The sequence below is a fragment of the Enterobacter sp. RCC_40 genome (genome assembly GCF_041360735.1).
GTDB lineage: Bacteria > Pseudomonadota > Gammaproteobacteria > Enterobacterales > Enterobacteriaceae > Enterobacter > Enterobacter ludwigii.
Map to the genome: position 1 here is coordinate 1 of NZ_JBFUPR010000008.1, position 57217 is coordinate 57217.

Annotated in this window: 56 protein-coding genes (1 of these 56 cut by a window edge); 39 read left to right on the plus strand and 17 right to left on the minus strand. The window is 55.1% G+C overall.

Annotated elements, in window-relative coordinates:
- The first annotated feature begins 327 nt into the window (after nucleotides 1-327).
- Entirely contained in the window at nucleotides 328-1623 is a 1296-nt protein-coding gene (locus AB6731_RS20115; protein ID WP_025203439.1) for an MFS transporter, read from the plus strand.
- On the opposite strand, the gene AB6731_RS20120 is transcribed toward AB6731_RS20115, so the two are convergent.
- The 5 genes from AB6731_RS20120 to trxC all read right to left on the minus strand — a co-directional run bounded on the left by AB6731_RS20120 (nucleotide 1620) and on the right by trxC (nucleotide 7341).
- A complete protein-coding gene (locus AB6731_RS20120) occupies nucleotides 1620-1943 on the minus strand; it encodes a YfiM family lipoprotein (RefSeq protein WP_044867571.1) in 324 nt (107 codons plus the stop codon). The genes AB6731_RS20115 and AB6731_RS20120 overlap by 4 nt on opposite strands.
- 45 nt (nucleotides 1944-1988) lie before the next feature.
- Nucleotides 1989-3344, minus strand: coding sequence for a CDP-diacylglycerol--serine O-phosphatidyltransferase (pssA, locus tag AB6731_RS20125; protein WP_371006767.1), 1356 nt, complete (start codon nucleotides 3342-3344; stop codon nucleotides 1989-1991).
- A 110-nt stretch (nucleotides 3345-3454) separates the two neighbouring features.
- A complete protein-coding gene (gene pat / locus AB6731_RS20130) occupies nucleotides 3455-6118 on the minus strand; it encodes a protein lysine acetyltransferase (RefSeq protein WP_371006727.1) in 2664 nt (887 codons plus the stop codon).
- 35 nt (nucleotides 6119-6153) lie between these two features.
- Entirely contained in the window at nucleotides 6154-6852 is a 699-nt protein-coding gene (gene tapT, locus AB6731_RS20135) for a tRNA-uridine aminocarboxypropyltransferase (RefSeq protein ID WP_020882995.1), read from the minus strand.
- A gap of 69 nt (nucleotides 6853-6921) precedes the next feature.
- Nucleotides 6922-7341, minus strand: a complete 420-nt coding sequence (gene trxC / locus AB6731_RS20140) for a thioredoxin TrxC (protein WP_014171226.1) — start codon at nucleotides 7339-7341, stop codon at nucleotides 6922-6924.
- Between the two features lie 204 nt (nucleotides 7342-7545).
- On the opposite strand from trxC, the gene AB6731_RS20145 reads away from it, so the two are divergent.
- Entirely contained in the window at nucleotides 7546-8631 is a 1086-nt protein-coding gene (locus tag AB6731_RS20145) for a tRNA/rRNA methyltransferase (RefSeq protein WP_025203443.1), read from the plus strand.
- Between the two features lie 46 nt (nucleotides 8632-8677).
- On the opposite strand, the gene ung is transcribed toward AB6731_RS20145, so the two are convergent.
- Entirely contained in the window at nucleotides 8678-9367 is a 690-nt protein-coding gene (ung, locus tag AB6731_RS20150) for a uracil-DNA glycosylase (protein WP_025203444.1), read from the minus strand.
- A 314-nt stretch (nucleotides 9368-9681) separates the two neighbouring features.
- Here ung and grcA point away from each other — a divergent pair, with 314 nt between their 5' ends.
- Nucleotides 9682-10065 (plus strand): autonomous glycyl radical cofactor GrcA, encoded by a 384-nt coding sequence (grcA, locus tag AB6731_RS20155; protein WP_013098327.1) that lies wholly within the window; start codon nucleotides 9682-9684, stop codon nucleotides 10063-10065.
- Between the two features lie 53 nt (nucleotides 10066-10118).
- Here grcA and srmB read toward each other — a convergent pair whose 3' ends face one another.
- Nucleotides 10119-11447 carry an ATP-dependent RNA helicase SrmB gene (gene srmB, locus AB6731_RS20160; protein WP_020882998.1) on the minus strand — a complete coding sequence of 443 codons (1329 nt, stop codon included), beginning with the start codon at nucleotides 11445-11447 and terminating at the stop codon, nucleotides 10119-10121.
- A gap of 132 nt (nucleotides 11448-11579) precedes the next feature.
- On the opposite strand from srmB, the gene AB6731_RS20165 reads away from it, so the two are divergent.
- Complete coding sequence (locus AB6731_RS20165) at nucleotides 11580-12317, plus strand: tRNA1(Val) (adenine(37)-N6)-methyltransferase (RefSeq protein WP_020882999.1); 738 nt, start codon at nucleotides 11580-11582, stop codon at nucleotides 12315-12317.
- Here AB6731_RS20165 and nadB read toward each other — a convergent pair.
- A complete protein-coding gene (nadB, locus tag AB6731_RS20170) occupies nucleotides 12302-13921 on the minus strand; it encodes an L-aspartate oxidase (protein WP_371006728.1) in 1620 nt (539 codons plus the stop codon). The two genes, AB6731_RS20165 and nadB, sit on opposite strands and share 16 nt — an antisense overlap.
- Before the next feature lie 423 nt (nucleotides 13922-14344).
- Here nadB and rpoE point away from each other — a divergent pair, with 423 nt between their 5' ends.
- The 11 genes from rpoE (at nucleotide 14345) to acpS (ending at nucleotide 23716) form a co-directional block, all read left to right on the plus strand.
- Complete coding sequence (gene rpoE, locus AB6731_RS20175) at nucleotides 14345-14920, plus strand: RNA polymerase sigma factor RpoE (protein ID WP_006176728.1); 576 nt, start codon at nucleotides 14345-14347, stop codon at nucleotides 14918-14920.
- Nucleotides 14921-14951: 31 nt separating this feature from the next.
- On the plus strand, nucleotides 14952-15602 hold the full coding sequence (gene rseA, locus AB6731_RS20180) for an anti-sigma-E factor RseA (protein ID WP_025203448.1): 651 nt from the start codon (nucleotides 14952-14954) through the stop codon (nucleotides 15600-15602).
- The gene (rseB, locus tag AB6731_RS20185; RefSeq protein WP_047955969.1) at nucleotides 15602-16555 is read left to right on the plus strand and encodes a sigma-E factor regulatory protein RseB; all 954 of its coding nucleotides are present in this window, start codon (nucleotides 15602-15604) and stop codon (nucleotides 16553-16555) included. The genes rseA and rseB overlap by 1 nt, the downstream gene beginning before the upstream one ends.
- Nucleotides 16552-17028, plus strand: a complete 477-nt coding sequence (gene rseC / locus AB6731_RS20190) for a SoxR-reducing system protein RseC (protein WP_014171217.1) — start codon at nucleotides 16552-16554, stop codon at nucleotides 17026-17028. The genes rseB and rseC overlap by 4 nt, the downstream gene beginning before the upstream one ends.
- 185 nt (nucleotides 17029-17213) lie before the next feature.
- Nucleotides 17214-19013, plus strand: a complete 1800-nt coding sequence (gene lepA / locus AB6731_RS20195) for a translation elongation factor 4 (protein WP_014171216.1) — start codon at nucleotides 17214-17216, stop codon at nucleotides 19011-19013.
- A gap of 15 nt (nucleotides 19014-19028) precedes the next feature.
- Complete coding sequence (lepB, locus tag AB6731_RS20200) at nucleotides 19029-20003, plus strand: signal peptidase I (RefSeq protein WP_371006729.1); 975 nt, start codon at nucleotides 19029-19031, stop codon at nucleotides 20001-20003.
- Between the two features lie 222 nt (nucleotides 20004-20225).
- On the plus strand, nucleotides 20226-20906 hold the full coding sequence (gene rnc, locus AB6731_RS20205) for a ribonuclease III (RefSeq protein ID WP_003860711.1): 681 nt from the start codon (nucleotides 20226-20228) through the stop codon (nucleotides 20904-20906).
- Nucleotides 20903-21808, plus strand: coding sequence for a GTPase Era (era, locus tag AB6731_RS20210; protein ID WP_014171212.1), 906 nt, complete (start codon nucleotides 20903-20905; stop codon nucleotides 21806-21808). The genes rnc and era overlap by 4 nt, the downstream gene beginning before the upstream one ends.
- A gap of 11 nt (nucleotides 21809-21819) precedes the next feature.
- Nucleotides 21820-22527, plus strand: coding sequence for a DNA repair protein RecO (gene recO / locus AB6731_RS20215; RefSeq protein WP_014171211.1), 708 nt, complete (start codon nucleotides 21820-21822; stop codon nucleotides 22525-22527).
- Nucleotides 22528-22604: 77 nt separating this feature from the next.
- Nucleotides 22605-23336: a pyridoxine 5'-phosphate synthase gene (gene pdxJ, locus AB6731_RS20220; protein WP_014171210.1), complete on the plus strand. Its 732-nt coding sequence runs from the start codon at nucleotides 22605-22607 to the stop codon at nucleotides 23334-23336.
- Nucleotides 23336-23716 (plus strand): holo-ACP synthase, encoded by a 381-nt coding sequence (gene acpS / locus AB6731_RS20225; RefSeq protein WP_014171209.1) that lies wholly within the window; start codon nucleotides 23336-23338, stop codon nucleotides 23714-23716. Before pdxJ ends, acpS begins: the two co-directional genes overlap by 1 nt.
- Here the strand turns inward: acpS and AB6731_RS20230 are convergent.
- The gene (locus tag AB6731_RS20230; RefSeq protein WP_020883006.1) at nucleotides 23713-23973 is read right to left on the minus strand and encodes a YfhL family 4Fe-4S dicluster ferredoxin; all 261 of its coding nucleotides are present in this window, start codon (nucleotides 23971-23973) and stop codon (nucleotides 23713-23715) included. The two genes, acpS and AB6731_RS20230, sit on opposite strands and share 4 nt — an antisense overlap.
- 56 nt (nucleotides 23974-24029) lie before the next feature.
- Complete coding sequence (locus AB6731_RS20235; protein ID WP_014171207.1) at nucleotides 24030-24878, minus strand: MurR/RpiR family transcriptional regulator; 849 nt, start codon at nucleotides 24876-24878, stop codon at nucleotides 24030-24032.
- 118 nt (nucleotides 24879-24996) lie between these two features.
- On the opposite strand from AB6731_RS20235, the gene murQ reads away from it, so the two are divergent.
- From murQ to tadA, 4 genes are read left to right on the plus strand one after another with little or no spacing between them, the layout of a single operon-like run.
- Nucleotides 24997-25890: an N-acetylmuramic acid 6-phosphate etherase gene (gene murQ / locus AB6731_RS20240; protein ID WP_014171205.1), complete on the plus strand. Its 894-nt coding sequence runs from the start codon at nucleotides 24997-24999 to the stop codon at nucleotides 25888-25890.
- Nucleotides 25891-25901: 11 nt separating this feature from the next.
- On the plus strand, nucleotides 25902-27263 hold the full coding sequence (locus AB6731_RS20245; RefSeq protein ID WP_371006730.1) for a PTS transporter subunit EIIC: 1362 nt from the start codon (nucleotides 25902-25904) through the stop codon (nucleotides 27261-27263).
- 3 nt (nucleotides 27264-27266) lie between these two features.
- Complete coding sequence (gene yfhb, locus AB6731_RS20250) at nucleotides 27267-27902, plus strand: phosphatidylglycerophosphatase C (RefSeq protein WP_371006732.1); 636 nt, start codon at nucleotides 27267-27269, stop codon at nucleotides 27900-27902.
- 24 nt (nucleotides 27903-27926) lie between these two features.
- Nucleotides 27927-28466: a tRNA adenosine(34) deaminase TadA gene (gene tadA, locus AB6731_RS20255; RefSeq protein ID WP_020883010.1), complete on the plus strand. Its 540-nt coding sequence runs from the start codon at nucleotides 27927-27929 to the stop codon at nucleotides 28464-28466.
- On the opposite strand, the gene mltF is transcribed toward tadA, so the two are convergent.
- Nucleotides 28354-29904 carry a membrane-bound lytic murein transglycosylase MltF gene (gene mltF / locus AB6731_RS20260; RefSeq protein ID WP_371006733.1) on the minus strand — a complete coding sequence of 517 codons (1551 nt, stop codon included), beginning with the start codon at nucleotides 29902-29904 and terminating at the stop codon, nucleotides 28354-28356. The two genes, tadA and mltF, sit on opposite strands and share 113 nt — an antisense overlap.
- A gap of 267 nt (nucleotides 29905-30171) precedes the next feature.
- Here mltF and purL point away from each other — a divergent pair, with 267 nt between their 5' ends.
- From purL to glnB, 5 genes are all read left to right on the plus strand, one after another.
- Nucleotides 30172-34059 carry a phosphoribosylformylglycinamidine synthase gene (purL, locus tag AB6731_RS20265; RefSeq protein ID WP_068794874.1) on the plus strand — a complete coding sequence of 1296 codons (3888 nt, stop codon included), beginning with the start codon at nucleotides 30172-30174 and terminating at the stop codon, nucleotides 34057-34059.
- 534 nt (nucleotides 34060-34593) lie between these two features.
- Entirely contained in the window at nucleotides 34594-36021 is a 1428-nt protein-coding gene (gene qseE / locus AB6731_RS20270; RefSeq protein ID WP_025203453.1) for a two component system sensor histidine kinase QseE/GlrK, read from the plus strand.
- A gap of 1 nt (nucleotide 36022) precedes the next feature.
- A complete protein-coding gene (gene qseG, locus AB6731_RS20275; RefSeq protein ID WP_014171197.1) occupies nucleotides 36023-36772 on the plus strand; it encodes a two-component system QseEF-associated lipoprotein QseG in 750 nt (249 codons plus the stop codon).
- A complete protein-coding gene (gene glrR / locus AB6731_RS20280; RefSeq protein ID WP_014171196.1) occupies nucleotides 36769-38106 on the plus strand; it encodes a two-component system response regulator GlrR in 1338 nt (445 codons plus the stop codon). Before qseG ends, glrR begins: the two co-directional genes overlap by 4 nt.
- An 80-nt stretch (nucleotides 38107-38186) precedes the next feature.
- Nucleotides 38187-38525, plus strand: coding sequence for a nitrogen regulatory protein P-II (gene glnB / locus AB6731_RS20285; protein WP_003860685.1), 339 nt, complete (start codon nucleotides 38187-38189; stop codon nucleotides 38523-38525).
- 95 nt (nucleotides 38526-38620) lie between these two features.
- Here the strand turns inward: glnB and hmpA are convergent, their stop codons facing one another.
- Nucleotides 38621-39811 carry an NO-inducible flavohemoprotein gene (gene hmpA, locus AB6731_RS20290; RefSeq protein WP_371006735.1) on the minus strand — a complete coding sequence of 397 codons (1191 nt, stop codon included), beginning with the start codon at nucleotides 39809-39811 and terminating at the stop codon, nucleotides 38621-38623.
- Nucleotides 39812-40115: 304 nt separating this feature from the next.
- Here hmpA and glyA point away from each other — a divergent pair, with 304 nt between their 5' ends.
- Nucleotides 40116-41369: a serine hydroxymethyltransferase gene (gene glyA, locus AB6731_RS20295; protein WP_020883014.1), complete on the plus strand. Its 1254-nt coding sequence runs from the start codon at nucleotides 40116-40118 to the stop codon at nucleotides 41367-41369.
- A gap of 53 nt (nucleotides 41370-41422) precedes the next feature.
- Here the strand turns inward: glyA and AB6731_RS20300 are convergent, their stop codons facing one another.
- A complete protein-coding gene (locus AB6731_RS20300; RefSeq protein ID WP_014171191.1) occupies nucleotides 41423-41845 on the minus strand; it encodes a DoxX family protein in 423 nt (140 codons plus the stop codon).
- Between the two features lie 173 nt (nucleotides 41846-42018).
- Between AB6731_RS20300 and AB6731_RS20305 the strand changes: the two genes are divergently transcribed.
- Complete coding sequence (locus AB6731_RS20305; protein ID WP_063156712.1) at nucleotides 42019-43158, plus strand: 3-phenylpropionate MFS transporter; 1140 nt, start codon at nucleotides 42019-42021, stop codon at nucleotides 43156-43158.
- On the opposite strand, the gene csiE is transcribed toward AB6731_RS20305, so the two are convergent.
- Entirely contained in the window at nucleotides 43159-44436 is a 1278-nt protein-coding gene (gene csiE, locus AB6731_RS20310) for a stationary phase inducible protein CsiE (protein WP_014171189.1), read from the minus strand.
- A gap of 125 nt (nucleotides 44437-44561) precedes the next feature.
- Here csiE and AB6731_RS20315 point away from each other — a divergent pair, with 125 nt between their 5' ends.
- On the plus strand, nucleotides 44562-45200 hold the full coding sequence (locus AB6731_RS20315) for a DUF1007 family protein (protein ID WP_371006736.1): 639 nt from the start codon (nucleotides 44562-44564) through the stop codon (nucleotides 45198-45200).
- Nucleotides 45191-46171 carry a nickel/cobalt transporter gene (locus AB6731_RS20320; protein WP_371006737.1) on the plus strand — a complete coding sequence of 327 codons (981 nt, stop codon included), beginning with the start codon at nucleotides 45191-45193 and terminating at the stop codon, nucleotides 46169-46171. The genes AB6731_RS20315 and AB6731_RS20320 overlap by 10 nt, the downstream gene beginning before the upstream one ends.
- 52 nt (nucleotides 46172-46223) lie before the next feature.
- Here the strand turns inward: AB6731_RS20320 and suhB are convergent, their stop codons facing one another.
- A complete protein-coding gene (gene suhB / locus AB6731_RS20325) occupies nucleotides 46224-47027 on the minus strand; it encodes an inositol-1-monophosphatase (RefSeq protein ID WP_020883019.1) in 804 nt (267 codons plus the stop codon).
- Nucleotides 47028-47157: 130 nt separating this feature from the next.
- Between suhB and trmJ the strand changes: the two genes are divergently transcribed.
- The 11 genes from trmJ to sseB all read left to right on the plus strand — a co-directional run bounded on the left by trmJ (nucleotide 47158) and on the right by sseB (nucleotide 55833).
- Nucleotides 47158-47886 carry a tRNA (cytosine(32)/uridine(32)-2'-O)-methyltransferase TrmJ gene (gene trmJ / locus AB6731_RS20330; protein ID WP_032669904.1) on the plus strand — a complete coding sequence of 243 codons (729 nt, stop codon included), beginning with the start codon at nucleotides 47158-47160 and terminating at the stop codon, nucleotides 47884-47886.
- A 165-nt stretch (nucleotides 47887-48051) separates the two neighbouring features.
- Nucleotides 48052-48543: a Fe-S cluster assembly transcriptional regulator IscR gene (gene iscR, locus AB6731_RS20335; protein ID WP_020883021.1), complete on the plus strand. Its 492-nt coding sequence runs from the start codon at nucleotides 48052-48054 to the stop codon at nucleotides 48541-48543.
- A 119-nt stretch (nucleotides 48544-48662) separates the two neighbouring features.
- Nucleotides 48663-49877 (plus strand): cysteine desulfurase, encoded by a 1215-nt coding sequence (gene iscS / locus AB6731_RS20340; RefSeq protein ID WP_020883022.1) that lies wholly within the window; start codon nucleotides 48663-48665, stop codon nucleotides 49875-49877.
- A gap of 23 nt (nucleotides 49878-49900) precedes the next feature.
- Nucleotides 49901-50287, plus strand: a complete 387-nt coding sequence (gene iscU, locus AB6731_RS20345) for a Fe-S cluster assembly scaffold IscU (RefSeq protein WP_003860661.1) — start codon at nucleotides 49901-49903, stop codon at nucleotides 50285-50287.
- Nucleotides 50288-50300: 13 nt separating this feature from the next.
- Nucleotides 50301-50624, plus strand: coding sequence for an iron-sulfur cluster assembly protein IscA (gene iscA / locus AB6731_RS20350; protein ID WP_003860659.1), 324 nt, complete (start codon nucleotides 50301-50303; stop codon nucleotides 50622-50624).
- A 76-nt stretch (nucleotides 50625-50700) separates the two neighbouring features.
- Complete coding sequence (gene hscB / locus AB6731_RS20355) at nucleotides 50701-51216, plus strand: co-chaperone HscB (RefSeq protein WP_050737169.1); 516 nt, start codon at nucleotides 50701-50703, stop codon at nucleotides 51214-51216.
- A gap of 14 nt (nucleotides 51217-51230) precedes the next feature.
- On the plus strand, nucleotides 51231-53081 hold the full coding sequence (hscA, locus tag AB6731_RS20360) for a Fe-S protein assembly chaperone HscA (protein WP_020883023.1): 1851 nt from the start codon (nucleotides 51231-51233) through the stop codon (nucleotides 53079-53081).
- Between the two features lies 1 nt (nucleotide 53082).
- On the plus strand, nucleotides 53083-53418 hold the full coding sequence (gene fdx / locus AB6731_RS20365; protein WP_014171179.1) for an ISC system 2Fe-2S type ferredoxin: 336 nt from the start codon (nucleotides 53083-53085) through the stop codon (nucleotides 53416-53418).
- 1 nt (nucleotide 53419) lies between these two features.
- On the plus strand, nucleotides 53420-53620 hold the full coding sequence (iscX, locus tag AB6731_RS20370; protein WP_014171178.1) for a Fe-S cluster assembly protein IscX: 201 nt from the start codon (nucleotides 53420-53422) through the stop codon (nucleotides 53618-53620).
- 53 nt (nucleotides 53621-53673) lie between these two features.
- Complete coding sequence (gene pepB / locus AB6731_RS20375) at nucleotides 53674-54960, plus strand: aminopeptidase PepB (RefSeq protein WP_020883024.1); 1287 nt, start codon at nucleotides 53674-53676, stop codon at nucleotides 54958-54960.
- Between the two features lie 96 nt (nucleotides 54961-55056).
- Complete coding sequence (gene sseB / locus AB6731_RS20380; RefSeq protein WP_371006738.1) at nucleotides 55057-55833, plus strand: enhanced serine sensitivity protein SseB; 777 nt, start codon at nucleotides 55057-55059, stop codon at nucleotides 55831-55833.
- A 17-nt stretch (nucleotides 55834-55850) separates the two neighbouring features.
- Here the strand turns inward: sseB and AB6731_RS20385 are convergent, their stop codons facing one another.
- On the minus strand, nucleotides 55851-56621 hold the full coding sequence (locus AB6731_RS20385) for a MurR/RpiR family transcriptional regulator (protein WP_014171175.1): 771 nt from the start codon (nucleotides 56619-56621) through the stop codon (nucleotides 55851-55853).
- On the minus strand, nucleotides 56621-57217 hold the 3' portion of the coding sequence (gene sseA / locus AB6731_RS20390; protein ID WP_050737167.1) for a 3-mercaptopyruvate sulfurtransferase. The gene runs 252 nt beyond the window's last position; the window shows 597 of its 849 coding nt (coding positions 253-849); its start codon lies off the right edge, out of view; the stop codon is at nucleotides 56621-56623. The genes AB6731_RS20385 and sseA overlap by 1 nt, the downstream gene beginning before the upstream one ends.

Consider the following 57217-nt stretch of genomic DNA (forward strand, 5'->3'; position numbering starts at 1 on the left):
CTCAGAAGTGAAACGCCGTAGCGCCGATGGTAGTGTGGGGTCTCCCCATGTGAGAGTAGGGAACTGCCAGGCATCAATTAAAAGAACCCCGTACCGTATGGTGCGGGGTTTTTTGCTTTTGTTTTTTTCCGTCGTCGAAGACGGCATCAGACTGCACACCGCCACACCAGCCAACGACCCTTAGTCTTTATCCTATAACTTACCTTGCTAACAGAAAATGTGATCTTACTCTCAATGTTATTTATAACAAAATAATAACATTTGCTTTACAAGATCGTGAGTTCTCAGGACTCAGCATGCCGTTTTTATGGCAGGAGCATAATCACAATGACAGAAAGCATAACATCGAACGGGACGCTGGCTGCCAGTGATTCCCGTAGAAGGGTATGGGCAATCGTCAGTGCCTCTTCAGGGAACCTGGTGGAATGGTTCGACTTTTACGTCTACTCATTCTGTTCACTTTACTTCGCACATATCTTCTTCCCGTCCGGCAACACCACCACACAGCTTCTGCAAACGGCTGGCGTATTTGCTGCGGGCTTCTTAATGCGCCCCATTGGTGGATGGTTGTTTGGACGGATCGCAGACCGTCGAGGACGTAAGGCATCCATGCTGATTTCGGTCTGCATGATGTGCTTTGGCTCGCTGGTGATCGCCTGTCTTCCCGGTTATGACGCTATCGGGACATGGGCGCCGGCTCTTTTGCTACTGGCTCGTCTGTTCCAGGGACTTTCTGTTGGAGGAGAATACGGTACCAGCGCCACTTACATGAGTGAAATTGCCCTTGAAGGCCGGAAAGGATTTTACGCCTCTTTCCAGTACGTCACGCTTATTGGTGGCCAGCTTCTGGCCATTCTGGTGGTGGTTATTCTGCAGCAGGTACTTACCGACAGCCAGCTTCATGAGTGGGGATGGCGAATTCCTTTCGCGATGGGCGCTGTACTGGCGGTCGTCGCACTCTGGTTGCGTCGTCAGTTGGATGAAACCTCGCAAAAAGAGGTCCGGGCGCTGAAGGAGGCGGGATCGTTTAAAGGGCTGTGGCGTAACCGCAAAGCTTTCCTGATGGTTCTCGGGTTCACCGCGGGCGGTTCTCTCAGCTTTTACACCTTCACCACCTACATGCAAAAATATCTGGTGAACACCACGGGCATGCACGCCAACGTCGCCAGCGCTATCATGACCGCCGCGTTGTTCGTCTTTATGCTGATTCAGCCACTTATTGGCGCGCTCTCCGATAAAATAGGGCGTCGCACGTCAATGCTGATTTTTGGCGGCATGTCCGCGTTATGTACTGTTCCTATTTTAACTGCGCTTCAGCACGTTTCCTCACCGTATGCCGCCTTTGGTCTGGTCATGCTGGCGATGGTCATTGTCAGTTTTTACACATCGATCAGTGGGATCCTGAAGGCTGAGATGTTCCCGGCACAGGTACGCGCTTTGGGGGTAGGGCTTTCTTATGCGGTCGCCAATGCGCTGTTCGGTGGCTCTGCGGAGTACGTCGCGCTGTCGCTTAAATCATGGGGAACGGAAACAACCTTCTTCTGGTACGTGACGGTGATGGGGGCACTGGCCTTTATTGTCTCCCTGATGTTGCATCGAAAGGGTAAAGGTATTCGTCTCTAATAGCGTGCCATCTGCCATACGGCATAGCCGGTCGTGGCACCGGCTACGTCCCAGGCAAAGTCTTTCCAGCTCCAGCCGCTCCCCGCGGGGCGGCTATCCCACAGTTCTTTTGAAGCCCCAAGGCTTACAGAGAACATCAGGCCGATTGCCGCACTACGATCCCGACTGTACCCCTGATGTTGTGCATACTCATTACCGGCAGCGGACAACATTGCGGAGGCGAGAAAGTGTTGCGCTTTATCCTGCCCGGACCAGCTATCGTTAGCCATATGGCTACAGCCACTGAGAAAGAGAGCACTCAGCAAGAGAAGAAAACGCATTAGCGGACTCCAAAAAAAAGCCCTGTCGCTGACAGGGCCTGGACATCACAGAATACGGCTGATAAGTCTGTCAATACGGATTCGACGCAGGCGACGAATAAGCTTGCGGACTTTCACCGGGTAATCGGCAATGCTCTGCAGTTCGCGGTAATGCTGAACCACAGTGGTATGCGTGCGAATAATCTCGAGCTCACGTTCACGACTGGTCGCTAACTCATGTTTCGGGTCATGGATCAGGATGGCATTTTCGAGATCCAGACGCCAGGCGCGAGGGTTCAGGTTATTGCCCGTAAGCAGCATCCATTCATCGTCGACCCACATTCCTTTCAGATGATAACTGTTGTCTTCATCTTTCCACAGACGCACGACCAGCTGGTCAGTGTTAACGTAATACTGTAAACGGCTCAGGAAACGGCGCAGGTTAATCTCATAGAGATAAGGGAGGGCACCGATAATCTTGAACGGTTGATCTTCAGGAATAAAGAAGTCGTTAGCCGTTTTGTCACCGACGATAATTTCAACTTTTTTACCATCACGCAGCAGCTGAATGATATTACGCACCAGCACGGCGGGAAGGTTGAAGTAAGGGGTGCAGATGATGAGTTTCTGCTCCGCACACGGCATCAGGTGGAAAATCGTTTTGTTCAGCAGGCTTGATTTGCCTAACCCCACCAGCGGTGTAACGGACAGCTCTTCGTTATTGGCATCGCCCTGGAAATGGTAGACCGCATCACGCAGTTCCTGGCGGAACGCGCGGATATCATTTTTAATTTCCGGGCTTTTAGGACGGTGTGGATCGTCAAGACGATTTACGCCGCGACCCTGTACTAAGTTCTTATCAACCCAGTTAAACATGATATCCGCCATCTGCGGATTACGAACCAGATGGTAACGGTCATATCGATATTTATCGAGCTGATGGAGGTAAACATCATTCAGGCTCGCGCCGCTGTACAGCACGCTGTCATCAATGATGAACCCTTTGAAATGAAGGACGCCGAGCGCTTCCCGGGTATTTACAGGTACGCCGTAAACGGGCACATCGACGCCAGGATTTTCCTGCGCCGTGCGGCAATACCAGTCAGCATTGGTGTTTGAAGCAGCAGCGCCTATACGGCCACGCTGAGCGCGGTGCCAGTCGACCAGCACGCGAACATCCAGTTCCGGACGTTGACGCTTGGCTTCATAGAGCGCATTTAAGATCGCGCGCCCACCTTCATCTTGTTCAAGATACAGGGCCACAATGCAAATGCGACGCGTAGCGCCGGCAATCTTTTCCAGAAGCGTCTCCCGAAAATGGGCGGGAGCGTAAAAGAACTCTACATCATCAACTGACTGAGAAATCTTCGGTAGTTGAGCAAGGTGTTGTTGATGTTTATTACGCTTAAATTTTGACAACATCACAGTGCGTTTCTTCTCTGTTCATTGAAGGGTTGTCTGTACCATGCAAACAACATAAGCGGACAATGATACCACCAGTCCCGTCCAAAGTGGGTAACATTTCCAGTAGCTTACTCGGCTTTATCCGCTGATATCAGGCTCAGGGATAAGGCCACAATACCTTCGTCCAGCTGAATATCAACGTCAAATCCAAGTTTTCGCGCCAGGGTCACCATACCGCGATTGTTAGGCATAGTAATGCCATTGAGGCGTAACAATCCGTGATCTCGCGTATAACTGATGAGTTTTTCCAGCAGCCGTCGCCCCAGACCCAACCCTTTCAGATCGGAGCGCACCAGCACAGCAAACTCCGCATCAACATTATCCGGGTCGGAAATAGCACGCGTAACGCCGAGGATCTCATCGCCCTTATCGGAACGACGAACGGCGACAAATGCCATTTCTCGATCGTAGTCGATCTGGGTCATATTGGCTAAATCATCGTGGGTAAATTCGTTGATTTCGCTAAAATAGCGATAGTAAAGATCCTCTTTCGTTACCTGAGAGATGAACGTGCGCAGCTGCGGTTCATCTTCCGGCAGGATAGGGCGGAATAACGCGCGCTCTCCGTTTTTCATCTCCACCCACTCCTCCAGCTGCAGAGGATACGGGCGGATCGCAAGGCGGCTCTCTCTGTCACCCTCGAAAGGCGCGATATCCAGCGTGACGTCCAGGGCCGTAAACTCACTGCCGGAGGCGAGCAGCGGGTGGATGTCCAGCCGCTGGATCTCCGCGCAATCAACAATCAGGTTAGACACCTGCACCAGGAACTGACTCAACCCGGCAATATCAAGAGGGCGCAGCGCGCTTCGGCCCCGGATTTTTTTGCTTTTGATGGCCTGAATGATCAGATAGCGCGCCAGGTTCATGTTCAGTGGTGGCAAAGCCACGACCGCCTGCTCCTCAGGACGCCACTCGACGCCGCCTTCCCCCAGCATGATAAGCGGGCCAAAGACAGGATCGTATTCAACCACCACGCGCAGCTCCTGAGCGCCCGCGCGATTAGCCATGCTTTGCACCAGCAGCCCGTGGATCCGCGCCTGAGGCCAGGCCATTTTGACCCGGTCGAATATGGCATCAGCGGCTTGCTGTACCTCGGTCGCAGTCCGCAGGTATAACATCACCCCCTGGACATCAGACTTATGCGGGATATCCGGTGAGCGAAGCTTGAGGGCAACGGGATAGCCAATTTGTTCGGCAATATGCACGGCTTCGGCGCTGTCGCCGGCAATCCAGGTGGGCAGGGTTTGCATCCCGTAACTGCCCAGAATCGGCTGCACTTCGTGCGTATCAAGCGAGGTGGCTCCCTCTTCGATAGCCTGCTGTAAAAGCCGATGAACATCGGCGGTGTTCGCCGTCAGGTTACCCGGTAAAGCCGGGGTTTCACGGAGCTGCTTCTGGTTGCGGCGATACTCCACCATATGCATAAACGCCGTAATCGTGCCTTCCGGAGTGCGGTAGGTGGGCAGACCGGCTTCACTGAACAGGCGTCGTGCCTCCTGGGAAGAGAACTCACCGCACCAGTTGGTCAGCAGAGTGACATATTTACCACGAGGATGGTTCCGGACGGCGTCAATCAGTGCGCGCGCGCTTTCACTCCCGGGCGCGACCGCGCTGGGGGAGTGAATAATCATCAGCGCGTCGAAATCCTGGCTATCCAGTAAAAGGGAGATCGCCCTGATATAGTGATCGCTACTGGCGTCATCGCGCAAATCGAGGGGATTGCCCGGGCTAACGCTTGCCGGCAGCGCTTCTTTCAGGCGTTGAAGCGTCTCCTCACCCAGGGTGGCCAGCTTGCCATTGCGCAGCCACAGTTCATCCAGTGCAAGTGCGGCAGGAGCCGCGCCATTACTGACAATCATTAACTTCTCACCGCGTAATGGACGCATATGGCTTAACGTCTCGACGGCGGAAAAAAGCTCGTGTGTATCCTGAACCCGCAGCAAACCCGCGCGTTGAATCGCGGCATCCCAGGCGGGATCCATGCCGGAATGCGACTGCAGCAGACGCTGGGCGGCGGGGCTACGCCCGCTTTTAATCACCAGAATCGGTTTGTTACGGGACGCGCTACGGGAAGCTGACACAAAACGACGGGCGTCGCTCAGGTGCTCAAGATAAAGAAGAATGGCGCTGGTTTTGCTGTCGCGAGCCAGAAAATCGAGCAGTTCATCAACGTCGATGTCCAGGCTGTCACCCAGAGCAATGAAGTAGGAAAAACCCATCTCACGCTGTTGCGCCCAGTCGAGGATCGTGTTCGATACCGCAGCCGATTGCGAAATAAAAGCGAGTTTGCCTTTGCGGATAGGGACCGGGGAGAAGCTGGCATTCAGCCCCTGCCACGGGGCGAGCAGGCCCAGACTGTTTGGCCCAAGAATGCGCATCTGGTAGCGACTGGCGCATGCCAGAAGCTCCGGCTGCTGTTCGGGCGGAGACGAGAGAATAATGCAGGTTTTACATCCTTTCCTGCCGAGCGACTCCAGCAGGGCTGGATTACGTTTCGCATTTGTACACAGGATGGCAAGGTCCGGTATGAAAGGCAGGCTCTGCACGTCCGGCCATGCCAGCACCCCCTGAACAGCCTTATAGGCAGGCGTCACAGGCATGACGGGGCCATTAAATCCGCCAGCCAGCAGGTTACACATCATCAGATAGCCTGCGCGATCCGGTTTCATTGATGCACCGATAACGGCAATGGATTTAGGACGAAGTAGCGCTTCTAACCCTCGCTGGCTCATGCAGGCCTCCTGTGAATGCAAGCGACCTGATGATTTTAAACGTTTTCTGTCTCCGTTGCTGTGACGCTGCCCTTATGAACGGTTTTTCCTGCCAGGTAACGTTCACGAAAGCGGGAGAAATGGCTCCCCAGCGCACCTGCCGCGACGGTATCTCCCGCTAAATCCAGAAGGGCAATCGCCACTTCAGCGGTACAGTACTGCCCGTCAGCATGCGCTTCTCGCAGGCGGTAGGCCGAGACGCGGGAAAGGTCGACCGAAATCACCGGCAATGAATCGAGATAAGGACTTTTGCGGAACATTTTTCGCGCTTCGGTCCAGGTTCCGTCCAGCATAATAAACAGCGGCGGTTTACCTGATGGCGGTGCCGAAAGCACCTGGCGATCTTCGCCAGCATACGAGGCCGGAAATACGACCATTGGCTGATAGTCCGGGTTTGCTACTAAGTCGAGCAGGGCTTGAGGCGGTTCCGTGCGTGACCACTGAAATGCCGCGGTATCCGGCAGAATGTCGGCAATAAGGCGTCCGGTATTGCTGGGTTTCATTGGTTCGGTATCGAACATGACCAGGCAAAAACGACTCTTCGCCGTGCTCGGCGCAAGGGTCTCGCACAGACAAACTTTAAGCGGCAGCAGACAACGCTGACAGCGGCGAACACGATTGCCGCGGGCAAGAAAAGGGCGAGTCGCGCGGGCCAGGCGTGCGGCGCGCAGTTGAAGAACAGCGTTATCAGTCATGGGCGAAGTGCAGGAAAAACCCTATTTTCGCAGAGGAAGGAACGGGGCACAAGATGCGCCCCGTTAATGTTACAGCGATTCGTTTAACCAGCTATCAAACGGTGCTTTAGGAACGGCACCGTTAAGCATGTCGATCACTTCACCATTTTTGAAAATCATGATGGTTGGGATGCTGCGAATGCGAAAGCGTGCGCTCAGCTCACGTTCTGCTTCGGTATTGACCTTAACAAAACGCATTTTGCCGCTGCGTTCTTCGGCAACATCTTCGAAGACAGGCGCGAAGCTACGGCACGGACCACACCACGGTGCCCAAAAATCGACAACCACCGGAAGATCGTCCTTGAGGAGTTTGTCCAGCGTAGCACCCGTAGCGTTGATAACATCGCCATCAAACAGTTCATGGCCACAACGCCCGCATTTCGCACCATCTTCAATCCGATCGTCCGGAATGCGATTAAGAGCCTGACAGTTGGCACATACGGTATTCATAACTAACCTCTGATAGAGCCGTGGGACAGCGGCAGAATGCCGATAATGTTTCTAATATGTTACATATTATCATTCAGCCTGTTTGAAACGACAATGCGTTTTATTCAATGAGAACAATAGTCACAGGCTTTTGTACGAATTTATGGCTATGAGCTTGCACATCGGGTAATCTGCGCGCTTCGCGCAGCGCTGGTGGAGAAAAGCATGAACGACGAAATGAAAAACAAAAGCGGCAAGGTCAAAGTGATGTATGTCCGCAGTGATGATGACTCTGATAAACGCACCCAAAATCCGCGTACCGGAAAAGGTGGCGGGCGTCCGGCGTCTTCTCGTGCAGACGGTGGCCGTCGCCCCGCCCGCGATGACAGAAATAACCGCGGTGATGACCGCAAACGTGATGACCGCAAGCGTGACGATCGCAAACGCGATGATTTCTCGCGCGAGGGTTCATCCCCCTGGCGTACCGTTTCTCGCGCCCCTGGTGATGAGGCGCCTGAAAAAGCCGATCACGGCGGTATCAGCGGGAAAAGCTTTATTGACCCGGAAGTGCTGCGCCGTCAGCGTGCAGAAGAGACCCGAGTCTATGGCGAGAACGCCTGCCAGGCGCTGTTCCAGAGCCGTCCTGAGTGCATCGTTCGCGCATGGTTTATCCAGAGTGTAACCCCACGCTTTAAAGAAGCGCTGCGCTGGATGGCGGCAAACCGTAAAGCCTACCATGTGGTGGATGACGCTGAGCTGACGAAAGCATCAGGCACTGAACACCACGGTGGCGTGTGCTTCCTGATCAAAAAACGTAACGGGACTACCGTACAGCAGTGGGTTAGCCAGGCGGAAGCCGATGACTGCGTGCTGGCACTTGAAGATGTGGGCAACCCACATAATCTGGGTGCAATGATGCGTAGCTGCGCGCACTTTGGCGTGAAAGGCGTGCTGTTACAGGATGCCGCGCTGCTGGAATCGGGTGCCGCGATCCGTACCGCAGAGGGCGGGGCAGAGCATGTTCAGCCGATCACCGGCGACAGCGTTCTGGATGCCATTGAGCAGTTCCGTAATGCGGGATATGCCATCGTCACGACCTCCAGCCATGCCGCTACGCCGCTGTTTAAAGCGACACTGCCGCGTAAAATGGTGCTGGTGCTGGGTCAGGAGCGTGATGGCCTGTCCGATGCTGCGCTTTCCAGCGCGGATCTGAGCGTCTCTATCGACGGTACAGGCAATGTTGAAAGTCTGAACGTTTCCGTTGCGACTGGCGTACTGCTGGCGGAATGGTGGCGTCAGAATAAAGCATAATACTGTGCGTCGGGTGTGCCCGCTAAAAACGGGCACATCCGCTGCGTTACTCACTCTCAGCCGGTAACACTGGCATCCAGTCAATTGGCGTTTCGCCACGTTTTTCCAGCCACTCGTTCGCCAGAACAAAATGATTACAACCAAAGAAACCACGATGCGCTGACAGCGGTGACGGATGCGGTGCCTTCAGGACATGATGACGCTGCCTGTCGATAATCGCCCCTTTCTTCTGCGCGTGGGAACCCCACAGTAAAAACACCACCCCTTCACGATGCTCGTTGATAAGGCTGATGACTTTATCGGTAAAGGTTTCCCAGCCCAGGCTGGCGTGAGAATGTGCCTGACCGGCACGTACGGTGAGTACCGTATTCAGTAACAGCACGCCCTGGCGCGCCCAGCTTTCCAGATAACCATGCGTGGGCCGGGTAAAGCCGGGCACGGTCTTTTCGAGTTCTTTGTACATGTTCAGAAGCGAAGGGGGGATAGCAACCCCAGGACGTACAGAGAAAGCAAGCCCGTGAGCCTGTCCCGGTCCGTGGTAAGGATCCTGGCCGAGGATAACCACTTTCACATCGCTGAGTTCGGTATAGCGAAACGCGTTGAAAACATCTTTTTGTGGCGGATAAATCGTCTGGCCAGACTGCCGCTCTGCCGCAACGGTGCTGAGGGTGTTAATAAAATAGGGCTGCTGTTTCTCTTCTGCCAGCACATCGTGCCAGGTCAACGGTGTCGTCATCTCGCTCTCCTGCGAATCACATTCTGCGCCTAGCTTAACCGCTAAAACCCGGGGTGCAAAATCCCAGGCATAAAATCACCGTAAGTCATTCAATTTATTTTGAATAGATGCGAAAGGAGTTGAGCTGGCAAAGCAATGAAATTGATCTGGAACAATAAAATCAAACCACACTCTTTGTGTGGTTGGTGTTTTTGTTGATTTAAATCAATAAATGACCGGGGTGCGAGTGATATATATACACACAAGAAACAATGGTTTTACCAATTGGCCGCGCGAGGCCGACACCAGTTAATGTAGCCTAAGGGAGGCAACACATGATTACAGGTATCCAGATTACTAAAGCTGCAAATGACGACCTGCTCAACTCTTTCTGGCTGCTGGACAGCGAGAAAAATGAAGCGCGCTGTGTAGTAGCGAAAGCGGGTTTTGCTGAAGATGAAATCGTTCCGGTGAACAAACTGGGCGAAATCGAATACCGTGAAATCCCAATGGAAGTAAAACCGGAAGTGCGCGTTGAAGGTGGTCAGCACCTGAACGTGAACGTGCTGCGTCGTGAAACGCTGGAAGATGCGGTTAAGCACCCGGAAAAATACCCACAGCTGACCATTCGTGTATCAGGTTATGCAGTACGTTTTAACTCTCTGACCCCGGAACAGCAGCGCGACGTTATTGCGCGTACCTTTACTGAAAGCCTGTAAGGTTTCAGTCTCGGGGGTGGAATAAAAAAGCCGGGGTTTTCCCCGGCTTTTTTTTACTCTTCAGTTTTCGTCTCTGGTGCGGCAGAGCTTGGTTTACGGCGTTTACCAATATTCTTGGTATCGCGGTGGCGCTGCTTCACGCGCGGCTTCTCTTTTTCTTTCTCTTTTTTCTCAGCACGTTTTGCGAGCGCTTTTTTAGACGGTTTGCCCGTCATTTTTTCACTCGGTGCACGTGTGGTCGGGCGAAGCTCATCAATAACGCGTGCTTTCAGTGGCTCATCAACGTAGCGGCCAATTTTCTGCAGCAGCAGGTAGTCATGCGCTTCGACCAGAGAGATCGCGATACCTTTGCGTCCGGCACGGCCGGTACGGCCAATGCGGTGCAGATAGGTGTCGCCGCTGCGTGGCATATCGAAGTTAATGACGTGACTGACGTCCGGAATGTCGATCCCGCGTGCAGCAACGTCTGTTGCGACCAGCACGTTCACGCGACCATCAGTCAGACGTTTAATCCCTTCGGTACGCTTAACCTGCGCCATCTCGCCTTCGAGATAGCAGTTATTGATTCCGGCATTACGCAGCATTTCAGCCAGTTCATGCACACGCTCGCGCTTACGCACAAAGACGATGGTACGGGTGGCATCGTCCTGCTTCAGCAGGTGCTTAAGTAACTCAACCTTGTGTTCAAGGTTATCTGCACGGTAATACCACTGGTGGATCTTCTTGCGCTCGCGCGTGGACGGCGTCGCGGAAACTTCCACCGGATCTTCCAGCAGGCGCTCTGCGAAGTCTTTGATCGCGTCCCCTTCAAGGGTGGCAGAGAACAGCATCGTCTGGTTACGCCAGCGTGTCTCACCCGCGATATGTTCGATATCCTGCGCGAAGCCCATGTCCAGCATGCGGTCAGCTTCATCCAGAATCAGTGTTTCTACCGCGCGGCAGTCGAAGTTCTCTTCTTTAATGTACTGCAGCAGGCGACCGGTCGTCGCAACGACGATGTCCTGATTTTCGCTGAACACTTCGGCGTGGTTCATATACGCAACGCCGCCAGTGATCGTGGCGATATCCAGATGGGTATTGGCCGCCAGCTCGCGGGCGTGATCGGCAACCTGCATCGCCAGCTCGCGCGTCGGCGTCAGGATCAAAATACGCGGCGGGCCTGATTTTTTACGTGGAAAATCGAGCAGATGCTGCAACACAGGCAGCAAGTAAGCCGCTGTCTTCCCCGTGCCGGTTGGCGCAGAACCGAGCACATCGCGGCCCTCAAGCGCAGGCGGAATGGCCGCTGCCTGAATGGCGGTCGGGCGTGTAAAGCCTTTGCTCTCAAGTGCATTGAGCAGGCTTTCATCGAGTTCAAGTTCGGAAAAAGTCGTTACAGTCATGTTCTACCTCTGTGTGGGGCGCTGATTATAGACGTTACGGCTGTAATCTTCATCTGTTTGTATGGATATCGCTTTGCGGCCACTTCGCTTTCCCCTATGCTACTCCAGTTTCACTTAGAAGGTTGCCCTGACATGTCTCAACTCAAAGCGCAGTTGCGCCGCGATGGTTTTACGTTTAAACAATTTTTTGTCGCTCACGATCGCTGTGCCATGAAAGTCGGTACAGACGGTATTTTACTGGGTGCCTGGGCACCTGTCGCAGGTGTAAAGCGTATTCTGGATATTGGGACGGGCAGCGGGCTGTTGGCGCTGATGCTGGCGCAACGTACCGAAGCGCATGTCACCATAGATGCGGTGGAGCTGGATGCGCAGGCGGCAGAGCAGGCGAGTGAAAATACGGCTGAATCTCCGTGGGCCGCCCGGATTAACGTTGAATGTGCAGATGTGCTCGACTGGACGCCGGAGCAAACCGCGCGTTACGACCTGATTGTCAGTAATCCTCCCTACTACGCGCCCGGTGTTGAGTGCGGAACGCCTGAGCGTGAACAGGCCCGTTATACCGGCTCCCTCGACCATAAGGCGCTGCTGATCAGTGCCGCAGAGCTTATTTCAGAAGAGGGGTTTTTCTGCGTGGTTCTGCCAGAAAGCACCGGCAATGCGTTTATTGGCATAGCGCAAGAGATTGGCTGGAAATTACGTTTACGCACCGATATTGCAGATACCGAAGGGCGATTGCCGCACCGTGTGCTGCTGGCGCTCTCACCCAAAGAAGGTGAATGCTTTAACGACCGAATGGTGATCCGTGGGCCAGACCAGCGTTATTCCGAAGATTACACCGCTCTGACCCAGGCGTTTTATCTGTTTATGTGAACCTGCGGGGAGAGGATCGACGGGCCGGACTCGGCCAGTTGATCGGGGTAGTCGAGGGTATAGTGCAAACCGCGGCTCTCTTTGCGCATCATCGCGCAGCGAACAATCAATTCGGCAACCTGAACCAGATTGCGCAGCTCCAGCAGATTATTGGATACGCGGAAATTGGCATAATATTCATCGATTTCCTGCTGCAGCATCGTGATACGGCGTAATGCGCGTTCAAGACGTTTCGTGGTCCGCACAATCCCGACGTAGTCCCACATAAACAGCCGCAGTTCGTGCCAGTTATGCTGAATAACGACCAGCTCATCCGGGTTCTCCACGCGGCTTTCATCCCAGGCAGGCAGGTTTTCAGTCTGACGGGCGTAAGGCATGCGCTTCGTGATATCTTCCGCGGCAGACCAGCCGTAAACCAGACACTCCAGCAATGAGTTCGACGCCATCCGGTTCGCGCCATGAAGCCCGGTATAACTTACTTCACCGATAGCATACAGGCCATCCACATCGGTGCGACCGTGCTCGTCAACCATTACGCCCCCGCAGGTATAGTGGGCGGCAGGCACGATGGGCACCGAATCGCGGGTTAAATCAATCCCCAGACCCAGCAGCTTTTCGTAGATCATCGGGAAATGCTGGCGGATAAACTCTGCCGGCTTATGGCTGATGTCCAGATACATGCAGTCCACGCCAAGACGCTTCATTTCATGGTCGATGGCGCGGGCAACGATATCGCGCGGTGCCAGCTCGCCCCTGGGGTCAAAGTCCGGCATAAAGCGGGAGCCGTCAGGACGTTTCAGGTATGCGCCTTCACCGCGCAGGGCTTCCGTCAACAGGAAATTACGCGCCTGAGGATGGAACAGGGCGGTCGGGTGAAACTGGTTGAATTCAAGGTTTGCCACGCGACAACCGGCGCGCCAGGCCATGGCGATCCCGTCTCCGGAGGCAATATCGGGGTTGGTGGTATACTGATACACTTTGGATGCACCGCCAGTCGCCAGCACCACGGCCTTCGCCTGACAGGTCTCAACCTTCTCTTTATTGCGATTCCAGACCCAGGCGCCCACGACACGACGCGTACCCGGAAGGCCAATCTTGTCGGAAATAATCAGGTCAACGGCATTGCTGCGCTCAAGGACCTGAATGTTAGGATGGCTGAGGGCTTTGCTGACCAGTGTGGTTTCGACTTCTTTACCGGTAGCGTCTGCGGCATGCAGGATACGGCGGTGGCTATGCCCGCCTTCGCGGGTCAGGTGGTAACTCTCTTCACCGTTTGGCTGCACCTGTGTATCAAATAATACGCCCTGATCGATCAACCACTGCACGCAATGACGGGCATTACTGGCCACAAACTCTGCGGCATGTGCATCCACGATCCCGGCCCCGGCAATCAGCGTATCGTCGACATGCGACGCAATGCTGTCTGTCTCATCAAACACGGCGGCAATACCGCCCTGGGCATAAAACGTAGAACCTTCACTTATCGGCCCTTTGCTCAGAACGATAACGCTCTGATGTTCGGCCAGACGCAGTGCCAGGGAGAGACCGGCAGCGCCGCTACCGATGATCAGTACATCACAATGCAGTTCAGGTGTTGTGTTCATGATTTTGTTTAATTTACTAAACAGTGTTTGGTCAGAATAGCATCCGAATGCGAGATATCGCACGTTTTTTTTGATGTGAGTTGTAACCGCTAAACTCGAGGCGGAGGATTAAAACCACGTAAAAGAAAGAAAATATTTTGCGAAGCAGATCGTTAGCGTCAGATTTTGTGGTGAAATAAAGACTGGGTTGCGTTACTCTTCTGGCGGGAAAAGAGATGTTTCTTGTCATAAAGTGGTGCGTATCGTGAACAGACTTATAATGAGAGAAAATGAACAGTCTGCGGCGCGATGAACAAAAACAAAGGCGTTACGGAACTTATTGAAGATCAGACACTCTAATTCGGTGCTTGCTCAAAGTGCGGTTTTTTAAGAGTGGCGTTTCGATAACGCGTGGAATTTAGGTTTGGGGAGACATTACCTCGGATGAGCGAGCAGTTAACGGACCAGGTCCTGGTTGAACGGGTCCAGAAGGGAGATCAGAAAGCCTTTAACTTACTGGTGGTACGCTACCAGCATAAGGTGGCGAGCCTGGTTTCCCGCTATGTACCGTCAGGCGATGTGCCTGATGTAGTACAAGAGTCTTTTATTAAGGCCTATCGCGCGCTGGATTCATTCCGGGGAGATAGTGCTTTTTATACCTGGCTGTACCGTATTGCGGTCAATACGGCAAAGAATTATCTGGTCGCTCAGGGCCGCCGTCCGCCTTCAAGTGATGTGGACGCAATCGACGCCGAAAACTTCGAAAGTGGCGGTGCGCTGAAAGAAATTTCGAACCCTGAGAACTTAATGTTGTCAGAAGAACTGAGACAAATCGTTTTTCGCACGATCGAGTCGCTCCCGGAAGATTTACGCATGGCAATTACGTTACGGGAGTTGGATGGTCTGAGCTATGAAGAGATAGCCGCCATCATGGATTGTCCGGTCGGCACGGTACGTTCACGTATTTTCCGTGCGCGAGAAGCAATTGATAATAAAGTTCAACCGCTTATCAGGCGTTGACGATAGCGGGATACTGGAAAAGGTATTAGGCATGCAGAAAGAAAAACTTTCCGCTTTAATGGATGGTGAAACGCTGGATAGTGAGCTGCTCAACGAGCTGTCTCATTCTCCCGAAATGCAAGAGACCTGGGAGAGTTACCATCTCATCCGTGACACCCTTCGCGGTGACACCGGCGAGGTTCTCCATTTCGATATCTCAGCTCGCGTGATGGCGGCCATTGAAAATGAGCCTGTCCGTCAGACCACTCCGCTGATTCCTGAAGCTCAACCTGCGCCTCACCAGTGGCAGAAAATGCCGTTCTGGCACAAGGTGCGTCCGTGGGCCAGCCAGCTCACCCAAATGGGTGTGGCTGCATGCGTATCGCTTGCAGTTATCGTTGGCGTCCAGCACTATAATACTCAGTCTGAAACTAATCAGCAGCCAGAAGCGCCAGTGTTCAACACACTGCCGATGATGGGCAAAGCCAGCCCGGTAAGTTTGGGTGTTCCGGCTGATGCATCCGCCAGCGGCGGTCAGCAACAGCAGGTTCAGGAGCAACGCCGTCGCATCAATGCGATGTTGCAGGATTACGAGTTGCAGCGTCGTCTGCACTCTGAACAGCTTCAGTTTGAGCAGGCACAAACCCAGCAAGCGGCTGTGCAGGTGCCCGGAAACCAAACTTTAGGAACGCAATCGCAGTAATGAAGCAACTTTGGTTCGCCATGTCTCTGATGGCGGGTAGCCTGTTCTTCTCTGCCAACGCCTCGGCTGATGTTTCATCCGGGGCGTTGTTGCAGCAAATGAATCTGGCCAGCCAGTCACTCAATTACGAGTTGGCATTTATCAGTATCAATAAGCAGGGCGTCGAGTCGTTACGATACCGCCATGCCCGTCTTGATAACCAGCCGCTCGCCCAGCTTTTACAGATGGATGGCCCGCGTCGGGAAGTTGTCCAGCGTGGTAACGAAATCAGTTATTTCGAACCCGGTCTGGAGCCTTTCACGCTGAATGGCGATTATATCGTCGATTCTCTGCCATCGCTTATCTACACCGACTTCAAACGTCTTGCGCCTTACTATGATTTCATTTCGGTAGGGCGTACGCGCATTGCGGACAGACTGTGCGAAGTAATCCGCGTTGTTGCCCGTGACGGAACGCGCTACAGCTATATCGTCTGGATTGACGCCGAAACCAAGCTGCCAATGCGTGTAGACCTGCTTGACCGTGATGGTGAAACGCTGGAGCAGTTCCGCGTTATCTCCTTTAGCGTGAACAATCAGGTGGGTAATAGTATGCAGAATCTGGCGAAAGCCAGCCTGCCGCCGCTGCTTTCGGTACCGGCGGGTGATTCCGTCAACTTCAACTGGGTTCCTTCCTGGATCCCGCAAGGGTTTAGCGAAGTCTCCAGCAGCCGTCGACAACTGCCAACCATTGAAACACCGGTTGAATCGCGTCTTTATTCCGATGGTTTGTTCAGTTTCTCGGTGAACATTAACCGCGCATCGGCAAACAGTTCTGAACAAATGCTTCGTACCGGACGCAGGACGGTCAGCACCACGGTTCGCGATAACGCAGAGATCACCATTGTGGGTGAATTACCGCCACAAACGGCGAAGCGTATTTCCGACAGCATTAAATTCAGGACTGCACAATGATTAAAGAGTGGGCTACGGTCGTATCGTGGCAGAATGGCATTGCGCTGGTGAGCTGTGATGTTAAGGCCTCATGCAATAGCTGTGCTTCCAGAGCCGGTTGCGGTAGCCGCGTGCTGAATAAGCTCGGGCCGCAAACCTCGCATACCATTTCCGTGCCAAGCGATCGGCCGCTGATGGTGGGGCAAAAGGTGGAGCTGGGAATTGCAGAAGGTAGCTTGCTCACGTCCGCCATGCTGGTTTATCTCTCTCCGCTGGTGGGGCTGTTTGTTATGGGCGGCGTATTCCAGATGCTGTTTGGTACCGATGTGGCCGCCATGTGTGGTGCGGCATTGGGCGGCGTAGGGGGATTCTGGCTGGCCAAAGCTCTCTCCCCGAAGCTTGCCGCACGCGAAGAGTGGCAGCCTGTTATTCTCAGCGTTGGGCTGGCACCCGACCAGCTTCGTGTTGAGACGCTCTCTTCTGAGGCCCGGTGATCCATCGGGCTTTGTCCTTTTTTACGTCCTAAAACAGAAAACGTCATTTCTTCACGCTATACCTGGCGCTAAGTACATTTCCAGGTAACGGGGATGTAGTGTAGAATGCGGCGTTTTCGCACTGAAAAACGTCAGGCTAAGAACAGCGGCCTCCAGGAATTCGTAAGGCATAATTATTTAACTATATGAAGAACATACGTAACTTTTCGATCATTGCTCACATTGACCACGGTAAGTCGACGCTGTCTGACCGTATTATCCAGATTTGCGGTGGCCTGTCTGATCGTGAAATGGAAGCCCAGGTTCTGGACTCCATGGACCTGGAACGCGAACGCGGTATCACCATCAAAGCGCAGAGCGTTACGCTTGATTACAAAGCGGCTGATGGCGAAATCTACCAGCTGAACTTTATCGACACCCCAGGCCACGTTGACTTCTCCTATGAAGTTTCACGCTCGCTGGCGGCCTGTGAAGGCGCGCTGCTGGTTGTGGATGCCGGGCAGGGCGTTGAAGCCCAGACTCTGGCAAACTGCTACACCGCGATGGAAATGGATCTCGAGGTTGTGCCGGTTCTGAACAAAATTGACCTGCCAGCTGCCGATCCTGAGCGCGTAGCGGAAGAGATTGAAGATATTGTCGGCATCGACGCGACCGATGCGGTGCGCTGCTCCGCTAAAACAGGCGTGGGCGTGACCGACGTGCTGGAACGCCTGGTGCGTGATATCCCGGCACCAGAAGGTGACCCGGATGCCCCGCTGCAGGCGCTGATCATCGACTCCTGGTTTGATAACTACCTGGGCGTTGTCTCACTGGTGCGTATTAAAAACGGCACCATGCGTAAAGGCGACAAAATCAAGGTAATGAGTACTGGCCAGGTTTACAACGCTGACCGTCTGGGTATCTTCACGCCAAAACAGGTTGACCGTACCGAGCTGAAATGTGGCGAAGTAGGCTGGCTGGTCTGCGCCATTAAAGACATCCTCGGCGCGCCAGTGGGCGATACCCTGACCGGTGCACGTAACCCGGCAGACAAAGCGCTGCCAGGCTTTAAAAAGGTTAAACCGCAGGTTTACGCGGGTCTGTTCCCGGTCAGCTCTGACGACTATGAAAACTTCCGTGATGCGCTCGGCAAGCTGAGCCTCAACGATGCTTCCCTGTTCTATGAACCAGAAAGCTCTACGGCGCTGGGCTTCGGCTTCCGCTGCGGCTTCCTTGGTCTGCTGCACATGGAGATCATCCAGGAGCGTCTGGAGCGTGAATACGATCTGGATCTGATCACCACTGCACCGACCGTTGTGTACGAAGTGCAGACCACCAACAAAGAGATCGTCTACGTCGATAGCCCGTCCAAGCTGCCGCCGCTGAACAATATCGAAGAACTGCGCGAGCCCATTGCAGAGTGTCATATGCTGCTGCCGCAGGAGTTCCTGGGTAACGTTATTACGCTGTGTATTGAGAAGCGTGGCGTACAGACCAACATGGTTTACCACGGTAATCAGGTTGCGCTGACGTACGAAATCCCTATGGCGGAAGTGGTCCTCGACTTCTTCGATCGTCTGAAGTCTACCTCTCGTGGCTATGCGTCACTGGATTACAACTTCAAACGCTTCCAGGCGTCTAACATGGTGCGTGTGGACGTGCTGATTAACGGCGAGCGTGTGGATGCGCTGGCACTGATCACTCACAACGACAATGCGCCATACCGTGGCCGTGAGCTGGTTGAGAAGATGAAAGAGCTGATCCCGCGTCAGCAGTTTGATATCGCGATTCAGGCCGCCATCGGTAACCACATTATTGCCCGTTCTACTGTGAAACAGCTGCGTAAAAACGTTCTGGCGAAATGCTACGGCGGTGACGTCAGCCGTAAGAAAAAGCTGCTGCAGAAACAGAAAGAAGGTAAGAAGCGTATGAAGCAGGTCGGTAACGTCGAACTGCCGCAGGAAGCATTCCTTGCCATCCTTCATGTTGGTAAAGACGGCAAATAACCCTAAGGAGTTGGCATGGCGAACATGTTTGCCCTGATTCTGGTCATTGCTACCCTGGTGACAGGTTTGTTGTGGTGTCTGGATAAGTTTATTTTCGCCCCAAAACGCCATGAACGTCAGGCTGCCGCACAGGCAGCCACTGGCGATGGGCTGGACGCGAAAACCCTGAAGAAAGTCGGCCCGAAACCGGGCTGGCTGGAAACCGGGGCATCGGTATTTCCGGTGCTGGCGATTGTGCTGGTTGTCCGCTCGTTTATTTACGAGCCGTTCCAGATCCCGTCTGGTTCAATGATGCCAACGCTGCTGATTGGCGATTTTATTCTGGTTGAGAAGTTTGCCTACGGGATTAAAGATCCGATCTACCAGAAAACGCTGATCGAAACCGGTCATCCGAAACGTGGCGACATCGTGGTGTTTAAATACCCGGAAGATCCGCGTCTGGATTACATCAAGCGTGCAGTGGGTCTGCCGGGTGATAAAGTCACCTACGATCCGGTGGCGAAAGAAGTTACCGTTCAGCCTAGCTGCAGCTCCGGTACCGCGTGTGAAAACGCGCTGCCAATCACTTACTCAAACGTTGAGCCAAGTGATTTTGTGCAGACCTTTGCTCGCCGTAACGGCGGTGAAGCGACCAGCGGTTTCTTCCAGGTGCCCAAAGGCGAGACCAAAGAGGACGGTATTCGCCTGGTTGAACGTAAAGAGACGCTGGGTGATGTGACCCACCGTATCCTCACCGTGCCAATCGCGCAGGATCAAGTGGGGATGTACTACCGGCAGCCGGGCCAACAGCTGGCCAGTTGGATCGTACCACCGGGACACTACTTCATGATGGGTGATAACCGCGATAATTCCGCGGACAGCCGTTACTGGGGCTTTGTGCCGGAAGCGAATCTGGTAGGTAAAGCGACCGCTATCTGGATGAGTTTTGAGAAGCAGGAAGGCGAATGGCCGACCGGCGTTCGCCTGAATCGTATCGGCGGGATCCATTAATTCTCATTAAATGAACGCGTAGCCGCGTTAATTAGCGGCTACGTGAATTATTTCAGCGATAAATCTCTTTGGACTAACGACATCCCCTGTCGTTGTGTATAGAATATTCCCCCGAAGTTTAAGGTTGGCCCTGCAAGGGTGCCACGGCACACGAAACCGCGTTGGTCTTCTCAGGTCGGTTTCGTGTGCTGCATTTTTGACGCATTCATTTACTGGTATCGCATGAACCCCATCGTAATTAATCGGCTTCAACGGAAGCTGGGCTACACTTTTCATCATCAGGAGTTGTTGCAACAGGCATTAACCCACCGCAGTGCCAGCAGCAAGCATAATGAGCGCCTCGAGTTCCTGGGTGACTCTATTTTAAGTTTCGTGATCGCGAATGCGCTTTATCATCGTTTCCCACGTGTGGACGAAGGTGATATGAGCCGCATGCGCGCGACGCTGGTTCGGGGTAATACCCTGGCGGAAATCGCTCGTGAATTTGAACTGGGCGAATGTCTGCGACTTGGGCCGGGTGAACTGAAAAGCGGCGGCTTCCGTCGTGAATCTATTCTTGCCGACACGGTCGAAGCATTAATTGGTGGTGTGTTCCTGGACAGCGATATTCAGACCGTAGAAAAGCTGATCCTTAACTGGTATCAAACCCGTCTGGACGAAATCAGTCCGGGCGATAAACAAAAAGATCCGAAAACGCGTCTGCAGGAATATTTGCAGGGTCGCCACCTCCCGCTGCCATCCTATCTGGTGGTGCAGGTGCGGGGTGAAGCGCACGATCAGGAATTTACCATCCATTGCCAGGTCAGTGGCCTGAGTGAACCGGTGGTCGGCACAGGTTCTAGCCGTCGTAAGGCTGAACAGGCTGCCGCCGAACAGGCGTTAAAAATGCTGGAGCTGGAATGAGCGAAGAAAAAACATATTGCGGGTTTATTGCCATCGTCGGACGTCCGAACGTTGGCAAATCTACCCTGTTGAATAATCTGCTTGGGCAGAAAATTTCCATTACTTCCCGTAAGGCGCAGACCACGCGTCACCGCATCGTCGGTATCCACACGGAAGGCGCCTATCAGGCGATCTACGTTGATACCCCGGGCCTGCACATGGAAGAGAAGCGCGCCATCAACCGCCTGATGAACAAGGCGGCGAGCAGCTCGATTGGCGACGTAGAGCTGGTGATTTTCGTGGTGGAAGGCACCCGCTGGACGCCTGACGACGAAATGGTGCTGAACAAACTGCGCGACGGTAAAACGCCGGTGATCCTTGCGGTCAACAAAGTGGACAACGTGCAGGAAAAAGCCGATCTGCTGCCGCACCTGCAGTGGCTGGGAAGCCAGATGAACTTCCTTGATATCGTCCCGCTGTCTGCCGAGACCGGTCTGAACGTCGATACTATCGCAGGCATCGTGCGCAAACATCTGCCGGAAGCGATTCATCACTTCCCGGAAGATTACATCACCGATCGTTCTCAGCGCTTTATGGCCTCTGAGATCATCCGTGAAAAACTGATGCGTTTCCTTGGCGCGGAACTGCCGTACTCCGTAACGGTTGAGATTGAACGTTTTCAGACCAACGAACGCGGCGGCTATGACATCAACGGCCTGATCCTCGTTGAGCGCGAAGGGCAGAAGAAGATGGTGATCGGCAACAAAGGTGCCAAGATCAAAACCATCGGCATTGAAGCGCGCAGAGACATGCAGGACATGTTTGAAGCCCCGGTTCACCTTGAACTGTGGGTGAAGGTGAAATCAGGCTGGGCCGATGATGAGCGTGCATTGCGCAGCCTCGGTTACGGCGACGACGTCTAAGACTGAACATCGTGGATGGATGGCAGCGTGCCTTTGTCCTCCATAGCCGTCCGTGGAGCGAGACCAGCCTTATGCTGGACGTTTTCACGGAAGAGTCGGGCCGTGTGCGCCTTGTTGCTAAAGGCGCACGTTCCAAACGCTCCGGCCTGAAGGGCGCCTTACAGCCTTTCACTCCGCTGCTGGTACGCTTCGGCGGGCGTGGGGAAGTCAAAACCCTGCGCAGTGCCGAAGCCGTCTCTCTGGCGCTCCCCCTTTCTGGTATCACGCTGTACAGCGGTCTCTATGTCAACGAACTCATCTCACGTGTTCTGGAGCATGAGACTCGCTTCTCTGAACTTTTCTTTGATTACCTGCACTGTATCCAGGCGCTGGCCGGCGCTACCGGTACGCCCGAACCTGCCCTGCGTCGTTTTGAGCTGGCGCTGCTTGGACACCTGGGCTATGGGGTCGATTTTTTGCATTGTGCAGGGAGCGGAGACGAGGTAGAGGATGCGATGACCTATCGCTACCGTGAAGAAAAAGGCTTTATCGCCAGCGTCGTGATAGATAACAGCACCTTTACCGGGCGACAGCTTAGAGCGCTGTATGCGCGTGAGTTTCCCGATCAGGATACCCTTCGCGCAGCAAAACGCTTTACCCGGATTGCGCTCAAGCCGTATCTTGGCGGCAAGCCCTTAAAGAGCCGCGAATTGTTCAGGCAGTTTATGCCGAAACGTTAACGTATCAGACCCTCGCTCCAGCCCTCTCACTGAGGGAGAGGGAGGCAGGGACACGAACTAAAATACCGAGGATTGTCATGGCTGAATTACTGTTAGGCGTCAACATTGATCACATCGCCACGCTGCGTAATGCACGCGGCACGGCTTATCCCGATCCGGTTCAGGCGGCGTTCATCGCTGAGCAGGCTGGCGCCGATGGCATTACCGTTCACCTGCGTGAAGACCGCCGTCATATTACCGACCGCGATGTGCGTATTCTGCGTCAGACGCTGGACACCCGCATGAACCTGGAGATGGCGGTCACGGAAGAGATGCTGACGATTGCCTGCGAGACGAAGCCGCATTTCTGCTGCCTGGTACCGGAAAAACGTCAGGAAGTGACCACCGAGGGGGGCCTGGACGTGGCGGGTCAACGCGACAAAATGCGTGATGCCTGCAAGCGTCTGGCTGAGGCAGGTATCCTGGTCTCTCTGTTCATCGACGCCGATGTAGCACAGATCAAAGCGGCTGCCGAAGTGGGCGCGCCCTATATTGAAATTCATACCGGCTGTTACGCTGATGCGAAAGACGAAACTACGCAGGCCAAAGAGCTGGAGCGTATCGCCAATGCGGCCACCTATGCCGCGAGCCTGGGTCTGAAAGTTAACGCCGGGCATGGCCTGACCTACCATAACGTCAAGGCTATTGCAGCCCTGCCAGAAATGCATGAGCTGAATATCGGCCACGCTATTATTGGCCGTGCGGTAATGAGTGGCCTGAAAGAGGCGGTCTCAGAAATGAAACGCCTGATGCTGGAAGCGCGTCAGTAATGGCTATTCTGGGCTTAGGCACCGATATCGTTGAAATAGCCCGCATTGAAGCGGTGATCGCCCGTAGCGGCGATCGCCTGGCACGACGCGTGTTGAGCGATAACGAATGGGCCATCTGGGAGACGCATCAGCAGCCGGTACGTTTTCTGGCCAAGCGCTTTGCCGTCAAAGAGGCGGCAGCCAAAGCCTTCGGCACCGGTATTCGTAACGGTCTGGCGTTTAATCAGTTTGAAGTGTTTAACGATGAGCTGGGTAAACCGCGCCTGCGTTTATGGGGTGAGGCGCAAACGCTGGCAGAGAAACTCGGCGTAAATCACATGCACGTGACGCTCGCCGATGAACGCCACTACGCCTGCGCGACGGTGATTATCGAAAGTTAAAGTTTGTCCGCGTGATGCAGCAGGACAAACTTATCCCAAAGCTGCTCTTCGCTCTCGACGTGTGCCGGATCCTTCAGGATGGTATTGGGGATTGGGCACACTTTCTGACAGGTCGGCGTTTCGTAGTGGCCGATGCATTCAGTGCAGCGGTCGCTGTTAATCTCATAAATGCTCTCGCCCATCGAAATCGCCTGGTTCGGGCATTCCGGTTCGCACATATCGCAATTGATGCATTTTTTGGTGATTAACAGCGCCATCAGGAAATTCTCAGAAACAACACAAACAGGGCGGGCATTATACGCTCATTACCTGTTCAAACCAGTTTTTTTACCAGCTCTTCACTGTGCCGGATACGCTCTGGCGCGTGCTCCAGATCCTGTTGCACCAGGGCCATAAACAGCAGGTCGGTCAACATCATTTGCGCACTTGTCGAGGAGATCGCCGCGCTGCGCGTGGCCTGCTCTTCCGCGATAGTATATAAACAGCGCGTAGCCCGCTGCTGCAGCGCGTTGGGAGTAAACCCGGTGATGGCCAGAATCTTACCGCCTACGCGTAAGGCTTCATCGGTAGCCATATTGATCTCGCGGCGTTCGCCGGAATAGGAGATCGCCAGCAGCAGATCGTTAGCATCCATCGCCTGCACGGTCGCCAGCAGGGCGTGCATATCCTGCTCGACAATGGCGTTGTAACCTATTTTTGTCAGCTTCCAGCCAAAGTTACGTGCCACCAGTCCGGACGCGCCTATCCCGGTCAAAATAATACGTCGCGCTGCACGCAGCATCGCCACGCTTTCCAGTAATTTTTCTTCGGTATTCACATCAAGGGTGGCATGCATGGCCGCGACATTCTCTTTGATGAGCTTCTCTCCCACCAGACGCATCGGGTCATCGCCACGAATCTGATTATGCACCGGCATCGACTGCGGATTGGGGTTACTCACCAGCGCTTCGCTAATCGCCAGCTTGAGAGCCGGGAAGCCTTTAAAGCCAATCTTCTGGGCAAATTTCACCACGCTCGACTGACTCACTCCGGCCTCACTCGCCAGCTGCTGCGAGCTGAGATGGCGGGCATGGTCGGGTTGAGAGAGCAGAAAATCCGCCAGCTTTTTATCGCTTTGAGCAAAGCCTGCATAGCGCTGGCGAATGCGAATTAAACAGTTCATAGGTTCTCCTGGCGAAATTGTGATTGTCTGCGCAAATACGAATTTTGCTCGCCTGAATGAATTTTATATTCCATTATAGTGAGATTATTATGAATTAAAAATTCTTGAGGTACAAAAGATGAATCTTGGCTCACTTGTTTCTGAAACGCGTAACCCACAAACCATGGATCTGGATGCGCTCAGCACCCTGGAGCTGGTTAACCGTTTTAATCAACAGGATACGCTGGTCGCGCAGGCAGTGAAAGAAACATTACCGGAGGTGGCGAAAGCCGTCGATGCGGCGGCGGAAGCACTGAAGGCCGGTGGTCGCATTATCTACATGGGCGCCGGAACCAGCGGGCGTCTTGGTGTGCTGGATGCCTCTGAATGCCCGCCAACGTTTGGTGTGCCGCACGGTCTGGTGGTCGGGTTGATTGCTGGCGGCCCTGGCGCGCTGCTGAAAGCCGTGGAAGGAGCGGAAGACAACAAACAGCTCGGCGAGGATGACCTGAAGGGGCTAAATCTGACCGCTCAGGATCTGGTTGTTGGGCTGGCGGCCTCCGGGCGTACGCCGTACGTTATCGGCGGTCTGGAGTATGCCAACAAGACGGGCTGCACCACGGTGGCGATTTCCTGTAATCCTGGCTCGCCGATTGCGCAGGTCGCTGCTATCGCTATCTCTCCGGTTGTCGGCCCGGAAGCGTTAACCGGCTCTACGCGTCTGAAATCCGGCACCGCGCAAAAGCTGGTGCTCAACATGATCTCCACTGGCGCGATGGTGAAGTTTGGCAAGGTTTATCAGAACCTGATGGTGGATATGCAAGCGACCAACGTCAAGCTGGTGGACAGAGCCTGCCGTATGGTCATGGAGGCGACGGGAGCAAGCCGCGAAGAGGCGGAAGCGGTACTGAAACAGACCGATCACGATGTTAAACCGGCCATTCTGATGATCCTGAGCGGACTGGACGCTGCGGCCGCCAGAGCAAGGCTCAATGCCCATAACGGGTTCTTACGGGCGGCATTAGAAAACTAACAGAGGCGTGTATGGACAAAACAGCAGCGCTCGCCAGCGATATCCTGCAGGGGATCGGTGGGGAAAAAAATATTCAGCGTCTGGAAAACTGCATGACGCGCGTGCGCGTCGAGGTGCATAACGACGAGCAGCTTGATGTGCCGCGTCTGAAGCAGCTTTCCGGCGTGAGTGGTTACGTTAAACAGGGGCAACAGCACCAGCTGATTGTCGGGCCGGGAAAGGCGGCGCAGGTTGTGGATGCCATGCGTGCGCTGATGGTCGGCGGCGAAAGCGTGGCGATCGATGACGTCGAACGTACGAAGGTGCAGGCAAAGGCCCGATACAAAGCCCCCATGAGCGATGCGCTGCGACAACTGGCCAACGTCTTTATTCCGCTGATCCCGGCGTTTATTGCCTCTGGCTTAATCACCGGGATCATCAATATTCTTAAGCGTCCGGATATCGTAGGGGACTTCGCGACCCAGTATCCTAATTTATTAGGCATTCTCGGGATTTTCGGCAGCGCCGTGTTTGCCATTATGAACATTCTGGTGGGGGTCAACACCGCGAAGGTCTTTGGCGGCTCGCTGGCCATGGGCGGGGTGATGGCAGGTATTCTGTCCAGCCCACAACTGGCGCAGATAACCCTGTTTGGTGAGGCGCTCCAGCCTGGCCGCGGCGGGGTGATTGCCGTGCTGCTGGTGGTCATCCTGATGTGCTGGATCGAGAAGAAACTGCGCACCCTCCTGCCTGGATCAATTGAGCTGATCCTCAATCCACTGTTAACGACGTTGATCACCGGCAGCGTGGCTATTGTGGCGTTGCAACCGCTGGGAGGCTGGATCTCTGAGGCCATCGCCCATGGCGCATCGCTGGCTATCGATCGCGGCGGTCTGTTAGTGGGTGCCGTGCTGTCAGGCACCTTCTTGCCGCTGGTACTGACCGGTCTGCATCAGGGGCTGGTGCCGATCCACGTCGAGCTGGTGCAGGCGCACGGTTACAACGCGCTGCTGCCCATCCTGTCGATGGCTGGCGTGGGGCAGGTCGGGGCGGCGATTGCCGTACTGATGAAAACCCGCAACGCGCGGCTGAAAAAAGTGATCAAAGGTGCGCTGCCGGTCGGATTACTCGGAATTGGCGAGCCGCTGATTTTCGGCGTCACGCTGCCGCTGGGGAAACCGTTCCTCGGTGCCTGCCTGGGAGGGGCGGTAGGCGGAGCGCTGATCAGCTACTGGAAAGTGGCAACGGTGATCACCTTTGGGATCTCCGGGCTGCCGCTGGCGCTCACCATCGTGACCGGAAAAGTTATGCTCTATCTGTTAGGCTATCTGGTAGCGGTGATCGCCGGGTTCCTGTTTACCTGGCTGTTAGGATTCAACGATCCAGAGGAGTAAGGTTTGGCAAATCACGAGCGTCGCGTTGTTTTTTTCGACCTGGACGGTACGCTGCATCAGCAGGATATGTTTGGTACGTTTATGCGCTACCTGCTGCGGCGTCAGCCTTTGAATGCGCTGCTCGTATTACCACTCTTACCCGTTATTGGCATTGCGCTGTTGCTAAAAGGTCGGGCAGCGCGCTGGCCAATGAGCCTGTTGCTCTGGGGCTGTACCTTTGGACGCAGCGAAGCGCGGCTTAAACAGCATCAGCAGGATTTTGTGCACTGGTTTCGCGGGCATGTGACCGCGTTTCCGGTTGTTCAGGCAAGGCTCACCAGCTATCTCGACGCGAACGATGCCGACATCTGGTTGATTACCGGATCCCCGCAAGCGCTGGTGGAACAGGTCTATTATGATACCCCGTGGCTGCCGCGGGTGAATCTTATCGCCACGCAAATTACCCGCGGCTACGGTGGATGGGTACTGACCATGCGCTGCCTGGGACATGAAAAGGTGGTGCAACTGGAGAAGCGAATCGGTACGCCACTGCGTCTTTACAGCGGCTACAGCGACAGCAAGCAGGACAACCCGCTGCTCTATTTTTGCCAGCATCGCTGGCGCGTCACGCCCGCAGGCGAACTTCAGCAACTCGAATAGTCTTATCTTTAGCGGGTGTGTATAATGCCGCCCGCTTTTAGACTGGAGTATCAACCGTTGTGCAACCCTGAACGCGATCATGAATACTGGATGCGCCATGCGCTTACGCTTGCCCAGCGCGCCTGGGACGAGGGGGAAGTGCCCGTGGGTGCTGTGCTTGTCCACAATAACCAGGTGATAGGGGAAGGGTGGAACCGCCCGATTGGCCGTCACGATCCGACTGCGCACGCTGAAATCATGGCCCTTCGTCAGGGCGGAATGGTGCTGCAAAACTATCGTCTGCTTGATACCACGCTGTATGTCACGCTTGAGCCGTGCGTTATGTGTTCCGGCGCGATGGTGCATAGCCGTATCGGCACGCTGGTCTTTGGCGCGCGGGATGAAAAAACCGGAGCGGCCGGTTCGCTGATGGACGTACTGGGACACCCGGGAATGAACCACCAGGTGCAGACTATCGGTGGGGTACTTGCACCAGAGTGTGCGGGGCTATTAAGTGATTTCTTTCGAATGCGCCGTCAGCAGAAAAAGCAACAAAAGGCAGAATTGAAGTTGTCGGGCGAGTAAGTTCGTCCGGTGCCACCACCGGATAACTCCGGGCCAGCTGATTTGCTTCTGCCGCCTCTTTTTCCTTCTCCAGCAGATAACCCACCAGGCTAATCTGATATTTACGGATATTTTCCACGTAGGCGTAGGCTTCATGCCCGCGCGCGTAACCGTAGGTCAGCTTGTTGTACCACGGCTTCTGGCTCAGCAGAGGCAGGCGCTGTTTTACGTCTGACCAGCTGTCCGGGTTACCTTTCGTTTTCGCCGTCAGCGCGCGCGCGTCAAGCATGTGCGCGTAACCCATGTTGTAGGCTGCCAGCGCAAACCAGATCCGTTCCTCTTCAGGCACCGTCTCCGGCACTTTGCCCATCATATCCTGCAGATACCGTGCGCCGCCGCTGATGCTCTGTTCTGCATCGGTACGGTCGGTCAGCCCAAGGCTCTGAGCGGTATTTTTAGTGAGCATCATTAAGCCGCGAACGCCAGTGGGCGAGGTGGCCTGAGTATCCCAGTGGGATTCCTGATAAGAGATCGCTGCCAGTAATCGCCAGTCGATCTCCTGGGCATACTTCTCAAATAACGGCTGCAGGTCTGGCAGCACGCTATCGACTGCGCGCAAGAAGCTTCGGGTGTCGACGTAATCAAAATCGTCACCGTGGCCGAGGTATTTCTCTTCCAGACGCGCCAGCGTACCGTCTTCATTGATGGTGTTGAAGAAATCGAGCATCGCCGCAGAGAGGGTCTGATCGTCATCAAGCTGGCTAAACCAGGTCACCGGCTGTTCGTCTGTCACGTCCAGCGCCACCGCGATTTCGGGATGTACACGCTGGAAAAGGCTGATCGCGACCGAATCAGCGATGGTGTAGGGCAGTTTTTTATCTTTTACCTGGTCCAGCAGCTCAGTCGTACCGAGCTTAGGATCAACGGTCCAGCTCAGGTCCGGGAATTTCTTCTCCTTGAGCTCACGCAGATCGTCAATCACGACGTGACCCGGGGCGATGGTCAGCTGTTGTGCATTAATCGCGGCCAGCGTTCGCGGGCGCAGGCTCCCGACCCGGTAGACCAGCTGTTGCGAAACGGAGTAGTAGGTTGGGCCTGGCTGATAGTTCTTGCTGCGCTCGCTGTTGTACACCAGCCCGGCCGCAAGGATATCGGCATCGTTGTTATCCAGGTCATCAAACAGCTGGCTGATATTCTGACGGACGGTAATTTTAAGCTTCACGCCAAGATAGTCGGCAAACTGTTGCGCCAGTTCATAATCCAGGCCAATCGTTTTGCCGTTAATGTCGCTGTAAATCAGCGGCGAGTTAAGGGTACTGACGCGCAATTCCCCCCGCTCCTGTATGGCGGCGATACGGTTTTCGGCTTTACCGAACCAGGGGATGGAAGGCCAGAGGGCCACTGCCAGCAGCAACGTTACAATGCCGATGAGCAGATAATTAATCTTTAATTTTTTCAATTAGTTAATTCTCTGCGACGCCGGGTGCCTCAGTATGCTGTAGCCATGTTAAGAATAAGGTTTGCCATTGAATGAGCGGCATTTTGCGTAAAGTTACGCCACTTGGCAACAAATTAGAGAGAGAGGTCACATCTATTGTTAAACGTAAACGTTGATTTTATTTCGACGCAAACGGTTTCGTCGACGCTCAGGATTCTCTATAATGACGCCCGTTTTCCCCCCTTGCGCACACTGTAAGCGCCCCGGCGCTTCGAAGACGAGAGACTTATGATGGAAATTCTGCGTGGTTCGCCTGCACTGTCTGCCTTCCGTATCAATAAACTGCTGGCACGTTTTCAGGCAGCCGACCTTCCGGTAAGCAATATTTACGCTGAGTATGTCCATTTTGCTGACCTGAATGCACCCCTGAATGCAGAGGAGCGAGTACAGCTGGAACGCCTGCTCAAATATGGTCCAAGCCTGAGCAGCCATACGCCAACCGGCAAACTGATCCTTGCGACGCCTCGTCCAGGCACCATCTCCCCCTGGTCTTCCAAAGCCACCGACATCGCCCACAACTGTGGTCTGAACCAGATTAACCGTCTGGAGCGCGGCGTGGCGTACTACGTTGAAGCGTCTACCCTGACCGATGCGCAGTGGCAAACCGTTGCCGCTGAGCTGCACGATCGCATGATGGAGAGTGTCTTTGCCTCTCTGGACGATGCGCAGAAACTCTTCTCCCACCATCAGCCTGCGCCGGTACAGAGCGTCGATTTGCTGGGGCAGGGCCGTCAGGCGCTGATTGACGCCAACCTGCGTCTCGGTCTGGCACTGGCAGAAGACGAAATTGACTACCTGCAGGATGCGTTTGTTAAGCTGAACCGCAACCCGAACGACATCGAACTTTACATGTTCGCTCAGGCAAACTCTGAGCACTGCCGTCACAAGATTTTCAACGCCGACTGGATTATCGACGGTGAAGAGCAGCCGAAGTCGCTGTTCAAAATGATCAAAAACACCATGGAAAAAACGCCTGACCACGTGCTGTCTGCCTACAAAGACAACGCCGCGGTGATGGAAGGTTCTGACGTGGGCCGCTTCTTCGCCGATCGCGAAGCAGGGCGCTATGATTTCCATCAGGAGCCGGCGCATATCCTGATGAAAGTCGAAACGCATAACCACCCGACGGCGATCTCGCCGTGGCCGGGTGCGGCGACCGGGTCTGGCGGGGAAATCCGCGACGAAGGCGCAACCGGACGGGGTGCTAAACCAAAAGCCGGTCTGGTGGGTTTCTCCGTCTCCAACCTGCGCATCCCGGGCTTTGAGCAGCCGTGGGAAGAGGATTTCGGCAAGCCGGAACGTATTGTGACCGCGCTGGATATCATGACCGAAGGCCCACTGGGCGGGGCGGCGTTCAACAATGAATTTGGACGTCCTGCGCTGAACGGTTACTTCCGTACCTACGAAGAGAAAGTGGAGAGCCACAACGGCGAAGAGCTGCGCGGCTATCACAAACCGATCATGCTGGCTGGCGGAATCGGTAACATTCGCGCCGATCACGTGCAAAAAGGCGAGATCGTAGTCGGTGCGAAGCTGATCGTCCTGGGTGGCCCGGCTATGAACATCGGCCTGGGCGGCGGGGCTGCCTCCTCTATGACCTCCGGTCAGTCTGATGCGGATCTCGATTTTGCATCCGTACAGCGTGATAACCCGGAGATGGAACGCCGTTGCCAGGAGGTCATTGACCGCTGCTGGCAGTTGGGTGATGCCAACCCCATCCTCTTTATTCACGACGTAGGCGCGGGCGGTCTGTCCAACGCCATGCCGGAGCTGGTCAGTGACGGTGGCCGTGGCGGTCGCTTCAACCTGCGCGACATCCTGAGTGATGAGCCAGGCATGAGCCCGCTGGAAATCTGGTGTAACGAATCCCAGGAACGTTATGTTCTGGCCATCGCTGCCGATCAGCTGCCGCTGTTTGACGAGCTGTGCCGCCGCGAGCGTGCCCCATATGCTGTCATCGGTGAAGCGACCGAAGCGCTGCACCTGTCCCTGAGCGACACCCATTTCGACAACCAGCCGATCGATCTGCCGCTGGACGTGCTGCTTGGCAAAACGCCGAAAATGACCCGCGACGTTGAGACCCGTAAAGCAGCTGGCAAAGCGCTGGATCGTCAGGGCATTACCGTGGCTGACGCGGTCAATCGCGTTCTGCACCTGCCGGCCGTGGCGGAGAAAACCTTCCTGGTCACCATCGGCGACCGTACCGTGACCGGTATGGTGTCGCGCGATCAGATGGTTGGCCCGTGGCAGATCCCGGTGGCTAACTGTGCCGTCACCACCGCGAGTCTCGACAGCTACTACGGTGAAGCGATGGCGCTGGGCGAACGTACCCCGGTCGCTCTGCTGGACTTCGCCGCGTCTGCTCGCCTTGCCGTTGGTGAAGCGCTGACCAACATTGCCGCAACGCAGATTGGCGACATTAAACGTATCAAACTTTCCGCGAACTGGATGGCCGCAGCGGGCCACCCGGGCGAAGATGCGGGCCTGTATGAAGCCGTGAAGGCGGTGGGGGAAGAGCTCTGCCCGGCACTTGGCCTGACCATTCCGGTGGGTAAAGACTCCATGTCGATGAAGACCCGCTGGCAGGAGGGTAACGAGCAGCGCGAGATGACCTCTCCGCTGTCGCTGATCATCTCCGCGTTTGCCCGCGTAGAAGACGTGCGCCATACCGTGACGCCACAGCTGGTGACTGAAGATAACGCCCTGCTGCTGATTGACCTGGGTAAAGGCCATAACGCGCTGGGAGCGACCGCGCTGGCGCAGGTTTATCGTCAGCTGGGTGATAAGCCGGCAGATGTGCGTGATGTGGCGCAGTTAAAAGGTTTCTACGACGCCATCCAGGCCCTGGTGGCACAGCGTAAACTGCTGGCCTACCACGACCGTTCCGACGGTGGCCTGCTGGTTACTCTGGCTGAGATGGCCTTCACCGGCCACTGCGGCGTTGAAGCGAACATCGCGACGCTGGGCGAGGATCGTCTGGCGGCGCTGTTTAACGAAGAGCTGGGCGCGGTGATTCAGGTGCGTGCCGCAGATCGTGACGCGGTTGAAAGCGTACTGGCTCAGCACGGCCTGGCAGACTGCGTGCATTATCTGGGTAAAGCCGTGCAGGGCGACCGCTTTGTCATTGAAGCGGATGGCCACGCGGTGTTCAGCGAGAGCCGTTCTACCCTGCGTATGTGGTGGGCTGAAACCACCTGGCAGATGCAGCGCCTGCGTGACAACCCGGAGTGTGCCGATCAGGAACACAACGCGAAGGCTAACGACAACGATCCTGGCCTGAACGTGAAGCTCTCCTTCGACATCAACGAAGATATCGCCGCGCCGTACATTGCGACCGGCGCGCGTCCGAAAGTGGCCGTACTGCGTGAGCAGGGCGTCAACTCCCACGTTGAGATGGCTGCTGCCTTCTACCGTGCGGGCTTTGATGCCATCGACGTTCACATGAGCGACCTGCTGGCCGGGCGTACCGGTCTGGAAGATTTCCAGGCGCTGGTCGCCTGCGGTGGTTTCTCTTACGGCGACGTGCTGGGTGCAGGTGAGGGTTGGGCGAAGTCCATCCTCTTCAACAGCCGTGTCCGCGACGAGTTTGAAACCTTCTTCCACCGTCCGCAAACGCTGGCGCTGGGCGTATGTAATGGTTGCCAGATGATGTCCAACCTGCGCGAGCTGATCCCCGGTAGCGAAGCCTGGCCGCGCTTTGTGCGTAACCAGTCTGACCGCTTTGAAGCGCGTTTCAGCCTCGTGGAAGTGACCCAAAGCCCGTCTCTGCTGCTGCAGGGCATGGTAGGGTCGCAGATGCCAATCGCCGTTTCCCATGGCGAAGGCCAGGTTGAAGTGCGCGATGCAGCTCATCTGGCTCAGCTTGAAAGCAAAGGCCTGGTGGCGCTGCGCTTTGTCGATAACTTCGGCAAGGTGACAGAATCCTACCCGGCTAACCCGAACGGTTCGGTGAACGGTATCACTGCGGTGACCAGCGAAAGCGGTCGTGCGACCATTATGATGCCGCACCCGGAACGTGTGTTCCGTACCGTGAGCAACTCCTGGCACCCGGAAAACTGGGGCGAGGACAGCCCGTGGATGCGTATCTTCCGTAATGCGCGTAAACAGCTAGGTTAAGCGTACCGCTACTTCCACAGCAGGCCCGGTGCGCGAAAACGCCACCGGGCTTTTTTGTGCCTGTCGCAAAACCGCGACAATCCGCTATTCGTGGTGTCTCCAAAAGGAGACGTTTAACTCATTGAATTCTATAGGGTGTGGTGGGTTGTCGTTAAGGTGTTGCTTTTTAGCGACACTTAGCCTGGAAATCATTCAGCGGGCAATTAACGGCATAATTGCATAAAATAGATAAATATCAATAAGATAATTTATTGTTTTGCATTATGGCACGAGTGTTGCATAATATTAATCAGTGGCTCATTCACCTTCTTATGTCAGCCCCTTCGGGACGTGCTACATAAACTTCGAATGACGCACAAAAAGGTGCCTGCCGTCCAACTACTGATCATAGCGTTGCTTTATCAGGCCAGGGCGAAACGTCGAGTTAGGCACCGCCTCATTCCATGACAAAGCCGGGTTTTTACCCGGCTTTGTTGTATCTGAAGGGCAGACTCAGTTACGCTCTCCTCAAACCCCGATAAAGAGAGTAATGCGTTGAAACGCTGGCCCGTTTTTCCTCGTTCCCTGCGACAGCTTGTCATGATGGCCTTTCTGCTAATCCTGCTGCCTTTGCTGATCCTGGCATGGCAGGCGTGGCAGAGTCTCAACGCGCTGAGTGCGCAGGCGGCACTGACTAACCGCACGACGCTGATCGACGCCCGACGCAGTGAAGCGATGACTAACGCCGCGCTGGAGATGGAACGCAGCTATCGCCAGTACTGCGTGCTTGACGATCCTACTCTGGAAAAGGTCTATCAGAATCAACGTAAACGCTACAGTGAAATGCTGGACGCCCATGCAGGGGTGCTGCCGGACGATAAGCTTTATCAGGCGTTACGTCAGGATTTGAACGATCTGGCGCAACTGCAGTGTAAGAACAGTGGCCCGGATGCCGCAGCGGCTGCCCGTCTGGAAGCCTTTGCGAATGCCAATACCGAGATGGTGCAGTCTACCCGCACGGTTATCTTCTCTCGCGGGCAACAGCTGCAGCAGGAGATTGCGGAACGTGGCCAGTTCTTTGGCTGGCAGGCGCTGGTGCTGTTCCTCGTCAGCCTCGGTCTGGTTCTGCTTTTTACCCGCATGATCATCGGCCCGGTGAAGGGTATCCAGCGCATGATTAACCGCCTGGGCGAGGGTAAGTCTCTCGGGGATACGGTCGCCTTTAAAGGCCCGCGCGAGTTGCGCTCCGTTGGCCAGCGCATTATCTGGCTTTCTGAACGTCTGGCATGGCTGGAATCCCAGCGCCATCAGTTCTTGCGCCATATTTCCCATGAGCTTAAAACGCCGCTTGCCAGCATGCGCGAAGGAACGGAACTGCTGGCAGATGAAGTGGCGGGGCCGCTTACGCCCGAACAAAAAGAGATTGTCGACATCCTGGATGCCAGCAGCCGCAATCTGCAAAAGCTGATTGAGCAACTGCTGGACTACAACCGCAAGCTGGCGGATGGCGCGGTGGTGCTGGAAAACGTCGATATTGCGCCGCTGGTGGATATGGTGATCTCCGCCCATAGCTTGCCAGCAAGAGCTAAAATGATGCATACCGGGGTGGAGCTCAGTGAGCCAACCTGCCTCGCGGAACCGATGCTGTTGATGAGCGTTCTGGATAATCTTTACTCCAATGCGGTGCACTATGGTACTGAATCCGGTAACATTTATATCCGAAGTTATACGAATGGTTCACGGGTGTTTATTGACGTCGCTAACACCGGCACTCCAATCCCTGATGACGAAAAAACCATGATCTTTGAACCCTTTTTCCAGGGAAGTCATCAGCGGAAAGGGGCGGTAAAAGGAAGTGGGCTGGGCCTGAGTATTGCCCGGGACTGCATACGACGCATGCAGGGTGAGCTGAAAATTGCCACGGACGAACGGTCAGATGTTTGCTTCCGTATTGAACTGCCCCTGAGCCGGAAAAATCAATGAAATGAATCTATGCCTGGTGAGTATGTCACACGTCTTTTCCCGCGCCGTGCGCGCGGTGTTTTCCAGCAATATGTTTCGCCTGAGCCTGCCCTGTTTATTTCTGGCGGGCTGTGTTTCCCATGTGCCGCAAAGTGCGATTAGCGATAAACAACAAGATAAATGGCCAGATAATCAGCTGGCAGATTTCCTGTCGACCCGCTGTGACGACATCTGGAATCTGTCGGGGCATGACGTCGAGAGCAATCCGCTGTTCTGGCTACGTGGAATAGATTGCGCCCAGCGTCTGGCGCCGGTTGAGGCGCGCTCGCAAGCGGCGATGCTCAGTGACGATACCTGGCAGGACGCGTTCAAGCGTGGAATTTTACTCGCGGATGCGAAAATCACCCCCGTTGAGCGTCGCACCAACGTCACGCGGCTGGACACGTTTGTCGGAAATCTTCCGGCGCAGGTGCGCCCGGTGTATCAGCTCTGGCGTGATGGTCAGGCGTTGCAACTGCAGTTGTCTGAAGAGCGTTTTCGCTACAGCAAATTACAGCAATCCACCGACAGCGAGCTTGATACGCTGCGCCAGCAGGAGCAGCACTTGCGTGCTCAACTGGATACCACAACGCGCAAGCTTGAAAACCTGACCGACATCGAAAGACAGCTCTCGACGCGTAAACCGGCCGGAAATTATCTGCCTGACGCGCCAAAAGGGTCAGCCGCGACGCCAGACGGTGATGCGCAGAAACAAGAGGATGTGAAGCCATGACAAGCCGAAAACCTGCCCATCTCTTACTGGTGGATGACGATCCGGGGCTGTTAAAGCTGCTGGGGATGCGTCTGGTCAGTGAAGGCTACAGCGTGGTGACGGCGGAAAGCGGGCAGGAGGGGCTGAAAGTCCTGAGCCGCGAGAAGGTTGATCTGGTGATTAGCGACCTGCGAATGGATGAAATGGATGGCCTGCAGCTGTTCGCGGAGATCCAGAAGCAGCAGCCTGGCATGCCGGTGATCATCCTGACGGCGCACGGATCGATTCCGGATGCCGTTGCCGCGACGCAGCAGGGGGTATTCAGCTTCCTGACCAAGCCGGTAGATAAAGATGCCCTCTATAAGGCTATCGACAGCGCGCTTGAGCACGCGGCTCCGTCGAATGATGAAGCGTGGCGGGAGTCTATCGTCACCCGCAGCCCGATTATGCTGCGTCTGCTCGAACAGGCCCGGATGGTGGCGCAGTCAGACGTTAGCGTGCTGATTAATGGCCAGAGCGGTACCGGGAAAGAGATCCTTGCCCAGGCTATCCATAACGCCAGCCCGCGCAGCAAAAACGCCTTTATCGCGATTAACTGTGGTGCGCTCCCTGAACAACTGCTTGAGTCTGAACTGTTTGGTCATGCCCGCGGGGCGTTCACCGGGGCGGTGAGCAGCCGGGAAGGGCTTTTCCAGGCGGCAGAAGGCGGCACACTTTTCCTGGACGAGATTGGCGATATGCCGGCACCGCTGCAGGTCAAATTGCTGCGTGTTTTGCAGGAGCGAAAAGTGCGCCCCCTCGGCAGTAACCGCGATATCGATATTAACGTGCGTATCATTTCGGCCACGCACCGCGATTTACCAAAAGTCATGGCGCGCAACGAGTTTCGTGAAGATCTCTACTACCGTCTGAACGTGGTGAACCTGAAAATTCCGGCACTGGCCGAGCGGGCGGAAGATATTCCGCTGCTGGCAAACCATCTTTTGCGCCAGGCGGCCGATCGGCATAAGCCTTTTGTACGGGCGTTTTCCACCGATGCGATGAAACGGCTGATGGCTGCAAGCTGGCCGGGCAACGTGCGTCAGCTGGTGAACGTTATTGAACAGTGCGTGGCGCTGACCTCCTCACCCGTCATTAGCGACGCGCTGGTGGAGCAGGCGCTGGAAGGGGAAAACACCGCGCTGCCGACGTTTGCAGAAGCGCGTAATCAGTTCGAACTGAACTATCTGCGCAAGCTCCTGCAGATAACCAAAGGCAACGTAACCCATGCGGCGCGTATGGCCGGGCGCAACCGTACTGAGTTCTACAAGCTGCTCTCCCGCCATGAGCTGGAAGCAAACGATTTTAAAGAGTAGTACCGCAAAATCTGAATGAGTATGATACTGTGAGCAACCGATTACGAAGCAGCTTACAGGCAAGAGTTTAAGGACCCACCATGAAAAAGATTGATGCGATTATTAAACCTTTCAAACTGGATGATGTGCGTGAAGCGCTGGCGGAAGTGGGCATCACCGGGATGACAGTGACGGAAGTGAAAGGTTTTGGTCGCCAGAAGGGCCACACCGAACTTTACCGTGGCGCAGAGTACATGGTGGACTTTCTGCCAAAAGTGAAAATTGAAATCGTGGTGAGCGACGATATTGTGGATACCTGTGTGGATACCATTATCCGTACGGCGCAGACCGGCAAAATTGGCGACGGTAAAATCTTCGTCTTTGATGTGGCACGCGTGATCCGTATCCGTACCGGTGAAGAAGACGACGCCGCGATTTAATCGTCAGTACCTGATTCCTGATTCAGCCGGGTGGCGCTATGCTTACCCGGCCTGCAAAACCTCACCGGCCGGGAAAGTGTAGCGCCATCGGGCGATTACAGTACTTTATGCGGCCCGAAACATTCGTAATGAATGTTGTCTTTATTCACACCCAACTCCACCAGCTGCTTCGCGGCATACTGCATAAACGCTACCGGTCCGCAGACATAAAACTGCATCTCCGGCGCGCTGAATGCCCCCTCGTGCTGACTCAAATTCATCAGACCTTCGCTGTCAAAGCGTGCGGCTGCACGGTCGGCATCCGTCGGCAGACGATACCAGGTATGGGCGGTAAAGCATGGCAGACCGGAAGCCAGCGCATTCACTTCATCGGCAAACGCGTGCACTTCACCGTTCTCGGCGGCGTGGAACCAGTTAACCTGCGCGCTGTGGTTTGATTTAGCGAGGGTATCGAGCATCGCCAGCATTGGCGTCTGACCCACCCCGGCTGAGATCAGGGTAACCGGCGTATTCGCCTCAACCGTCATAAAGAAGTCGCCCGCAGGCGCGGCCAGATGAACCACATCACCCACGTTAGCCTCGTTATGCAGCCAGTTTGATACCTGGCCACCATCTTCGCGTTTTACGGCAATGCGATAACGTTTACCGTCTGGTTTGCGGGTTAGGGAGTACTGGCGAATCTCCTGGTGCGGGAAACCTTCAGGCTTCAGCCACACGCCCAGATACTGCCCCGGCTGATAATCAGCGACCGGCTTGCCATCCACCGGCTCGAACTCAAAACTGGTGATGAGCTGGCTGCGCGGCGTTTTCTCGACGATGCGGAAAGCGCGGGTACCTTCCCAGCCGCCTGTCTTACTGGCGTTTTCGCTGTAGATCTGTGCTTCACGGTTAATGAACACGTTTGCCAGCAAGCCGTAGGCTTTTCCCCACGCGTCCAGCACCTCCTGACCCGGGCTAAACATCTCATCCAGTGTGGCCAGCAGATGGCCGCCGACGATGTTGTACTGCTCCGGTTTGATCTGGAAGCTGGTGTGCTTCTGCGCAATTTTTTCCACGGCAGGCAGCAACGCCGCCAGATTTTCGATATTACTGGCGTAGGCTGCGATGGCGTTGAACAGGGCTTCGCGCTGATCGCCGTTACGCTGGTTGCTCATGTTGAAAATCTCTTTCAACTCCGGGTTATGCGTAAACATACGATCGTAGAAATGGGCGGTGAGTTTCGGGCCGGTTTCGACCAGCAGGGGAATAGTGGCTTTAACTGTGGCGATGGTTTGAGCGTCGAGCATAGCAGCGTCCTTCAGTGGTGTTTTTAATGATGTATTTTAAATGCATCTTATAAAAAATACCCCTGCGTTGTAAATGGTTCTTTGCAACGTGAAAAATATGCATCACAAACCTGAAAAGAAATCCGTTGAAAATGATGAGGGCTTTATTCCTCAAACCCTTGCGTGGCGGGTAGGAAAACGTTTGCGTAAAATCGTTTGTCAAGACCTGTTATCACAGAACTAATCAGTTATACTGTTGCCCGTCGTCCAACAGGACTGCCTTTTCAGGCCAAAATTTTATTGTTAGCTGAGTCAGGAGATGCGGATGTTAAAGCGTGAAATGAACATTGCCGATTATGATGCCGAACTGTGGCAGGCTATGGAGCAGGAAAAAGTACGTCAGGAAGAGCACATCGAACTGATCGCCTCCGAAAACTACACCAGCCCGCGCGTAATGCAGGCGCAGGGTTCTCAGCTGACCAACAAATACGCTGAAGGTTACCCGGGCAAACGCTACTACGGCGGTTGCGAGTACGTTGATATCGTTGAGCAACTGGCCATCGATCGCGCTAAAGAACTGTTTGGCGCCGACTACGCTAACGTACAGCCGCACTCTGGCTCTCAGGCTAACTTCGCGGTCTACACCGCGCTGCTGCAACCGGGCGATACCGTTCTGGGTATGAACCTGGCGCAAGGCGGCCACCTGACTCACGGCTCTCCGGTTAACTTCTCTGGCAAACTGTACAACATCATTCCTTACGGCATTGATGAGTCCGGTAAAATTGACTACGAAGACATGGCGAAGCAGGCGCAGACCCACAAACCGAAGATGATTATCGGCGGTTTCTCTGCTTACTCCGGTATTGTTGACTGGGCAAAAATGCGTGAAATTGCAGACAGCATCGGTGCTTACCTGTTCGTTGACATGGCGCACGTTGCCGGCCTGATTGCTGCAGGCGTTTATCCGAACCCGGTTCCGCATGCTCACGTTGTGACCACCACCACGCACAAAACCCTGGCGGGCCCACGCGGTGGCTTGATCCTGGCAAAAGGTGGCGACGAAGAGCTGTACAAAAAGCTGAACTCTGCCGTATTCCCAAGCGCGCAGGGCGGCCCACTGATGCACGTTATCGCGGCGAAAGCGGTGGCGCTGAAAGAAGCGATGGAGCCAGAGTTTAAAGTTTACCAGCAGCAGGTTGCTAAAAACGCCAAAGCGATGGTGGAAGTCTTCCTGAACCGCGGTTACAAAGTGGTTTCCGGTGGTACTGAGAACCACCTGTTCCTGCTGGACCTGGTTGATAAAAACCTGACCGGTAAAGAAGCTGACGCTGCCCTTGGCCGCGCCAACATCACCGTGAACAAAAACAGCGTGCCAAACGATCCGAAGAGCCCGTTCGTGACCTCCGGTATCCGTATCGGTTCTCCGGCTGTTACTCGCCGCGGCTTTAAAGAAGCGGAAGTGAAAGAGCTGGCAGGCTGGATGTGTGACGTTCTGGACAATATCAATGACGAAGCGGTTATCGAGCGCGTTAAAGGTAAAGTTCTGGAAATCTGCGCACGCTTCCCGGTATACGCATAATCTTTCTGTTTGCAGAAATAAAAAAGGCCGCGATTGCGGCCTTTTTTTATGGGTTAACGCCGGTCAAGGGAGAGGGCTCCCGGTCCCACTATCGCCAGTAAAATAAACGCTCCGGCAATACTGATATTCTTGTAGAAGTTAATCATATTCGGCATGACGGCATCACCGGTCATATCCCAGTAGTGGTGGCCGATAATCGCGGTACCCAGCGTGTAAAATACAAAGAGTACGGCAACAGGGCGGGTGAAAAAGCCCAGCACGATCAGGATGGCGGCAGGCACCTCCATTACCACCGCAATAATGGCCGCCAGCATGGGCATGGGTGTGCCCAGCGACGTCATATATTGTACGGTCCCGCTAAACCCCGTCAGTTTTGGATAGCCGAAGATAATAAACAGTACGACAAGCGCGATACGACCTATTAACAGCAACAGGTGACGTGCCTGGCCGAAATCTAAATAGCGAAGTGAGTTCATGGCAGAAATACCTCTGCAAGTGGAGTAATTTAAACGTAATACACATTTTCATTCCCTGCCATAAGTCAGATGACTGCACAATATGTTAAATTTTCGTTAATTTGTGGCAGGCTATCGACTTGCTTAATTTTTGTATTCTCGCCAGACTATGGCCTCCATTTCGGGAGGGATTCATGGTCTTGCATTCCACGCGCTGGCTGGCGCTCAGTTATTTCACCTATTTCTTTAGCTACGGTATTTTTCTGCCTTTCTGGAGCGTCTGGCTCAAGGGGATCGGCCTGACGCCCGAGACCATAGGTATCCTGCTTGGCGCTGGTCTGGTGGCACGTTTCCTGGGAAGCCTGCTGATCGCACCGCGCGTCAGCGATCCCTCCTTGCTGATTAAGGCGGTACGCATTCTGGCGCTGTTGACGCTGGTCTTTGTCGCCTGTTTCTGGGTGAGCCACCAGTTTGCATGGCTGATGGTGGTGATGGTCGGCTTCAACCTCTTTTTCTCGCCGCTGGTTCCGCTGACGGATGCCCTGGCAAACACCTGGCAAAAACAGATAACGATGGATTATGGCCGGGTGCGGCTGTGGGGCTCAATTGCCTTTGTCATCGGCTCTGCACTGGTGGGTAAACTGGTTAGCCTTTACGATTACCGTGCGATCCTTGCGCTGCTGAGTATCGGCATTGCCTCCATGCTGCTGGGGATGCTGTTGCGTCCATCGGTAATGCCGCAAGGTAAGAGCCGTCATCAGGAAAGCGCCGGCTGGCCGGCCTGGCGAAGCCTGGTGGCACAAAGCTGGCGTTTCCTGGCCTGCGTCTGTCTGCTGCAGGGCGCGCACGCGGCGTACTATGGTTTCAGCGCCATCTACTGGCAGGGGGCAGGATACTCCGCATCTGCAGTGGGTTACCTGTGGTCGCTTGGTGTGGTCGCTGAAGTGATTATCTTCGCGCTGAGCAAAAAGCTGTTCCGGCGCTTCGGCGCGCGCGATCTGCTCCTGCTTTCTGCTGTCTGTGGTGTCGTACGGTGGGGCATTATGGGCTGGACGACGGAGCTGCCGTGGCTGATCGTGGCGCAAATTCTGCACTGCGGCACCTTCACGGTATGTCACCTGGCGGCTATGCGCTATATCGCCGCGCGTGAAGGCGGGGATGTCATTCGGTTGCAGTCGGTTTATTCGGCAGTGGCGATGGGCGGCAGCATTGCGGTGATGACGGTCTTTGCGGGCTTCCTTTACCAGCATCTGGGACACGGGGTCTTCTGGGTTATGGCGCTTGTCGCCCTACCGGCGATGTTCGTTCGTCCTAAAGTCGCCGCGCGCGCGTAGCTACGATTCCAGCATGGCGCGAATATGTTCTTGCTGCTGCGTGTTCAGCGTCTCAACGGCGTGGATCAGCGGTGGTGAGAACAGGGGCAGGGCGGTCGGGTAAGGGGTGATGACCAGCGCCGCTTCGCGCGGTGCCCCCTCTTTCTGATAGGCCTGCAGCGTCTGATATCGAATGTTGAGCGGCAGCAACGTCAATTCGCGCAGTTGCTGCTCAATCACGTCCTCACAGGATTTATCCTCTCCCGTCAATAACACCACCTGCTTCTCATGCAGATCGGTCTCCTGCATCAGCCAGGCGCCGAAAATGACCGCCACCAGGCTCATCTCTTCATCAGAAAAACGCAGCCCGAATTCCGCTTCCAGCTCAAACAACGCCTCTTTGGTGGTGCGTAACAGGCGGGGGTAGAGACGATGGATCTCTTCCGGCAGGCTATTGTCGATGCCTATCTCAAACAGCGAACGGTCCAGCGCCTGGGCCAGATGAATATAAAGCTGATCGGTCAGCCCCTGTTCATCGCTGAAGTTCATCCCGGTTTGCGCCCGAAAACGGGCGACCATGCGCACAATCGCCCGACGCAGGCGCTGATCCTGCTGATGCTTATCAAGCACAGGGTCAGGGGTGCGCAGCATCATAAACAGCAGTGCAAGAAACAGTTGTTCATCGCTGTGGGTCCCTTGTGGCACGCGGCGTTTCCAGTGACGAACAATCTCCTGAGCGGTGAAATATTCCCCTCTTGATTGCGTCCAGTTACGCTGCACCGATGAAAACTGCGGGGTATTCCCCAGATGATGCTGCATCAGGCAATACTGCAGATAGAGCTGCAAAAACTGTACGTCCCGGCAATCAAACGGGCGCTGAAGCTTACGTGAGCAGAAGCTGATCAACGCTCGCAGGTTGGTATCGTCATAGAGAGGACGGGCAATACCCTGCTGTTTAAGCGCGGTTTTCAGCGCGGGGGTAAACTGATGCGAAACGAATTGCGGACACAGCCGCATAGCCCTGCGCAGCCAGTGCAGCAGGCATAAACGTTGATTCAGGGCTGAGCCTTCAATCCGGTAGCTGCCGTCATGGTACGTGACGATGTCGAGCCGGTGATAGCGCTGGATTTCATCGCGCGTCTCGGCTATATCTTGCCGTGCCATAGCGTCGTCAACGCCATTGGCAGCGATAATGCTCTGTGCGGTAACGGCAGCATCGGGCAGGTAAAGCATTAAAAGCACCTGGCAGCGGCGCTGCGAACTGGAAAGCACAGATGGAATTTCAAGCGTCGTCATCATCTGTCGGGTATCCAGTGGGAATGTTTGATAAGAATAGCTAAAGGATGGGCGCTGAAAAGCGCGCCGGCAGGCCTTTCACTCAGGATTGCTGGCGAACATCACAGAATTTATGACGTGAGGAATTGATGCAAACAGTTAAACAAAGCGCAATGGTGTTATTTTTGACGGTGATCCCCTTTGCTGTCGTCGCGCATCCTCACAGTTTTATCAGCCTGAAAACCGAGCTGGTAACGGACGGAGTGCAGCTCAGTGGCCTGAAAATGCGCTGGACGATGGATGAAATCACCTCGGCTGACCTGCTGTACGATGCCGGGAATGCAAAACCCGGGGATGAAATCTGGAAAAAGCTGGCGGCGGAAGTGATGGCCAACGTGCTTGGTCAGCACTATTTCACCGAGTTCTGGCATAACGGACAAAAAGTGAAATTTATGAATCGGCCGACGGAATATGGCATGACCCGCGACGGACATCAGGCGGTACTGACGTTTGTCCTGCCGCTGGCGCATCCGCAGCCGCTGGCTGGGCAGACCTATACGTTTTCCACCTTTGATCCCACTTACTATGTCGATATGCATTACGCAGAGGAGAGTGATGTGACGCTACCGGCAGCCCTGCAAAAAATCTGCACGATGGCAATGCACACGCCAAAACCGAGCGAAGAGACGCTCAATTTTGCGGTCTCTCTCGATAAAGAAGATGCACCACCCGAAGACATGGAGTTGGGTAAACAGTTCGCACAGCAGGTGACGTTGCAATGTCAGTGATCGCATCTCCGGCACGAAAATCACGCCGCTGGCTTCATCTCTGGCCGCTGGCGCTCTTTTTGCTGCTGGCCGTGTGCGGCGCGTTGTGGCTATGGCACGCCTGGCCGCAGGTGATGATGAAAAGCATTGTCTGGCAGCGCGAGGTCAACCAGCAGATGAGTGGCTTACTGAAGGCGGTGGCGGAAAACCCGACGAAGGCAGGCGGTTCTCTTCTGGCCTTCAGTTTTCTCTACGGTGTCCTGCATGCGCTGGGGCCGGGACACGGCAAAATCGTGATCGCGACCTGGCTTGCGACCCATCCGTCCAGGCTCAAATCAAGCATTGGGTTGACCCTCGCATCTTCGCTGCTTCAGGGCGGCGTGGCGATTGCGCTGGTGGTGGTCGTCCTGTCGTTATTACGCCTTCCTGCTCGTCAGCTGCATATCAGCAGTTTCTGGCTGGAGAAGGGCAGTTACGCGCTGGTCGGTGTGCTGGGCTTGCTCTTGTGCTGGCGGGCACTGAAAAAATTGCGGGCTTTGCTGCACAAACCCCAGTTCAGGGCTTTTACGCCGCACCATGAACACACTGCGAACTGCGGCTGTGGACATCAGCACCTGCCGACGCAGGCGCAGCTGCAGAACGGTGATGACTGGCGAGCGCGGCTGATGGTTGTGCTCTCAATGGGCATGCGTCCGTGTTCAGGGGCAATCATGGTGCTGTTGTTCAGTAAGGTGATGGGTGTATTTGGCTGGGGAATGCTCTCGGCATTGGCCATGGCGGCCGGGACGTCACTCACGATTTCGTCACTGGCACTGCTGGTGCGCAGTTTCCGTCAACTGGCGGCCAAACTCAGCGGCAATAAAACGCCGGTGCTGTGGCGGCAGGTCGGATGGACAACGCTCGCGCTGGCGGGCGGGATGATTCTGCTGGTGGCTGCGGTAACGATGTGGATGAGTACGGTGCCGGTGGGAAGGGGATTAAGGCCGTTTTAGTCAGGTACAGCATGGTGCCCTCTCCCGCCGGGAGAGGGCACCGCAGGCTGGATTAACGCTTCAGCGCGTCGCTCAGCTCATCACGCATGTTTGCCAGCATGGCTTTAACAACACGTGGGTTACCTGCAACGATGTTGCCGGTCGTCAGATGGTTGTGGCCGCCGGTGAAATCGCAAACAATGGCGCCTGATTCACGCGCGATCAGCTCGCCCGCTGCAAAATCCCACGGCTTCAGTGACAGCTCAAAGTAACCGTCAACGCGACCGGTAGCCACATAGGCCAGGTCCAGCGCGGCAGAACCGGTGCGACGGAAGTCCGCGCATTCGGTGAACAGTTTGCCCAGAATATTCATGTAAGTGGTTGCGTGCTGCTTCGCCTTGAACGGGAAGCCGGTCGCCAGAATGGTACCGTCGAGGTCGCGTGCATTGCTGCAGCGCAGACGGTAGCCGTTCAGCTGCGCGCCCTGACCGCGGGTCGCGGTGAACAGTTCGTTACGCATTGGATCGTAAACCACGGCGACTTCAGTACGGCCTTTAATGCGTACAGCGATAGACACGGAGAAGTGTGGCAGACGTTTGACGAAGTTGGTGGTGCCATCCAGTGGATCGATAACCCATTGAACATCCTGATCGGTACCTTCAAGTTCACCGCTTTCTTCGGTGATGATGGTGTGCTGCGGGTAAGATTTGCGGATGGTATCGATAATAATCGCTTCAGCGGCTTTATCGACGTTGGTTACGAAATCATTGCTGCCTTTCTGGCTGGTTTCAACAGAATCTGGCGTTTCGTAGTGTTTGGCAATTACATTACCCGCCTTGCGCGCTGCGCGCACGGCGATGGTCAGCATCGGATGCATCGGTCTCTCTCACTGGATGTTAAAGAACGGGAAAATCGGCGCAGAGTATAGCAGCGAGATCGGAATATGTCTCTCGTTTATGATAATATGGCCGAATATTCTTCAGACACAGAATCCAGACATTAAAACTATGCTGCAAAACATTCGAATCGTGCTGGTCGAAACATCGCACACTGGCAATATGGGCTCCGTAGCCCGCGCTATGAAAACCATGGGCTTAACGAACCTGTGGCTGGTTAACCCACTGGTGAAACCCGACTCACAGGCTATCGCTCTGGCTGCGGGCGCCAGCGATGTCATTGGTAACGCGCAGATCGTGGATACTCTGGACGAAGCCCTGGCAGGGTGCAGTCTGGTGGTCGGGACCAGCGCTCGCTCCCGTACACTGCCGTGGCCGATGCTGGATCCGCGTGAATGCGGTCTGAAAAGCGTCTCTGAAGCCGAACAGGCCCCTGTAGCGCTGGTGTTTGGCCGTGAACGCGTGGGCCTGACCAACGATGAACTGCAGAAGTGCCATTACCACGTGGCCATTGCCGCTAACCCGGAATACAGCTCCCTGAACCTGGCAATGGCCGTTCAGGTGATTGCCTATGAAGTGCGTATGGCGTGGCTGGCGACGCAGGAAAAAGCAACGGCAGAGCCGCAGGAAGAGGCCGTCTACCCGCTGGTGGACGATCTGGAGCGCTTCTATGGTCACCTGGAGCAGACCCTGCTCTCTACCGGTTTCATCCGTGAAGGTCACCCGGGGCAGGTAATGAACAAGCTGCGCCGCCTGTTTACCCGTGCGCGTCCGGAAAGCCAGGAGCTGAACATTCTGCGCGGGATTCTGGCGTCGATTGAGCAAAAGAATAAAGAGTAGTGCTCATCCTGGTGATACGGCACGGAAGGTTAAATACCTGACTAAAACAGTCAAGTAAATAGTTGACCATTTTAGTCAGGAATGTCAGACTTGGCCCTGCTATGCAATACCCCCATTTTACTATAAAAAACCCCGGGCAGGGGCGAGTTTGAGGTTAAGTAAGACATGAGACTGACATCTAAAGGGCGTTATGCCGTGACCGCGATGCTGGACGTTGCGCTCAACTCCGAAGCGGGCCCGGTTCCGTTGGCTGATATTTCTGAACGACAAGGGATCTCCCTCTCCTATCTGGAGCAGCTGTTCTCCCGACTGCGTAAAAATGGACTGGTTTCCAGCGTTCGTGGCCCAGGCGGCGGTTATCTGCTGGGTAAAGACGCGGGCAGTATTGCAGTTGGCGAAGTGATCAGTGCCGTTGACGAATCCGTTGATGCGACCCGTTGCCAGGGTAAAGGCGGCTGCCAGGGCGGCGATAAGTGCCTGACCCACGCGCTGTGGCGCGACCTGAGCGATCGTCTGACCGGCTTCCTGAACAACATCACCTTAGGTGAGCTGGTAAATAACCAGGAAGTTCTGGATGTCTCTGGCCGTCAGCACAGCCAGGACTCCCAACGCAGCACCCGCGGGCAGGACGCGATCGACGTCAAATTACGCGCGTAATAAAAAGATAAGTATTTCAGAATCAGGCCGGAGCGTTCGCTCGCTCCGTGTACTCGGTCGTACATCCAGCCGGTTGCCTGATTCCTTGCATTGAAGCGATGTACGGAGTTTATAGAGCAATGAAATTACCGATTTATCTCGACTACTCCGCAACCACGCCGGTGGACCCGCGTGTTGCCGAGAAAATGATGCAGTGTCTGACCCTGGACGGAAACTTTGGTAACCCAGCTTCCCGTTCACACCGTTTTGGCTGGCATGCTGAAGAGGCGGTAGATATCGCCCGTAATCAGATTGCTGACCTGGTGGGTGCCGACCCGCGTGAGATTGTATTCACCTCCGGTGCGACCGAATCCGATAACCTGGCGATCAAAGGTGCGGCCAACTTTTATCAGAAAAAAGGCAAGCACATCATCACCAGCAAAACCGAACACAAAGCCGTGCTGGACACCTGCCGTCAGCTCGAGCGTGAAGGTTTCGACGTGACTTACCTGGCACCACAGAGCAACGGTATCATCGACCTGAAAGAGCTCGAAGCGGCCATGCGTGATGACACCATCCTGGTCTCCATCATGCACGTAAACAACGAAATTGGCGTTGTGCAAGATATCGCGACCATCGGCGAAATGTGCCGTGCGCGCGGCATCATCTACCACGTGGACGCCACCCAGAGCGTGGGCAAACTGCCTATCGATCTGAGCCAGCTGAAAGTGGACCTGATGTCCTTCTCCGGCCACAAAATCTATGGCCCGAAAGGTATTGGTGCACTGTACGTTCGTCGTAAACCGCGTATCCGCATCGAAGCACAGATGCACGGTGGCGGTCACGAGCGCGGTATGCGTTCCGGTACGCTGCCTGTTCACCAGATCGTGGGTATGGGCGAAGCTTACCGTATTGCGAAAGAAGAGATGGAAACCGAGATGGCGCGCCTGCGCACGCTGCGTAACCGTCTGTGGGATGGCGTGAAAGATATGGAAGAAGTGTATCTGAACGGCGATCTCGAACAGGGCGCACCAAACATTCTCAACGTCAGCTTCAACTATGTTGAAGGTGAATCGCTGATTATGGCGCTGAAAGACCTGGCGGTTTCTTCCGGTTCTGCCTGTACGTCTGCAAGCCTGGAGCCATCCTACGTGCTGCGCGCACTGGGCATGACTGACGAGCTGGCACACAGCTCTATCCGTTTCTCTTTAGGTCGTTTCACTACCGAAGAAGAGATTGACTACACCATCAAGCTGGTTCGCAACTCCATCGGTCGTCTGCGTGACCTTTCTCCACTGTGGGAAATGTTCAAGCAGGGCGTGGATCTGAACAGCATTGAATGGTCACATCACTAATCGGTACATAAGGAGAATTCAACATGGCATACAGCGAAAAAGTTATTGATCATTACGAGAACCCGCGCAACGTTGGCTCTTTTGACAACAGCGACGAAAGCGTAGGTAGCGGTATGGTCGGTGCGCCAGCGTGTGGCGACGTGATGAAGCTGCAGATTAAAGTCAACAATGAAGGTATCATTGAAGACGCGCGCTTCAAGACCTACGGCTGCGGTTCTGCTATCGCCTCCAGCTCCCTGGTCACCGAATGGGTGAAGGGCAAGTCTCTGGACGAAGCACAGGCAATCAAGAACACGGATATTGCTGAAGAACTCGAACTGCCACCCGTGAAAATTCACTGTTCTATCCTGGCAGAAGACGCGATCAAAGCCGCCATTGCGGATTACAAAAGCAAACGTGAAGCAAAATAATTGAGGTTTGAGTATGTCGATTACCCTTAGCGACAGCGCTGCCGCGCGAGTAAGCTCTTTTCTGGCGAACCGTGGTAAAGGCTTTGGCCTGCGACTGGGCGTACGTACCTCCGGCTGTTCTGGTATGGCTTACGTACTGGAGTTTGTTGACGAACCGGCGTCTGATGACACCGTGTTTGAAGACAAGGGCGTGAAGGTGGTGGTCGATGGCAAAAGCCTGCAATTCCTCAATGGCACTCAACTGGACTTTGTAAAAGAAGGCCTGAACGAAGGGTTCAAATTCACGAACCCGAACGTCAAAGACGAGTGTGGTTGCGGCGAAAGCTTCCACGTTTAACCGCGCGTCATCCGAAACCCCACCGCAGGACTCCTGTGCGTGGGGTTTGTTCTAACAGGCTACCCCTGAGATTGTTATGGATTACTTCACTCTCTTCGGACTACCCGCTCAATACCCGATTGATCTGCAGGCGCTGACGATCCGCTTCCAGGATCTGCAGCGTCAGTATCATCCGGATAAATTCGCCAGTGGTACTCAGTCAGAGCAATTGGCTGCGGTATCGCAATCTGCGACCATCAATCAGGCCTGGCAGACGCTGCGCCATCCACTGTCTCGCGCTGAGTATCTGCTCTCGATTCATGGGTTTGATCTGGCGAGTGAACAGCACACCGTGCGTGATACGGCGTTTTTGATGGAACAGCTGGAACTGCGTGAAGAGCTGGATGAGATTGAACAGGCCAAAGATGAAGCGCGTCTGGAAAGCTTCATCAAGCGCGTAAAAGGCATGTTCGATACCCGCCATCAACTGATGGTTGAGCAACTGAACAACGAGACCTGGGATGTGGCGGCAGACACTGTGCGCAAACTCCGTTTTCTCGATAAACTGCGAAGCAGTGCTGAACAACTCGAAGAAAAGCTGCTCGATTTTTAATTTCGGAAGCAATTATGGCCTTATTACAAATTAGTGAGCCTGGCTTAAGTGCCGCACCGCACCAGCGTCGTCTGGCGGTAGGTATTGATCTGGGCACCACCAATTCTCTCGTGGCGACCGTGCGAAGCGGCCAGGCGGAAACGTTGGCTGACGAGCAGGGCCGTCATCTGCTGCCTTCCGTGGTCCACTACCAACAGCAGGGCCACGCGGTTGGCTACGACGCACGCGCGAACGCCGCGCGCGATCCGGCGAACACCATCAGTTCCGTAAAACGCATGATGGGCCGCTCCCTCGCCGATATTCAGACCCGTTATCCGCATCTGCCGTATCAGCTGCAGGCCAGTGAAAACGGCCTGCCAATGATTGCCACGGCAGCGGGGCTGCTGAACCCGATCCGCGTTTCTGCTGATATCCTCAAAGCGCTGGCGGCGCGTGCTACGGCAACGCTTGGCGGCGATCTCGACGGCGTGGTCATTACCGTTCCGGCCTACTTTGATGATGCACAGCGTCAGGGCACCAAAGACGCGGCGCGTCTGGCGGGACTGCACGTTCTGCGCCTGCTGAACGAACCGACGGCGGCCGCCATTGCCTACGGCCTGGACTCCGGTCAGGAAGGGGTGATTGCGGTTTACGATCTGGGTGGCGGGACCTTTGATATCTCTATCCTGCGCTTAAGCCGTGGGGTGTTTGAAGTGCTGGCTACCGGCGGTGATTCTGCGCTGGGTGGCGATGACTTCGACCATCTGCTCGCTGATTTCATTCGCGAGCAGGCGGGTATCCCCGATCGCAGCGATGCACGCGTGCAGCGTGAACTGCTGGACGTGGCCATCGACGCGAAAATCGCGCTGAGCGATGCGCAGTCTGTCACCGTCAACGTGGCGGGCTGGCAGGGGGAAATCACCCGGGAACAGTTTAACGACCTGATCGCACCTTTGGTGAAACGCACCCTGCTGGCCTGCCGTCGCGCACTGAAAGATGCGGGCGTTGAGGCTGACGAGGTGCTGGAAGTGGTCATGGTTGGCGGCTCCACGCGCGTACCGCTGGTGCGTGAACGGGTGGGTGAATTCTTTGGCCGCACGCCGCTGACGTCCATCGACCCGGATAAAGTGGTTGCCGTGGGCGCGGCTATCCAGGCGGATATTCTGGTCGGCAACAAGCCGGACAGCGAGATGTTGCTGCTGGATGTTATTCCGCTCTCCCTGGGTTTAGAAACCATGGGGGGACTGGTGGAGAAAGTCATTCCGCGTAACACCACCATTCCGGTGGCGCGCGCGCAGGAATTCACCACCTTCAAAGACGGCCAGACCGCGATGTCCATCCATGTGATGCAGGGCGAGCGCGAGCTGGTGCAGGACTGTCGTTCACTGGCGCGCTTTGCGCTGCGCGGTATTCCTGCGCTGCCTGCGGGCGGTGCGCATATTCGCGTTACCTTCCAGGTGGATGCGGACGGCCTGCTGAGCGTCACGGCGATGGAGAAATCCACCGGCGTTGAGTCGTCTATCCAGGTGAAGCCGTCCTACGGCCTGACCGATGGTGAGATCGCCTCCATGATTCAGGATTCAATGAGCTACGCCGAACAGGATGTGAAGGCGCGTATGCTGGCAGAACAGAAAGTTGAAGCCGCACGCGTGCTGGAAAGTCTGAACGGTGCGCTCGCTGCCGACGCCGCGCTGTTAAGCGCCGCTGAGCGTCAGGTGATTGACGAGGCTGCCGCGCGCTTAAGCGCAGTGGCCGAAGGCAATGATGCTGATGCAATAGAAGAAGCCATTAAAAACGTTGATAAACAAACCCAGGACTTTGCTGCTCGCCGCATGGACAAATCTGTCCGCGTCGCGCTGAAAGGCCAGTCCGTGGACGAGGTTTAATATGCCAAAGATTGTTATTTTGCCTCATGCGGACCTCTGTCCGGATGGTGCTGTTCTGGAAGCGAAGACCGGTGAGACCATTCTCGATGTTGCCCTGCGTAACGGTATCGAAGTGGAACACGCCTGTGAAAAATCCTGTGCCTGCACAACCTGCCACTGCATCGTGCGTGAAGGTTTTGACTCTCTGGCCGAGAGCACCGAAGATGAAGACGACATGCTGGATAAAGCATGGGGTCTGGAGCCAGACAGCCGTTTGAGCTGCCAGGCTCTGGTGACCGATGAAGATCTGGTCGTGGAATTCCCACGCTACACCATCAACCACGCACGCGAGCACTGATATGGGACTGAAGTGGACTGACAGCCGTGAAATCGGCGAAGCGCTCTACGACGCTAACCCGGATCTCGATCCTAAAACCGTACGCTTCACCGATATGCATCAGTGGATCTGCGATTTAGACGATTTTGACGACGATCCAAACGCATCCAATGAAAAAATTCTGGAGGCGATTCTGTTAGTCTGGTTAGATGAAGCAGAATAAATCACCTTACGGGCTGCCTTCAGGCGGCCCGTTTGCTAATAAGGATAAATAAAATGACCGAAGCGATGAAGATTACGATCTCGAATCAGCCTGCTGACGCGCGCTGGGGCGAGAAAGCCACCTACAGTATCAACAACGACGGTATTACCCTGCACCTGACTGGCAACGATGATTTGGGTCTGATCCAGCGCGCGGCGCGCAAAATTGATGGTCTGGGCATTAAACATGTCACCCTGGACGGCGAAGGCTGGGATATCGACCGCAGCTGGGCATTCTGGGCAGGTTACAAAGGACCGAAAGGCAGCCGTAAAATCGAGTGGGCGACGCTCGACGAAGCGGGTCAGAAAGAGCTGGAAAGCCGTCTGACCATTATCGACTGGGTGCGCGATACCATTAACGCCCCGGCAGAAGAGCTGGGTCCTGAACAACTTGCGCAGCGCGCCGTTGACCTGCTGTGCGGCGTGGCCGGCGACAAAATGTCTTACCGCATCACCAAAGGTGAAGACCTGCGCGAGCAGAACTATATGGGGATCCACACCGTGGGTCGCGGTTCCGAGCGTCCTCCGGTATTGCTGGCGCTGGATTACAACCCAACCGGTGATAAAGCAGCACCGGTATTTGCCTGCCTGGTCGGGAAAGGCATCACGTTCGATACCGGCGGTTACAGCCTGAAGCAGAGCGCGTTCATGGACTCCATGAAGTCCGATATGGGCGGCGCGGCAACCATCACCGGCGCGCTGGCGTTTGCCATTACGCGCGGTCTGAACAAGCGCGTGAAGCTTTACCTGTGCTGTGCGGACAACATGGTGAGCGGTAATGCCTTTAAGCTCGGCGACATTATTCGCTACCGTAACGGTAAAAACGTGGAAGTGATGAACACCGATGCGGAAGGTCGTCTGGTGCTGGCCGATGGTCTCATCGACGCGTCTGCGCAGAAGCCAGAGCTGATTATCGACATGGCGACCCTGACCGGTGCGGCGAAAACCGCGCTGGGCAACGACTACCATGCGCTGTTCAGCTTTGACGACAAACTGGCAGCCCGCCTGCTGGCAAGCGCGGCCGCGGAGAACGAACCGTTCTGGCGTCTGCCGCTGGCCGAATTCCACCGCAGCCAGCTGCCGTCTAACTTCGCCGAACTGAACAACACCGCGAGCGCAGCCTATCCGGCGGGCGCGAGCACGGCGGCCGGCTTCCTGTCTCACTTCGTTGAGAACTATCACGAAGGCTGGCTGCACATCGACTGCTCCGCAACCTACCGTAAAGCGGCCGTTGAGCAGTGGTCTGCAGGGGCAACGGGACTGGGCGTGCGTACTATCGCGAACCTGTTGACTGCCGAGTAATTGTCTTTGTCCGGCGGCGCTGTGCTTGTCCGGGCCTACGGTTTTGTAGGCCTGTTAGCCTTGCGCCAGCCGACATTATGTTGAAGTAGCCAAACTATGTCTGAAACGAAAAACGAATTAGAAACTCTTCTGGAACAGGCGGCGACCGAGCCCGCCCACCGTCCGGCATTTTTCCGCACGTTGCTGGAGTCCACCGTCTGGGTTCCGGGTACCGCTGTGGAAGGCGAACAGGTTGTTGAAGACAGCGCGCTGGACCTGCTCCACTGGGAGAAAGACGACGGCACTTCGGTGATCCCGTTCTTCACTTCGCTGGAAGCTCTGCAGCAGGCTGTTAAAGACGAGCAGGCGTTCGTGGTGATGCCGGTGCGCACTCTGTTCGAAATGACGCTGGGCCAGACCTTGTTCCTCAACGCCAAACTGCCAACCGGGAAAGAGTTCACCCCGCGTGAAATCAACCATCTGATTGGCGAGGAGGGCAACCCGCTCAGTACGCAGGAAGTGCTGGAAGGGGGCGAAACGCTGCTGTTGTCTGAAGTAGCCGAACCCCCTGCGCAGATGATTGATTCGCTGACCACGCTATTCAAAACCCTCAAACCCGTGAGGCGCGCGTTCCTCTGCTCTGTTAAAGAGAGCACGGATGAACAGCCGGTACTGCTGATTGGCATTGAAGCAGACAGTGATATCGAGGAGATTATTCAGGCTGCGGGCAGTGTTGCCACCGATACGCTGCCGGGTGATGAGCCGATCGATATCTGTCAGGTGAAGAAGGATGAGAAGGGCATCAGCCACTTTATTACCGAACACATCACGCCGTTTTACGAGCGTCGCTGGGGCGGATTCCTGCGCGATCTCAAAACCACCCGCATTATCTGATTACGCGGGGTGATTTTTCACCCCGTCGCTTCCAGCAGCAGTAAATCCATCAACAGGACCAGATTCGACTCAAACGACGTCACACCAGCGGCTTCTGCGGCGTAATGTACCGCCTCGTCATATAAGGCAAAGTGCAGGTCTGCCATTCCCGCCAGCGTATTGGCCGAAGCGCGCGTAAAAGCCACGACCGTCATCCCCACGTTTTTCGCGATCCGCGCTTTATCCAGCACCTGTTCGGTTTCACCGCTGCGTGAGACGGCGATAAACACCTGATACCGCGCAGCGTTGCTGAGGAAAATGTTTCGGCTATCGCCCGGCCCGGAAATAAACGCCGTTTTACCCAGCACCTGCAATTTCTTGGTGAGGTACTCGGCGAAGAGATAAGAGAAGCCGGCGCCATAAAGAAAGAAGCTCTCTTTCTGGCGCAGTAACGTCGAAAATTGCGCGCGCTTCTCCTGCGTTACCCACTGAAAGGTTTGCTGATAGTTCGCGATAAATTGACTGAAAAGCGCCGGCAGTTCGGGGCGCTGTTGTGCCTGCGCGGCGATATACGGCGTCTCGGTTAACAGCTGTTTGCAGTGCCAGATAAATTCGCTAAAACCGCTGAAGCCTAATTTCTGACACAGACGCATAATGGTAGCGGTTGAGACGAACGTCGCCTGCGCCAGTTCGCGCACCGTAATATTGCCCACCAGCAGAGGATGCTCTGTGAGGTGGGCCAGCACGCGATATTCCGCGCGGGTCAGTGACGCCCCGCGCGTTAACAGCGTGGCCAGACGGTTATCCATTATTTGGCCGGTTCAACGGGCAAATCGTCTCGTGCACCCCATTCACTCCAGGCGCCATCATAGAGCGTCACGTCATTTACACCGAGTGTGGCGAGCGCCAGAATCACCACGCAGGCCGTGACGCCGGACCCGCAGCTGGCAATAACGGGACGATGCACATCCACGCCCTGACGATCAAAAATGGCGCGCAGCTCATCGGTCGTTTTTAATTCACCTTCAAACACCAGATCGCCCCACGGCACATTCAACGCGCCGGGAATATGGCCGCGCTTCAGCCCCGGACGTGGTTCATCCGCCTGGGCGTTAAAGCGCGCTGCAGGGCGGGCATCGACAATTTGCGCCGTTTTTTCATGGCTGACCACCAGCACGTCGGTCAGACGTTTTACCTGATGCGCATCAAACGTCGCGTCGAACTCGCCTTCCGGCAGCGTCACGTCGCCCTGCTGTAATGGCAGTTCATCACGCTTCCAGCCCGCGAGGCCGCCTGCAAGAATTGAGACTTTCTCCACGCCAAAGTTTTTCAGCATCCACCAGGCGCGCGGTGCGGAGAAGAGATTACCTTCATCGTAAACCACGAGGTGTTTGTCACGATTAAC

Bases quoted from the DNA above. Each gene is read 5' to 3' on its own strand.
- AB6731_RS20115 (WP_025203439.1), top strand. From the start codon at position 328: ATGACAGAAAGCATAACATCGAACGGGACGCTGGCTGCCAGTGATTCC.
- AB6731_RS20120 (WP_044867571.1), bottom strand. From the start codon at position 1,943: ATGCGTTTTCTTCTCTTGCTGAGTGCTCTCTTTCTCAGTGGCTGTAGC.
- pssA (WP_371006767.1), bottom strand. From the start codon at position 3,344: ATGTTGTCAAAATTTAAGCGTAATAAACATCAACAACACCTTGCTCAA.
- pat (WP_371006727.1), bottom strand. From the start codon at position 6,118: ATGAGCCAGCGAGGGTTAGAAGCGCTACTTCGTCCTAAATCCATTGCC.
- tapT (WP_020882995.1), bottom strand. From the start codon at position 6,852: ATGACTGATAACGCTGTTCTTCAACTGCGCGCCGCACGCCTGGCCCGC.
- trxC (WP_014171226.1), bottom strand. From the start codon at position 7,341: ATGAATACCGTATGTGCCAACTGTCAGGCTCTTAATCGCATTCCGGAC.
- AB6731_RS20145 (WP_025203443.1), top strand. From the start codon at position 7,546: ATGAACGACGAAATGAAAAACAAAAGCGGCAAGGTCAAAGTGATGTAT.
- ung (WP_025203444.1), bottom strand. From the start codon at position 9,367: ATGACGACACCGTTGACCTGGCACGATGTGCTGGCAGAAGAGAAACAG.
- grcA (WP_013098327.1), top strand. From the start codon at position 9,682: ATGATTACAGGTATCCAGATTACTAAAGCTGCAAATGACGACCTGCTC.
- srmB (WP_020882998.1), bottom strand. From the start codon at position 11,447: ATGACTGTAACGACTTTTTCCGAACTTGAACTCGATGAAAGCCTGCTC.
- AB6731_RS20165 (WP_020882999.1), top strand. From the start codon at position 11,580: ATGTCTCAACTCAAAGCGCAGTTGCGCCGCGATGGTTTTACGTTTAAA.
- nadB (WP_371006728.1), bottom strand. From the start codon at position 13,921: ATGAACACAACACCTGAACTGCATTGTGATGTACTGATCATCGGTAGC.
- rpoE (WP_006176728.1), top strand. From the start codon at position 14,345: ATGAGCGAGCAGTTAACGGACCAGGTCCTGGTTGAACGGGTCCAGAAG.
- rseA (WP_025203448.1), top strand. From the start codon at position 14,952: ATGCAGAAAGAAAAACTTTCCGCTTTAATGGATGGTGAAACGCTGGAT.
- rseB (WP_047955969.1), top strand. From the start codon at position 15,602: ATGAAGCAACTTTGGTTCGCCATGTCTCTGATGGCGGGTAGCCTGTTC.
- rseC (WP_014171217.1), top strand. From the start codon at position 16,552: ATGATTAAAGAGTGGGCTACGGTCGTATCGTGGCAGAATGGCATTGCG.
- lepA (WP_014171216.1), top strand. From the start codon at position 17,214: ATGAAGAACATACGTAACTTTTCGATCATTGCTCACATTGACCACGGT.
- lepB (WP_371006729.1), top strand. From the start codon at position 19,029: ATGGCGAACATGTTTGCCCTGATTCTGGTCATTGCTACCCTGGTGACA.
- rnc (WP_003860711.1), top strand. From the start codon at position 20,226: ATGAACCCCATCGTAATTAATCGGCTTCAACGGAAGCTGGGCTACACT.
- era (WP_014171212.1), top strand. From the start codon at position 20,903: ATGAGCGAAGAAAAAACATATTGCGGGTTTATTGCCATCGTCGGACGT.
- pdxJ (WP_014171210.1), top strand. From the start codon at position 22,605: ATGGCTGAATTACTGTTAGGCGTCAACATTGATCACATCGCCACGCTG.
- acpS (WP_014171209.1), top strand. From the start codon at position 23,336: ATGGCTATTCTGGGCTTAGGCACCGATATCGTTGAAATAGCCCGCATT.
- AB6731_RS20230 (WP_020883006.1), bottom strand. From the start codon at position 23,973: ATGGCGCTGTTAATCACCAAAAAATGCATCAATTGCGATATGTGCGAA.
- AB6731_RS20235 (WP_014171207.1), bottom strand. From the start codon at position 24,878: ATGAACTGTTTAATTCGCATTCGCCAGCGCTATGCAGGCTTTGCTCAA.
- murQ (WP_014171205.1), top strand. From the start codon at position 24,997: ATGAATCTTGGCTCACTTGTTTCTGAAACGCGTAACCCACAAACCATG.
- AB6731_RS20245 (WP_371006730.1), top strand. From the start codon at position 25,902: ATGGACAAAACAGCAGCGCTCGCCAGCGATATCCTGCAGGGGATCGGT.
- tadA (WP_020883010.1), top strand. From the start codon at position 27,927: ATGCCGCCCGCTTTTAGACTGGAGTATCAACCGTTGTGCAACCCTGAA.
- purL (WP_068794874.1), top strand. From the start codon at position 30,172: ATGATGGAAATTCTGCGTGGTTCGCCTGCACTGTCTGCCTTCCGTATC.
- qseG (WP_014171197.1), top strand. From the start codon at position 36,023: ATGAATCTATGCCTGGTGAGTATGTCACACGTCTTTTCCCGCGCCGTG.
- glrR (WP_014171196.1), top strand. From the start codon at position 36,769: ATGACAAGCCGAAAACCTGCCCATCTCTTACTGGTGGATGACGATCCG.
- glnB (WP_003860685.1), top strand. From the start codon at position 38,187: ATGAAAAAGATTGATGCGATTATTAAACCTTTCAAACTGGATGATGTG.
- hmpA (WP_371006735.1), bottom strand. From the start codon at position 39,811: ATGCTCGACGCTCAAACCATCGCCACAGTTAAAGCCACTATTCCCCTG.
- glyA (WP_020883014.1), top strand. From the start codon at position 40,116: ATGTTAAAGCGTGAAATGAACATTGCCGATTATGATGCCGAACTGTGG.
- AB6731_RS20300 (WP_014171191.1), bottom strand. From the start codon at position 41,845: ATGAACTCACTTCGCTATTTAGATTTCGGCCAGGCACGTCACCTGTTG.
- AB6731_RS20305 (WP_063156712.1), top strand. From the start codon at position 42,019: ATGGTCTTGCATTCCACGCGCTGGCTGGCGCTCAGTTATTTCACCTAT.
- csiE (WP_014171189.1), bottom strand. From the start codon at position 44,436: ATGATGACGACGCTTGAAATTCCATCTGTGCTTTCCAGTTCGCAGCGC.
- AB6731_RS20315 (WP_371006736.1), top strand. From the start codon at position 44,562: ATGCAAACAGTTAAACAAAGCGCAATGGTGTTATTTTTGACGGTGATC.
- AB6731_RS20320 (WP_371006737.1), top strand. From the start codon at position 45,191: ATGTCAGTGATCGCATCTCCGGCACGAAAATCACGCCGCTGGCTTCAT.
- suhB (WP_020883019.1), bottom strand. From the start codon at position 47,027: ATGCATCCGATGCTGACCATCGCCGTGCGCGCAGCGCGCAAGGCGGGT.
- trmJ (WP_032669904.1), top strand. From the start codon at position 47,158: ATGCTGCAAAACATTCGAATCGTGCTGGTCGAAACATCGCACACTGGC.
- iscR (WP_020883021.1), top strand. From the start codon at position 48,052: ATGAGACTGACATCTAAAGGGCGTTATGCCGTGACCGCGATGCTGGAC.
- iscS (WP_020883022.1), top strand. From the start codon at position 48,663: ATGAAATTACCGATTTATCTCGACTACTCCGCAACCACGCCGGTGGAC.
- iscU (WP_003860661.1), top strand. From the start codon at position 49,901: ATGGCATACAGCGAAAAAGTTATTGATCATTACGAGAACCCGCGCAAC.
- iscA (WP_003860659.1), top strand. From the start codon at position 50,301: ATGTCGATTACCCTTAGCGACAGCGCTGCCGCGCGAGTAAGCTCTTTT.
- hscB (WP_050737169.1), top strand. From the start codon at position 50,701: ATGGATTACTTCACTCTCTTCGGACTACCCGCTCAATACCCGATTGAT.
- hscA (WP_020883023.1), top strand. From the start codon at position 51,231: ATGGCCTTATTACAAATTAGTGAGCCTGGCTTAAGTGCCGCACCGCAC.
- fdx (WP_014171179.1), top strand. From the start codon at position 53,083: ATGCCAAAGATTGTTATTTTGCCTCATGCGGACCTCTGTCCGGATGGT.
- iscX (WP_014171178.1), top strand. From the start codon at position 53,420: ATGGGACTGAAGTGGACTGACAGCCGTGAAATCGGCGAAGCGCTCTAC.
- pepB (WP_020883024.1), top strand. From the start codon at position 53,674: ATGACCGAAGCGATGAAGATTACGATCTCGAATCAGCCTGCTGACGCG.
- sseB (WP_371006738.1), top strand. From the start codon at position 55,057: ATGTCTGAAACGAAAAACGAATTAGAAACTCTTCTGGAACAGGCGGCG.
- AB6731_RS20385 (WP_014171175.1), bottom strand. From the start codon at position 56,621: ATGGATAACCGTCTGGCCACGCTGTTAACGCGCGGGGCGTCACTGACC.